Origin of the sequence: Pseudomonas sp. ML2-2023-6 (assembly GCF_037055265.1) — a bacterium.
Lineage (GTDB): Bacteria > Pseudomonadota > Gammaproteobacteria > Pseudomonadales > Pseudomonadaceae > Aquipseudomonas > Aquipseudomonas kulmbachensis.
The window spans coordinates 3,334,765-3,392,077 of sequence record NZ_CP146347.1 but is presented as its reverse complement, the minus strand read 5'-3'; the positions used below and the strand labels follow the sequence as shown (position 1 = coordinate 3,392,077).

The window sequence follows — 57,313 nt, the reverse complement described above, 5'->3', positions numbered from 1 at the left end:
ACCGTGCAGGGGCTGGACATGCTGCTGCGCTTGCGTATCCGGCCCGGCGATACGGTGCTGTTGGATGCGCCCTGCTACTTCAACTTTCACGCAAACCTGAGCCTGCATGGTGCCCGTATCGTCACTGTTGACCGCACCGCACAGGGCCTGGACCTGCAAGCGCTGGAGCAGATCCTGATCGAGCAGCGCCCCAGCCTGTATATAACCACCAGCCTGCTGCACAACCCCACCGGGCACTCCTTTTCGCCGGGGCAGGCCTATGGCTTGCTGGAACTGGCCAAGCGCTATGACTGCCATATCATCGAAGACGATCTCTACGGCGATTTGCACCCCGGCCCGCCGCCGCGACTGGTTGCGTTGGCCGGGGTGCAACACGTGACCTACCTCAGTGGCTTTTCGAAAACCCTCAGCGCAAATCTACGGGTCAGTTTTGTGGTTGCCGCGCCACAAGTAGCCGCCAACCTGACGCAAATGAAGCTGATGTGTGGCGGCATCACCGCGCAAATGCTTGAACAGGTGGTGGCTGCGATGCTCAACGACGGCAGTTATCACAAACACCGTAAGCGCATGGTGCAAGGCCTGCAGACCTGCGGGGCAAAGGTTGCCGGGTGGTTGCAACGGCTCGGTTTTACCCTCGACCACCCCTACGAAGGCGGCTTGTTTATTTGGGCGACCTTGCCACCGGGTTTCGATGCGCAAACCCTGGCCCGGCAGGCATTGGCCCAGGACGTGGTACTGGCTCCGGGCAGTTTGTTCGGCCACGATCTTGCATTGCAACGCTTGCTGCGTTTCAACGTAGCTCATACCGACCAGCCGGGGGTCATGGCCGCCGTTGAGGCCTTGCTCGCTAGCGCAGCTTGAGCGGATCAACCAACCCTGCAGCGATGGCCATGCCTACCAGGTCCGGCAAATGCTGCGCCTGCATGCGCTTCATCACCCTGGAGCGATACAGGTCGATGGTCTTGGGACTTACCGCCAGTTGCTCGGCAATTTCACGGGTGGTATAGCCCTTGACCAGAGGCAGAAATACATCCCGCTCCCTGGGTGTCAGGCTCTGCAGGCGCGCTTCAAGTTCCGTTTGTTCCTGGCCAGCGCTTTGCTGCACATTACCGGTGCTCAATGCCTGCTGGACGCTGTCGAGCAGCAACTGCTGGTTATAGGGTTTTTCGATAAAGTCATGGGCGCCAGCCTTGAAGGCACGGACCACAATGGGTACATCGGCATGCCCGCTGACAAAGATCACCGGCATCTTGATCCCGCGCTCCTGCAGGGCCTGCTGCACATTGAGCCCGCCCATTGCCGGCATTCGAATATCCAGTACTACACAGGCATTGAGCGCGGGATTGCAGGCATCGAGAAAGGCTTGCCCACCGGTAAACGCCTGGGCATTCAGGCCCACGGACTCCAGCAGCCAGACCGTCGAGTCGAGCATGCCCTGATCGTCATCCACCACGTACACCACAGACCGGGTTTGGGTTGTCATGTTTATTCTCTTGTTGGTTTGAGTGAAGCCATCAACGGCAATCTGCAGCACATCAATAAACCTACGGGTTGTGGCCTGGCCTCGAGTTCTCCGCCAAAGCCTTCAATGATGCTGCGACTCATCGACAACCCCAGCCCCAGCCCGTCTACCTTGCTGGTGTAAAACGGGGTAAACAGTTGCTCAAGCTGCTCGGCACTGACTCCGGGGCCTTGATCCTGCACGCTGATCAGCAGTGCCCCGCCTGCAATTGCCTGAGCCTGCAAAGTGATATTTGAAGCCTGCCCAGGATGCTGCTCGTTGTTGGCGTCTATGGCATTGCGCAGCAAGTTGAGCAGTACTTGCTCCAGCAGCACGCGGTCGGCGTAGACCAGCGCCAGGTTGTCCGGCAATTGCTGCTCGATGTTTACGTTACGCTCGCGGGCTTCCCAGGCGCACAGACTTACGGCCTGACGCGCCACCTCACTGACATCCAGCGCTTGCAGGTTACGTCGACCTTTGCGCAAAAAGCCGCGCAGGCGCTTGATCACTTCGCAAGCGTGGTGGGCATGCAGGTTGATCCGCTCCAGCCCCTGTGCCACTCGCTCTACGGCCTGGGGATTAGTGCCCAGGGTTTGCAGATAACGTTGGCTGGCATTGGCGTAATTGACCACGGCCGCCAGTGGCTGATTGATTTCATGGGCTATCCCGGAGGCCAGTTCACCAAGGGTGATGAGTCGCGCCGTGTGGGCCATTTCGTCCTGATGATGACGTTGTTGGGCTTCGCGCAGTTCGCGCTCACGCATATCCCTCGCCACCAGCGAGAAGAACCGCTCACCGGCGGTCGAACGATGGGCCAGCAATAGCAGCGACACCGGCACCGAGGGTTCGCCGTTCAAGGGCAGTACGCGGGCTTCACTGCTCCACAACCCATGTTTTTCGGCGCTGCTCCAACCGCTGGCTTCGAGCGTCTCCAAGGTTTGCGCGGTCAGGAACCCGCTTAGCGAAGGCATTCCCTGTGCAGGCAGCAAGCCGAGGATGCGCCGCGCCGCCGGATTGAGATAGGACACCCCGCCAGCGGGATCAATAAACAACACCGGATCGGGGTTGGCCTCGACCACATCCGCCAGCCGCCGCTTGTTTTCTTCGGCCTGAATGCGCGCGGTGATATCCCGCGACACACTGACCACTTCCACCACGGCCCCGGTATAGGTCTCGCGAATTGCCCGGCTCGCCGTTTCGAACCACAGGTAATGCCCCGCGTGATGGCGAATGCGATAAGTCATGGTGTGATAGCCATCGAGTTGCAGGGCATCACGGGCCTGGCGCAGTGCTTGTTTCAGGTCGTGAGAGTGAAACAGGCGCTGCGCCAGGGTGCCGCGTAGGGCCTCGGGCCAATAACCGAGCAAGGTCCAGGACGCCGGAGACGCATCGAGAAAACGCCCGTCAGGGGTATGACGCGAGATCAGGTCCGTGGTGTTTTCGGTAATCAGCCGATACAGACGCCGGGCCTTGGCCGCTTCACGCCCCTCGCGCAATTCGGCACTCGCCTCACGCCCACGCGCCACCACGTATTGGCTGTCGGGGTCGGGGATCAATGTCCACAGCCAGATCTGTTGGTTGCATTGCGCCTCTACCTGCTCAATGGCTCTGCCCTGTTGCAGGCAGGCACGCACCAGCTCGGGCAGGTTGCCTGGCAACAAGGTGATCGCGTAGCTCAGCGCCTTGCCCGCCAGCAGGTCGATCAACGCCCGGTTTGCTTTTAGCGGCAAGCCGTCTGCGTCGAGGATTACAGTGGGTTGAGGATCGTGGATCAGCAGGGAAAGCGGCATTCGGCATCCTGGCGTCTGGGCGATATTTTTTAATATAGTACAACTACTATAGTGCTTAGGTATTACTTCCATATCAAACGCAGAGTGAGCTATAAGTCAGACCGGACATAAAACTGACCCGCTCGCCACCGGCAGAACGGGCAGCCACAGAGCTAACAATCAGCCACCGGAATGACCCTCATGTCGATTTTTGAGCACGGCCTTGAGCCGACTGCCGTAAACCATATAGCCCTGTCCCCGCTGGGTTTTATCGAACGCACCGCCAGTGTCTACCCCGACTACCCTGCCGTGATTCATGGCTCCATTCGCCGCACTTGGGCGCAGACCTACAGCCGTTGCCGCCGCCTGGCCTGTGCACTGGCCGGGCGCGGAATTGGTCAAGGCGATACCGTGGCGGTGATGTTGCCCAATATTCCGGCGATGCTTGAAGCGCATTTCGCGGTGCCCATGATTGGCGCCGTGCTCAATGCCCTCAACGTGCGCCTCGACGCCGAAGCCATCGCCTTTATGCTGGCTCACGGCGAAGCCAAGGTATTGATTGCCGACCGTGAGTTCCATGACGTGGTCCACGCTGCCGTGGCCATGCTTGACCATCCGCCGCTGATCATTGACGTGGACGACCCCGAGTATGGCGAAGGCCAACCGGTCAGCCTGCTGGATTATGAAGCACTGCTCGCGGAAGGCGACCCCGACTATGACTGGCAGTGGCCCGCGGATGAGTGGCAGGCGATTGCCCTGAACTACACCTCCGGCACCACCGGTAACCCCAAGGGCGTGGTGTATCACCATCGCGGCGCTTACCTCAATTCCCTGGGCAACCAGATGGTCTGGGCCATCGGCAACCATCCGGTGTATCTGTGGACCTTGCCGATGTTCCACTGCAACGGCTGGTGTTACCCATGGATCATCACCGCCCTGGCCGGTGTGCACGTGTTTTTGCGTCGGGTAGACCCGCAAAAAATCCTCAATCTGATTCGTGAACATCAGGTCACGCATTTGTGCGGCGCGCCGATTGTGCTCAATGCGCTGGTCAATATGCCCGAGTCCGCCAAGGCCGCCATCGACCACCCGGTGCATGCGATGGTTGCAGGCGCGGCGCCACCGGCCAAAGTGATTGGTGCCGTGGAAGAAATGGGGATCAAGGTGACCCATGTCTATGGCCTCACCGAGGTCTATGGTCCGGTGACCATCTGTGCCTGGCATGACAAGTGGGATGAACAGCCCCTCGCCGAGCGGGCACAGATCAAATCCCGCCAGGGCGTGCGCTACCCTACGCTGGAAGGGGTGATGGTAGCCGACCCGAAAACCCTGATCCCCACGCCCCGTGACGGCGAGACCATGGGTGAGATTTTCATGCGCGGCAACACGGTGATGAAGGGCTACCTGAAAAACCCCAGCGCCACGGCCGAGGCCTTCGAGGGTGGCTGGTTTCATACCGGTGATTTGGCCGTGTGCCACCCGGATGGCTATGTCGAGATTCGTGACCGTCTCAAGGACATCATCATTTCCGGCGGCGAAAATATTTCCACGATTGAAGTTGAAGGCGTGCTGTATCGCCACCCCGGGGTAATGGAAGCGGCAGTGGTTGCCCGCCCGGACGAAAAATGGGGCGAAACGCCGTGCGCCTTTATCACCCTCAAGGCCGACCACCAGCAGGTGCGCGAGACCGAGATCATCGCTTTTTGTCGCGACCATCTGGCTGGCTTCAAAGTACCGCGTACCGTGGTGTTTACCCTGTTGCCCAAGACTTCAACGGGGAAAATCCAGAAGTACGTGCTGCGCGACATGGCCAAAGCGCTTTAACCATCATGTATAGCCGCTGCGCAGCCCATCGCTGCCTCGTGCCTCGCCAGCGGCTACCCAATACGTAACAACGAGGTTCTTATGCCTGAATTCAATGCCCCGCTTCGCGACATGCGCTTTGTCCTGCACGAAGTATTCGAAGCCCCTGCGCTTTGGGCCCGGCTGCCAGTACTGGCTGACCATGTGGATGCCGACACCGCCGATGCAATTCTCGAAGAAGCAGCCAAAGTCACCGGACAATTGATTGCCCCGCTCAACCGCAGTGGCGACGAGGAAGGCGCACAGTGGCAAGCCGGTCAGGTCAGTACGCCCAAAGGCTTTAAGTCAGCCTATGACACCTATATCGAAGGTGGCTGGGTTGGGTTGTCGGGCAACCCGGAGTTTGGCGGCCTTGGCATGCCGAAAATGCTCTCGGTGCAATTCGAAGAAATGCTCTACGGCGCCAACTCCAGCTTTGCCCTGTACTCGGCACTCACCAGTGGTGCCTGCTTGGCCATCGACGCCCATGCCAGCCATGACCTTAAAAGCACTTACTTGCCACCTCTGTATGAAGGCCGCTGGGCCGGGTCCATGTGCTTGACCGAAGCCCATTCCGGCACGGACCTGGGGATTATCCGCACCCGCGCCGAGCCGCAGGCAGACGGCAGTTTCAATATCAGCGGGAGCAAGATTTTCATCACTGGCGGCGACCAGGACCTGACCGAAAACATCATCCATCTGGTGTTGGCCAAACTGCCGGACGCGCCAGCCGGGCCACGGGGCATTTCCTTGTTTTTAGTGCCCAAGGTGCTGGTCAATGCCGATGGTTCGCTGGGGCACGGCAATGCCGTGAGCTGCGGCTCCATCGAACACAAAATGGGGATCAAGGCTTCTGCCACCTGCGTGATCAATTTTGACGCCGCTCGCGGCTGGCTGATCGGCGAAGCCAACAAGGGCCTGGCAGCCATGTTTACCATGATGAATTACGAGCGTTTGTCGATCGGCATTCAGGGTATCGGTTGCGCTGAAGCTTCCTATCAAAATGCCCGTACCTATGCCCGTGAACGCCTGCAAAGCCGTGCACCTACCGGGGCTGTGGCGCCGGACAAGATGGCTGACCCGATCATCGTTCATCCCGATGTGCGGCGCATGCTGTTGAGCATGAAGGCCATGACCGAGGGCGGTCGGGCATTTGCCAGTTATGTGGGCCAGCAATTGGACCTGGCCAAGTTCTCGACCGAGCCTCAGGAGCAACAGGAAGCCAGTGCGCTGGTAGCCTTGCTGACGCCCGTGGCCAAGGCTTTTTTCACCGACACCGGGTTCGACAGCTGCGTGCTCGGCCAGCAAGTATTCGGCGGGCACGGCTATATTCGTGAGTGGGGCCAGGAGCAACTGGTTCGAGATGTGCGCATTGCGCAGATTTATGAAGGCACCAACGGCATTCAGGCGCTGGACTTGCTGGGCCGTAAAGTGCTGGCCAATGGTGGGGTGACCTTGCGCATGTTTACCGCACAGATCCGCGACTTTGCCACCCAACCCGGCAAGCCTTACGCCAGCGAGCTGCTCGAAGCCGTCCAGAGGCTTGAAGACCTCAGCGACTGGCTGCAAGCACGGGCCAGGGTCAACCCCAACGAAACGGGCGCTGCCTGTGTCGAGTATCTGCATCTGTTCGGCTATGTAGCGTACGCCTGGCTATGGGCGCGCATGGCCGATGTGGCGCAACGCTCGCTGAGCGCCGATCCGGCGTTCTACAGCGCCAAACTGGCAACCGCACGGTTCTATTTCAACCGCCTGCTGCCACGCACCTTGAGTCTTGAACAAGCAATCCGGGCCGGGAGTGATTCGCTGTTCGAACTCGACGCCGCAAACTTTTAGTCCCTTCGATAAAACGGCGGCCTGCTAAGGGCCGCCGCGTAGTGTTGCAGCATGGTCTGGGGAACTAAATGCTCAGCTCATCCAGCAGCAATACTTCACGATGTACCAGCAGCTCACCCACCGCGTGGGCCATCGCCTGATAGTGGGCAGTGGTTTTGTGGTGCTCGAAGGCCTCCATATCTGCCCAGCCTTCAATAAACACAAAGCACTCGGGGTCAGTACGATCCACGTGCAAGTCATAGAAAAGGCAGCCCGGCTCGGCTCGTGAACCTTCGACACAGGCGCGCAATGCCTGTTCGACAGTTTTGCCATGCCCTGATTTGGCACGCAACGTGGCAACAGTCTTGATGATTTGAGACATATCTACTTCCTACAGCTTTCGGTGACTTAAGCGCTCAATAGTTGCGCAATTTTATCCTTGATGAGGAGCCTTTGCTCCTTGAGCTTGCGCAGCACATCATCCGGCACACCGATTGCAGCGTTGGCTTCGGCGTCAACAACTTCGGCATCTTTTTCGCTGTACTGCACAAACAGTTGGTTCAGATGAGCGTTTTCGCTACGAAACTTGCTCACGGCCTCATTAGTAAGCCCCAAGTCCTGTAACAAGTCGTGCTTGACTGGCATATCTACACCTCATGGACGTTTCAGTAACGGGATCAGGCGCTGTGATCGAGCCCGATCAAAAATACGCGGTTCACTGTGAACCCACCTAAGCAATAGCACGCAATAGGTCACTCAGAAAGCCAAACGCTGATTATTAGTCATGCTGCCTGCCCTTTACCCGTAAACACGAGCCCGGACTTCAGAGCGTCTTGAACAGCAGTCTCACTCATCAGGCGCCAATTTAATGGCTAAAAAATATAAAGTGATATTTTTTTGACTTTTATCGCTTCTGAACATGGGTTTGGGTATTTTCAAATGCTAAGATGCTGACTTTCCTACACGAATTAAAGTGAAGTACTACTCTTGTCGACAAAGACTAGGTCGGGCTGAAATAAAATATACGGTCAGGGCTGACTTATAACTATGCCAATCGTCATTCTATTGGCGCCATAACAAAGTTAACCCTCAAGGCGATAGCTGATTGCTCCTCATGGACGACAGTACTAAACGCCTTAAAATATGCTTATCCCTGGGGGGACGTTACGCTTGGTTCATATCAGTTTGGCCATCAGCGGATTGCTCGATCAACAGATCGTATTGCGCGCTGGCGGCTTGTATTGGGTCTCGGTCGATCAGCCGGCGGACGCAAGGTTGCTGGCTCGCCAATTTCTGGAAGCCATCCCCGAGCACGTTCCTGCAACGCTGATTGCTGGTGCCGGTTCGGTGCAGAGCATCATCAGTGAGCTGGCTCCTGATCGCGGCCCGGACAAACTCAAGTTGTTCGAAATCGAGAAGCGGGTTATCGATCGCGGACTGGCGACGTTGACCCGTGATCTTGGCCGTGCGGGCATTGCCCCCTCAAGCCCGATACTGCTGATTTTGCCTTCAAGCAGTTGGCCTGAAACCATCAAGGCCTCACAGTTGAAACGCTGGTGTGAGCGTGTGATTGCCTGGCTGCAAGCGCACGACGCAACGTTATTGCTGATCACCCACGGCGAAGCTGCACTGCTGCACAAACAGTTGCTGCAAATAAATCAGACCCTGTCCGGTTTAAGCCATCTGTATCGCTATAACGGTGATCTGCGCTACCAGTTGAATTTCTGGCACAACGATCTGGGCGTCAGTGCGGGCCAGGAGTTCAAGCTTTCGGTGCAGGACAATGCCCTGAGCGTGATCCCGCAGTCCGAGGTCTATACCCAGCCACGGGTGGCCGACGATCAGCACGTGTACCTCGCCGAGCGCACCGTACTGGAAGGTGCACCGTCGATGTCCAAGCACTGGTATCTGTTCGAGAACCGCGAAGCGTTGCTCGCAGCGGTCCAGACAGCCCGTGCTGCCACGGTCATCGTGGGTATCGACAACAGCTACCAGTTACTGGAATTGGCCCAGCAACTGCACGATATGCGTGAGCAATGCGGCCCTGATCTGAAGATCGTGGTGCGGGAAATGGAACCCTCGGTGCGCTACCGCGATGAACGTTTGTTGCTGGCGTGCGGGGCTAACTTGATTGTGCCTGACGGCACCCTGCTGTCACGGTTCCTGAGCATGCTCGAAAGCGTTCAGGGCCAGCGCTGGCAATACACCCAGAATATCGACTTTGCGACACTGCTTGAACGCCAGCGCCCGCCACAGATTCGCGGCCTGGTGAGCCCTCGCGTGTTCTACGAAACCATCGAGCAGATCTACGAGGATAGCTCGGGTGAGGTGACTCACCAGTTGATGAAGTTCCAACCGGTTCCCGGGCTAAGCGAAGAGCTGTTTCTGAACCAGATGTGCCTGCGCCGTTTCGGCGACATCGCGTGCTTGTTGGGCGATGAGTTGTACCTGTTTCTGTTTGCCTGCCGCGCCGACGGCCTGGACCCGGCACTGGGCAATATCTGCCGCCTGCCCTGGCGTGACATGTTCGTCCAGCGTCGCGTGCTGAGCGGGCTCTCCGATCTGCCTGAAGAGGCCTTTATGCAGGCGGATTCGGTGCCCTCGTATTTACATATCCCGATCGAGAACACGGTCTTGCAGGCAGCACCTGGCGTCAATGAACGAGCGCCACTAACCCCCAAAAGATTAACACTGCCTATCAGTGAGCACCGTCATGACGTTTCTTGAGCTGCTTGATGTCATCGCCCTGACCTGCGTGGTGACCATATTGCTGACGCTGTTTTGGCAGCGCATCCGGATGTACCTGAAAAGTCATTTCGAGCAGTACCTGTCGCCTCGCTACTTGAAATCACGCGGCGTTCGACGTCGCGCACCTGCCAGTCCTGCTCAGAGAACGCCCGATGAGTCTGTATAAATCCGATGCCGCGGCACAAAAAATTGCCGGGGCATGGCGCGGCCTGGGGGCCTGGAACCTGTATTTTCTGGCCAAGTTCCTGCTGGCCTGGACAGGCCATCTTAATTTTCAGGTATTGCCCAACCTGATCTTTGCTGTGGTCCTGCTGATTCCCATTACCCACCCGATACTGCGCCGTGTACGTACGCTGGTTGCCATTCCGGTGGCTGTGGCGCTCTTTTACCAGGACACCTGGTTCCCGCCGTTCAGCCGCCTGCTGGCACAGCCCGGCGTTCTGGACTTTTCTTTCGTCTACATCGTCGAGTTGCTGGGACGCTTTATCGACTGGCAAGTGTGCGCCATGTTGTTGTTGCTGATCGTCGGTTATATCTTCCTCAGCCAGTGGCTACGCCTGACCACCTTCACCCTGCTGGGTTTTGCCTGGTTGGGCATGGGTAACCTGCAATGGCTGCTGCCACCTGCTGCCGCGCCGCAAATGGCAGGCACTCAGGCGCCAACCGGGCAGCAACGCTCAATGGTTATCTGGACAAGTTTTATCTCAGCGAGTCGACGCGCAAGGTCGAATTCAAGGAGCCTACGGTCAAGCCGCAGCCGTTCGACCTGCTGGTAATCAATATTTGCTCCATGGCCTGGGACGACCTGGAGGCTGTGGGGTTGCGTGACAACTCGCTGTTCAGCCAGATGGACGTGATTTTCGACAACTTCAATTCGGCTACCGCCTACAGCGGCCCGGCGGCGATTCGTGTGTTGCGCGCCAGTTGCGGTCAGACCTCCCATGCGCAGCTGTACAAACCACCGGCAGATCAGTGCTTGTTGTTCGATGACTTGCGCAAGCTTGGCTTCTCCAATGAACTGATGCTTAACCACACCGGGGCATTCGACGGCTTCCTCCAGGAAGTTCGCGAACAAGGCCAGCTTCCGCCTGCGGCACTGGGTGTGGTGCCGGCAGGCTTGCCACGGACCTACGTCGGTTTTGATGGCTCGCCGATCTGGCGCGACCGCGATGTGCTGAGCAAGTGGTGGCAACACCGCCTGGCCGAAGACACACCGAGCATGGCGCTGTTCTACAACACCACCAGCCTGCACGACGGCAACCGCCAGGTGCAGTCCGATGGCGGCACCCAACCGGCTGACTACAGCAGTCGTGCACAGATCCTGCTCGATGACCTCAATGCGTTCCTTAAAGAACTGCAAAAAAGCGGGCGCCGCGTCGTGGTAGCCATCGTGCCCGAGCACGGTGCGGCGCTGCATGGTGACCGGATGCAGATTGCCGGCATGCGCGAAATCCCGAGTGACTCCATCACGCATGTACCAGTGGGTATCAAGCTGATCAATATGGGCGACAACGCTCAAACCCAGCCGGTACACATCGGCGAACCAAGCAGCTACCTGGCCGTGGCGGAAATCATTGCGCGCCTGTATGCCGATCCGGCACTGGGTAACGGCCAGACCGTGGACTGGTCGAAACTGCTCACCGACCTGCCGCGAACCCCGAAAGTATCGGAAAACTCAGGGACAGTTGTGCTGGATTACAACGGCAAGCCCTATGTGCGAATCAAGGAGAATGGCGGATGGCTGCCCTACCCACAGCGGTTCAAATAAGCGCCGATATTCTGTCACGCAGACAGCGGGCCGATGACATCGCGCGCCTCAAATCGATGATGGAGTTGCACGCACTGGAATATGTCGACGTGTCGGCCCATATGGAGCTGTTGCAGGCTTTCGAACGGTGGCCGTTGCTGGCCTACCTGGAGGCACAGTACCAACTGCCCGTTGACCTGCAAAAACACAAGGAGCCAAGCTCATGATTGCCATGAGTTTGCGTGGCGTTCGTGGTGGCGTGGGCACCACTTCGACACTGGCGGCTCTGGGTTATGCACTGCATGAACTGGGGCAGAAAGTCCTGTTGGTAGACATGTGCCCGGAGAACTCCCTCGGCCTGCATTTCAACCTCAACCTGGCCCCGCGCGAAGGCTGGGCCAGGGCGACGCTGGATCAACAGCCGTGGCATGAACACGCCTGGAGTGTCGAGCCCGGCCTCTGTGTGCTGCCTTATGGGCAGGTGCAGCCGGCCGAATACACCCGCCTGGATGCCCTGCTGCTTGAGCAGCCGCAACTCTGGAGCCAGCGTCAGGCCGCGCTGGCGGATGCGTTTGACTGGGTACTGTTCGATCTGCCGCAGCGTTTGCCAGGGCACGCGGCCAACCCCCACTGCGATATTGCAGTGATGGTGCTCAATGCCGATGCCGCCTGCCACGTGCTGTTGCAGCCGCTACTGGCGAAAAAGCCGTTGTTTCTGGTTAACCGTTTCGATGCCGCCAGCCAGTTACAGCGCGATCTGGTGCTGATCTGGCAACATCGCTATACCCAATCGCTGGTACCCCTGAGCCTGCATGCGGACGAAGCGATGGGTGAAGCCCTGGCCAGAAGCGAGCCTGCCGGTCGCTATGCACCGGGCAGCCTGATTGCCCACGACATTATCAGCCTGGCCAGTTGGTGCCTGCTGCGTGGCCGGAGGCCTGCATGATATCGCGCTGGTTTCCCTATACACGCTTGCGTCGTGAGCAAAACTGCACCCGCTTTACTGCCTTCACCATGGCGCTGATTCAAGCCCTGGGCTGGGTTTTCCTGCGCCTTGAGTCACCCAACTGGAAAGCCCTGCGTGCACAACAGTGGCGCCTGTACCCGCATCTGGCCAACAAGCGCTCCACCATTGGCGACCCGCTGCGCTACATCGTGCAAACCTTGTGGCTGCTGGTAGTGCGAACCCCCAATCTGGATCAGATCGGGCGCAAGCGTACCCGCCGTCGTGTTGGCGCGTATGTGTCGGCCGTACTCAATATTGTGCAACGGCCATGGAACCTGCTGTCCAACTCCTTTGAGCATTTACCCGCGGCCCTCAGCCCGCAAGTGAGCAAAGGCTCGCACTGGTGGAGCACCATGCGCTGGCCAACGCGCAAGGTGCTTTACATCGCCCTGGGTACACTGGCAGTGGCGTTGATCGTGCTGTGTATCACCGAACCCTTCGGTTACCTGGCGCAACTGGTGTTTGTGATACTGCTGTGGGTACTGGCAATGCTGGTGCGACGCATGCCGGGGCGCTTTCCTACCCTGTTGCTGATCGTGCTGTCGATCATTGTTTCGTGCCGTTATCTGTGGTGGCGCTATACCTCGACCCTGAACTGGAACGACAACCTGGATCTGGTGTGTGGCTTGATCCTGCTGATCGCCGAAACCTACTCCTGGCTGATTTTGCTGCTGGGCTATGTGCAGACCTCCTGGCCACTGAACCGTCAACCGGCGCAACTGCCACCCGATACCGATGAATGGCCGGTGGTGGATCTGTTGATTCCGACCTACAACGAAGAGTTGTCGGTGACCCGGGGCACGGTTTACGCGGCTCTCGGGCTGGACTGGCCGAAAGACAAATTGCGCATCCATTTGCTCGATGACGGCAACCGTCCAAGCTTCAAGACGTTCGCCGAAGAAGTGGGCATCAATTACATTGCCCGTACCGATAACCGCCACGCCAAGGCTGGCAATCTCAACCATGCCCTGACGTTGATCGATGGCGATCTGGTGGCGATTTTCGACTGCGACCACATGCCCGCCCGTTCCTTCCTGCAATTGACCGTGGGCTGGTTTCTGCGTGATCCGAGCCTGGCACTGGTGCAAACCCCGCACCACTTTCTCTCGCCGGATCCGTTCGAGCGCAACCTGGGTACATTCCGCAATCGCCCCAACGAAGGCGAGCTGTTTTACGGCTTGATCCAGGACGGTAACGACATGTGGAACGCCGCGTTCTTTTGCGGCTCTTGCGCCATCGTCCGGCGTACCGCAATCGACTCCATTGGTGGCTTTGCGGTCGAAACCGTGACCGAGGATGCCCACACTGCCCTGCGTCTGCATCGTAATGGCTGGACCTCGGCCTATCTGCGCATCCCCCAGGCTGCCGGCCTGGCGACCGAAAGCCTGTCGGCGCATATCGGTCAGCGTATCCGTTGGGCGCGAGGCATGGTGCAGATTTTCCGTACCGACAACCCGTTGCTGGGTAAGGGCCTGACGATCTTCCAGCGCATCTGCTACACCAACGCCATGATGCACTTTCTGGTGGGCTTGCCGCGGCTAGTGTTCCTTACTGCCCCGCTGGCCTTTTTGTTGCTGCACGCCTACATCATCTATGCCCCGGCCGTGATGATTCTGCTCTACGTGTTGCCGCACATGATCCACGCCAGCCTGACCAACTCGCGAATGCAAGGCGCGTATCGCCAGACATTCTGGGGGGAGGTCTACGAAACGGTACTGGCCTGGTACATCGCTCGGCCCACCACCGTGGCCTTGTTCAGTCCGTCGCGGGGCAAGTTCAACGTCACCGCCAAGGGCGGCATGATGGAAGAAAACCAGTTTGACTGGCAGACCGCCAAGCCATACCTGGTGCTGTCGCTGCTCAATGTGTTGGGTCTGGGGTTTGCCGTCTGGCGCCTGTTTACCGGGCCCAAGGATGAGATTTTCACCGTGCTGGTCAGTGTGCTGTGGGTGGTTTACAACCTGCTGATCATCGGTGCCGCGGTAGCCGTTGCAGCTGAAGTGCGTCAGGTGCGTCACACCCACCGCGTGCTCACACGTTTGCCAGGCGCGATCAGGTTGGCCGACGGCCATAGCTATCCCTGTGAGCTGGTGGACTACTCGGACGGCGGTGTCGGCCTGCAACTCAGCCAGCCGCAACAACTGCCTGTCGGTACACCGGTGTCGCTGATTCTTCAGCGCGGCAACCGCGAGTTTGTGTTCACCGGCATGCTGACTCGCTCCCATGATTTGTTTATGGGCTTGAGCTTTGCCCAGTTGCCGCCCGAACAAAAAATTGCGTTCGTGCAGTGCACCTTTGGCCGCGCCGATGCATGGCTCGATCACAACAGCGGATTTGAAGCCGACAAGCCGATCCAGAGTCTCAAAGAGATTCTCGCCCTTGGTGTTAAGGGCTACTACCGCCTCTACGAATACATGCCAGCCTGGCTACGCCTGATGGCACGACCTTTTTTACGCGTTTTCCAGTGGCTGGGCAGCTTTTTGCCGCGCATGCCAAAAGCGCCCACCCCCTTATCTTCCGGCCAGTGAGCAGATCATGAGTCGCATAACTAAAAAAGTAATCTTCGCCAGCCTCGCGCTGATGACCTTCGCCTCACAGCTGATGTCGGCCCCCTTGCCTTTACCCGGCAATTCATCTGTATCCACTGCACTGCCAAAACCACCGGCCGAGCACACGGACCAGGTGTTGCCAAGTTGGCCGGTGACCTACACCTTTGAGCAACTGGGGCGCGCTTCCGACACCCTATTGCTGGGTATCAACAGCGCCGAGCAAGTAGAGTTCGGCCTGCGTCGCGACCGAATCGCCAGTGATGCCAGCCTGCAACTGGAATACACGCCCTCGCCTGCGCTGATCCCGACGCTGTCGCATATCCGGGTTTACCTCAACGACGTGCTGATGGGCGTGCTGCCGATCGAGAAAGACCAGCTGGGGCGCAAAACCTCGCAGAAAATGGCTCTTGATCCACGACTGATTTCGGACTTTAACCGGGTACGCCTGGAGTTTATCGGTCACTACACCGATATCTGCGAAGATCCGGCCAACAACACCTTGTGGGTCAATATCAGCCGTGGCAGCGGCATCGTTCTGCAAGAACAGGCCTTGAGCCTGCAAAATGACCTGGCGTTCTTCCCGCTGCCGTTCTTCGATCCACGCAACAACGGCCCGCTGGAGCTGCCGTTTGTGTTCGCCGCCAACCCAACGCTTGGCGAGCAAAAAGCGGCAACCATCCTGGCGTCATACTTCGGTAGCCAGTCCAACTGGCGCGGAGCAAATTTCCCTGTGTTGTTCGACACCCTGCCCAAGGTGCCTAACAAGGATGCAATCCAGCCAACAGTCGTGTTCGCCACCAACGATCACCGACCTGCATTCATGAGTGATCTGGAAAAATTCCCGGCCGTGACGGCACCTGTGGTCGAGATGATTGACCACCCGGATGCGCCTTACAGCAAGATTTTGCTGGTCATGGGCCGCAACGAGGAAGACCTGGCAACAGCCGCCAAGGCGCTCGCGCTGGGTGGTAACCTGCTGCGTGGCTCACGCGTGACCATCGATAAGGTCCAGGAGCTGCAACCGCGTAAACCTTATGACGCCCCGGCCTGGATGCGTACCGACCGGCCCGTGCGCTTTGCCGAGCTGATCTCCTATCCGCAGCAGCTGCAAGTCAGCGGGCTGCAACCACGGCCTATCACCCTGGATGTGAACCTGCCGCCCGACCTTTTTGTGTGGCGCAACCAGGGTATTCCGCTGCGCACGCAATACCGCTACACCGCGCCATCGGCCAATGATGATTCGCGCCTTAACATCAGCCTCAACGACCAGTTCATCACCAGCCTGCCGTTGCTGCGCAAAGACACCAGCAACCTTGAAGAGCTGCGCCTGGCAGTGCTGTCCAATGACACGGCCAACGTCAACGACAAGTTGATCGTACCTTCGTTGAAAATTGGCGACCGCAACCGCCTGCGTTTCGACTTCAACTTCGCCAGCACCATGGGCAGCGCCCAGCGTGATCGCTGCCAGACCATCCTCCCGGCCAACACCCAGGCGATCATCGACGAAGACTCGACGATCGACATGTCCGGCTATCACCACTACATCAGCATGCCGGACCTCAAGGCATTCGCACGTAGCGGCTTCCCGTTCAGCCGCATGGCCGATATGTCGGAATCCATCGTGGTGGTGCCGAGCAAAATCACGCCGACCCAAATCAGCACCCTGCTGGAAGCCGTGGCCAGCATCTCCGCCCGCTCCGGCTACCCGGCCTTTGGCGTGCGCTTGAGCAATGACTGGCAAGCCGCATCCAAGGAAGATGCCGACCTGCTGTTGTTGGGCGAAATGGCCCCCGATATGCGCGACAACCCGGACTTGACCCTGTTGTTGCAGCGCCAGCGCGACATGTTGGTACAGCCTTACGGCACTTCCGGCATCGATGCCAGTAATCGCCGCGGCCCCTCAACTGACGGTCGCAACATGCCGGCCAACCGGGTCGAAGTGACAGCACAAGCACCGATTGCGGCAATTCTGGGCATGCAGTCGCCGTCTCATAACCAGCGCAGTATCGTGGCACTGCTGGGCAATGACGATGCCGACTACAGCCTGCTGCGCGAGGCCTTGGGCGACAGCGGCAAGATGGACGCCGTTGCGGGCTCGGTGGCCTTGATCCGCAGCAGTGGGGTTTACAGCCAACTGGTCGGTGACCAGTACTTCGTCGGCAACCTGCCGTGGTATCTGCTGCTGTGGTATCAGCTGTCTGAACACCCGGTGTTGCTGGCAGTACTGGCGGTGATCAGCGTGGTGCTCAGTGCATTCCTGTTGTGGCGTGCCCTCAGCTGGGCGGCCAACCGCCGCCTGCACAAGGATGACTGAAGCCATGCAACGATTGGCGGCACTCGCCCTGACTCTGACCCTAGGCTGCGCTCCTCTGGTGGCGAGTGCAGCATCCTGTAACTGGCCCGCCTGGGACAGTTACAAAAAAGCCATGATGAGCAACGATGGACGCATCATTGATGGCTCCTCGGAGCAGATGATCACCACCTCCGAGGGCCAAAGTTACGGGCTGTTTTTCGCCCTGCTCGGCAACGACAGGAAAAGCTTCGCCAGCATTCTCAACTGGAGCCGTAATAACCTGGCCAGCGGCAGCCTTGAGGACCATTTGCCGGCGTGGCAATGGGGGCGTGCCAAAAACGGCAAGTGGCAAATCCTGGACACTAACAATGCCAGTGATGCCGATCTGTGGATCGCCTATAGCTTGCTTGAAGCAGGACGCCTGTGGCAGTGGCCGCAGTACGTGGCGCTGGGGCAAAACATGCTCTGGCGCACTGCCGCGCAAAGTCTGCGCAAGATGCCCGGCCTGGGCCTGATGCTGTTGCCGGGGGATGTCGGTTTTGACAGCCCCCAAGGCTGGCGCCTGAACCCCAGCTATTTGCCGCCACAACTGCTGGCACGGTTTGCCCGCATCTCTCCGGTCTGGGCGGAATTGGCGCGTAATCAACAGCGCATGCTGATCGAAGGCTCACCCAAGGGTTTTGCGCCTGACTGGCTGTTGTGGAAGGCCGGTGGCGGCTGGGCTCCCGACCCCAAGGACGGCTCGCTCGGGGACTACGATGCAATTCGGGTCTATTTGTGGGTCGGCATGCTGGCTCAGGACGCGGCCAACCGCCAAACCCTGCAGCAGCACTTTGCGCCCATGGCCAGCCTCACCCAGACCCTGGGCTATGTGCCAGAAAGCGTTAATGCCCTGACTGGCAAGTACACCGGCAAGGCCCCGGTGGGGTTTTCTGCTGCAATGCTGCCACTGCTGGCCAGTCTCGATTCCCCTGCGCTGGCAGTACAACAGGCACATGTACAACAGCAACCGCCTGCGGCCGATGCTTATTACAACCAGTCACTGCTGATGTTTGGCCAAGGCTGGGATGAACAACGCTATCGCTTTGACAAGGATGGACAGCTTTTACCAGCGTGGGCCAACACATGCCAAAACTAACAACATGGGCGCTTCTGTTCAGCGGGTTGTCCTCTGCCGCCATTGCCCAACCGAACACCGTGCAGGAACAGCAGCAGTGGCTACTGGAGCAGGTGCGGATCGGCGAAGCGATGTACCGCGAAGACCTGGTGCGTGACTCACTGGCGCGGTTGCAACTGATCGCACCGAACAACCCGCAAGCGCTGATGGCTTCGATTCGCCAGGCCTTGCTGGACAAGAATCCTGAACTGGCCAACCAGCGTCTGGCCAAGTTGCAAAGCATTGCCCCAAACTCTGCGGCGCTACGTCAAGCGCAGAGCCTGATGAAGCTGCAAGACCCGCAAAGCCAGAAGGACTTGCAACAGGCACGACTGTACGCCGCTGCCGGCCGACCGGATGAAGCGGCGGCGATTTTCGAAAAGCTGTTCGGCAATGACCCGCCGGATTTCGCCACGGCCCTGGAATACCTGCGCATCCGCAGCAACATCCCGGGCCAGCACCCCAAGGTCATCGAGCAGTTGCAGGTCCTGGACAAACAGTACCCCGGCAACGTCGGTCTGCGCCAAACCCTGGCCGACCTGCTGTTTCGGGAAAACCGCGCCCCCGAAGCCCTGGCCGTATTGCAACAACTGTCCACCGATCCGCTGGCCAGTAACGCGGCGGCCGAGCGCGAATACATCTACCTCAATACATTGCCCGTCAATGGCTCTACGGCCCGGGCCTGGCAATCGTTTGTCGGCCGTTACCCGTCCTCGCCACTGATCGGCGAAGCCAGTAAAAACCTGCAACAGCAGCAGCATTTGCTCGGCGACCCGGCCTGGATTGCCGGGGCACAAGGCAAGCAGATGATCGATCAGTCGCGCAACCCGGTTGCAGCTGAAGGCCTGTTGCGCCGTGCCCTCAAGCAATACCCCGAAGATCCGACCCTGTATGGCGCGCTGGGCATGGCCCTGTTTCGCCAGGGCCGCTATGCAGAGTCGAGTGCCAACTTCGCCACGGCGCGGACCAAGGATCAGGACACCTCCAATATCAGCAAGTGGCAGGACCTGATGGATGCCAGCCGCTACCGCATGCTGCTCAGCCAGGGCGACAAGGCCCTGGAGCAGAATAACCTTGCAGTGGCGCGCAAAGCCTATACCCAGGCGCGCAAGGCCAAGGCCAGCGATGCCGACCCGGTGATCGGGCTGGCAAACATTGCCCTCGCCGAGCACAACGACATCCAGGCCGAAGCCTTGCTGTTGCAGGCCCGACGCCTGGAGCCCGGCAATGGCGGTGCCGTCCGTGCTCTGGTGCGCTTGTACAGCGCGCAGTCACCACAAAAAGCCAAGGATTTTCTCAATAGCCTGCCGCCTTCCAGTCAAAAGGACTTCGCCGGGCTGCGCCAGAGCATGGCGCTGGACGAACTGAACCAGCAAGCCGACGCGGCGGCGGCACGCAAGGACTGGCCGCAAGTCGTGGCGTTGCTCAGCAAGATTCGTGAGCTGACCCCCGATGAACCTTGGCTGACTTACCGCCTGGCAAACGCCCAGCGTGAAATCAACCAACCGGGTGCGGCAGATGACAGCTTCAAGCAACTGATTCGCCGTCAGGGGCAAAACCCCGAAGCACTGTATGCCTATGCGCTTTACCTGTCGGGTACCGATCGAGATGCCAGTGCCTTGAGCGTGCTGGAGCAACTGCCCAAGACGCAGTGGACCGACTCCATGCGTGAACTGGACACCCGCTTGCAACGCAACGTACTGGTGGCCCGCGCCGATAGCCTGCGGGCTGCCGGACAAGAGCCGCAGGCCATTGCCCTGCTGATGAAGAACCCGGATAACGACGACCTGATGACGGTCGCCGGTTGGGCCCAGGAGCGTGGAGATTTTACCCAGGCGCAAAATCTCTATGCCCAGGTGTTGAGAAAGCAACCTGGCAATACTGATGCACGATTGGGGCAAATCGAAACCCTGATTGCCAGTCAGCAACTGCCCCCTGCCCGCCAGCAGCTGACACAATTCCAGCCCGCACCAGGGACTGTGCTGACTCCTTCGCAACAACGTCGTGTGGCCAATGCCTGGGTCGCCGTGGGCGAGCCCGACAAGGCCCAGGCCATTTATGCCCAGTTGCTCAAGTCACCCCAGGCCGACCCTCTGATGTACCGCGATGCGGCACGGCTGATAGCGGTCAAGCAACCGCAACAGGCGCTGGACTACTACGCCAAAAGCATGGCCGCGGCGGGCTTGCTTGCACCTGAGCAGGCTAACCCACGTGACAATCGCGCCATGACCATGGCCAGTCGCGAAAAGGACGATGACCAATGGCTGGCCAGTAGCCTGCGCAGTGATGTGGATGAACTGTACCAGCGGCAAAACCCTACGGTTCACCTGTACACCGATTACGGCTGGCGTTCGGACAAAGCCTCTGCCGGTACTTCCGATACCGACACGCGCACCACCATCCTGCAGCTGGACCTGCCGATTGCCGATGGCACCGGGTTTGTCCGGGCCGAACAGCTGAGTATGGACGCGGGTCAATTCAAGGCCGATCCGGACGGCCTCGTTCGTGAGAATTACGGCACCTGTGCGGTGGCGGTCAATCGCAAGGGCACCAGTGGCCCGAACTTCTCGGGTTGCGATGACCGTTCTCAATCGGCTAACGGCACCATGATGGCGGCCGGTTGGAAAAACGAGGTCTGGAACGTCGATATCGGCCGCACTCCGGATACCTTCAAAGTACCCAATTGGCTGGGAGGCGTAGCCTACAGCAGCAAGATTGCTTCAGTGGGCTGGACTCTGACCGGTTCGCGTCGCCCATTGAGCAACTCAATCCTGTCTTATGCCGGTGCAACCGATCCCAATACCGGCGTCACCTGGGGCGGCGTGACCTCGAACGGTCTGACCCTGAGCCTGAGCCACGACGAAGGTGGCGTGGACGGTGTCTGGGCCAGCCTGGGGCAGCACTGGTTACGCGGCAAGAATGTCGAAGACAACCACAAGAGCACAGCCATGGCGGGTTATTACTATCGCTTGGTCGAACGCGCCGACGAGCGTATGCGCACCGGCCTGACGCTGATGTACTGGGGTTATGACAAGGACTTGAGCGAGTACACCCTGGGCCAGGGCGGTTATTACAGCCCGCAGAAGTACTACTCGATTGGCGTACCGCTGAACTACGCATTCCGCACCCCGAACTGGTCGGTGTCACTGGAAAGCTCGGTGAGTTGGTCGTATTCCAAAAGCGATGCCAACGACCTGTACCCACTCAGCGGGCTGAATGACAAAATCCTGCAGGTGGTGGATCAGGAAGGCTACAAGCTGGCCGACCCCCTGGGACAAACTTCGGGCGGCAGCAGCACAGGCATTGGCTATCGTTTACAAGGGCTGGTGGAGCGCAGGCTGACGGACAACCTGGTGCTGGGAGGCGGCTTGCTCTATCAACACAGTGAAAGCTACGCCCCAAGCCGGGCGATGCTTTATCTGCGCTATACCTTCGATACTTGGCAAGGCAACTTGCCGATGCCGGTGCAACCGTTGATACCTTATGCCGACTTCAGGTAACGGCGCCTGATTGTAGCCGCTGCCGAAGAACGAAGGCTGCGATAAGGGGCGAAGACCCACCCTTCCCGGCCCATCGCAGCCTTTGTTCCTCGGCAGCGGCTACATTGACGGTTAGCGCTTGACCGGCGTACGCATGGTCACGAACTCTTCGGCAGCCGTCGGGTGAACACCGATGGTTTCGTCGAAATGCTGCTTGGTCGCGCCTGCTTTCAGAGCAATCGCCAACCCCTGCACGATCTCACCGGCTTGCGGGCCAACCATGTGGCAACCCAGCACCTTATCGGTTTGCGCATCGACCACCAGCTTCATCAGCGTACGCTCCTGGCACTCAGTGAGCGTCAGTTTCATCGGCCGAAAGCTGCTCTCGAAAATCTGCACCTTGTGCCCCGCTTCAATTGCCTGTTCTTCGCTCAGGCCCACGGTGCCGATGTTGGGCAGGCTGAACACCGCTGTCGGGATCATCCGGTAATCCACCGCACGGTATTGCTCAGGCTTGAACAGTCGACGTGCAACCGCCATGCCTTCTGCCAGCGCCACCGGTGTCAATTGTACGCGGCCGATAACATCACCAATGGCCAGAATCGACGGTTCGGCACTCTGGTACAGATCGTCCACTTCGACAAAACCGCGCTTGTCGAGTTTGACCTCGGTGTTCTCCAGGCCCAGGTTGTCGAGCATCGGGCGACGGCCAGTGGCGTAAAACACGCAATCGGCAATCAGCTCGCGCCCGTCTTTAAGCGTGGCCTTGAGGCTGCCATCGGCCTGCTTGTCGATACGCTCAATATCGGCATTGAACTGCACGTCCATACCGCGACGGGTCAGTTCTTCATGCAAATGCTTGCGCACTGCGCCATCAAAACCGCGCAGGAACATGTCGCCGCGATACAGCAAGGAGGTTTCGGCCCCCAAGCCGTGGAAAATCCCGGCAAACTCAACCGCGATATAGCCACCGCCCACCACCAGCACACGCTTGGGCAGCTCCTTGAGGAAAAACGCCTCGTTGGAACTGATTGCGTGCTCATGGCCCGGGATTTCAGGGATTTGCGGCCAGCCACCGGTTGCGATCAGGATATGTTTGGCAGTGTGGCGCTGACCGTTGATTTCCACCTCATTAGGCCCGGTCAGTTTCGCGTGGCCTTCGATCAAGGTCACGCCACTGTTGACCAGCAGGTTGCGGTAAATGCCGTTCAGGCGATTGATCTCGCGATCCTTGTTGGCGATCAGGGTTGCCCAGTCAAAGTTGGCTTCGCCAAGCGTCCAGCCAAAGCCTGAGGCCTGCTCGAAGTCATCCGCAAAATGCGCACCGTAGACCAGCAGTTTCTTGGGGACGCAGCCAACGTTGACGCACGTCCCGCCCAAGTAGCGGCTTTCGGCCACAGCAACTTTTGCACCGAAACCTGCAGCAAAACGCGCAGCACGCACGCCACCAGAACCCGCACCAATTACAAACAAATCAAATTCGTAGGCCATTTCTCTCTCCTAGGCAGGCCATCAGCATAATCACTCCAGCGCGATTGACCAGCGCGGGAGGTTGCCGAAGGCAAAAAAACGAAAAAGCCACCCGAGGGTGGCTTTGTCTTGAAGCTCTCTACAACACCGCGCTTTTAGTAAGCCTTGCCGGTTTTGTAGAAGTTTTCGAAGCAGAAGTTGGTTGCTTCGATGTAGCCTTCAGCGCCACCGCAGTCAAAACGTTGGCCTTTGAATTTGTACGCGATCACGCAACCGTTCTGTGCCTGTTTCATCAGGGCGTCGGTAATCTGGATTTCGCCGCCTTTGCCCGGTTCGGTCTGTTTGATCAGGTCGAAGATGTCCGGGGTCAGAATGTAACGGCCAATGATGGCCAGGTTCGACGGTGCGTCTTCCGGTGCCGGTTTTTCAACCATGTTGCGCACGCGGTACAGATCATCGCCGATCATTTCGCCAGCGATCACGCCGTACTTGTTGGTCTCTGCCGGATCAACTTCCTGGATCGCAATGATGGTGCAGCGGTACTGGTTGTACAGCTTAACCATTTGCGTCAGAACGCCGTCGCCTTCCAGGTTGACGCACAAGTCGTCCGCCAGTACTACGGCAAAGGGTTCGTCACCGATCAGTGGGCGGCCGGTCAGAATTGCGTGACCCAGACCTTTCATTTCGGTTTGACGGGTGTAAGAGAACGAACATTCGCTCAGCAGACGACGGATACCGACCAGGTACTTTTCTTTATCAGTACCCTTGATCTGGTTTTCCAGCTCGTAGCTGATGTCGAAGTGGTCTTCCAGTGCGCGTTTGCCACGTCCTGTCACGATGGAAATTTCAGTCAAGCCAGCATCCAGTGCTTCTTCAACCCCGTACTGGATCAGTGGCTTGTTCACCACCGGCAGCATTTCTTTAGGCATGGCCTTGGTCGCTGGCAAAAAGCGAGTGCCGTAGCCGGCTGCTGGGAACAAGCATTTCTTGATCATATGAGTCCTTAAAAGGGCTGTGTGTTCCAAATTTGGCGCAGTCTAATCAGGCGGCATCGACGTTACAATGCCTCTCGATAGCAAACTGATGCCAACGTAGATAAATATTTAGGGCATTAGTTCCATTGCTATTGTTGCGGGTTGTTCCCCAGCGGGTGTTCCAACCAATCAAACCGCACGCCTGCCCGCTTGTAAATACCTGCTCACATACTGGCAACACCCGTAATGCCCTTGCGCTATCATCACGCAATTCATGCAGCTAACAAGGCAGTTCTTAGATGTCCGCACCCATCAGCGTCAACGGTTACGAAATCAAACCCAACGAAACGGGCGAATGGTGCGTGTTTGACGCATCCGGCGAAAACATTGCAGGTCCATTCAACACGCAGGAAGCAGCCATTGAGGTGGCTTCGGTGCTTCAGGACCAGCCTGCGCCACCAGCCCGTCGGCGCAACAAGAAAAACTAACCCTACTTTCGTGATGACAACACTTCGATGAAAAAAATTCTGACCTTGCTCGCTCTGGTTTCACTAGGCGGTTGTGCAACAGCGTCCAATACCTACCTTGCCGACGGCAAACAAGGACTGAGCATAGACTGCTCGGGCGAGGCCATGTCGTGGGCCAAGTGCTACGAAAAGGCGGACGCCTCTTGCGCCGGTACGGGATATAACATCGTCGGCAGAAATGGTTCGCCTGCGATCAGGGAAGACGACAAGACCTTGGGCGTCGATGTGGGTAATTTCAACAGCCGAAATATTGTGGTTACGTGCAAATAGGGTTTGTTAACGGATGCCGCTAAAGCGCAAGGCTTCAGCGGCATTTGCGGTTATTGGACGCCTTGTCCGATCAGCACGCCATTCACGGTCTGGCCGTAGACGTTTACCCCGTCATTGGCGTGGTACTTGAGCCGGGTTTTTTCCACTGATCCATCGACCAAACGTGGGTCCTGTGGCCGTTCATGGGTGTTTACATACGCCGCTACATCCCACGCCTGCTCGTCACTCAAGCTGTTGGGCTTGCCCAGCGGCATGTTGTGTTTGATAAACGAGGCCGCCGTATTGATCCTGTGCATGCCAGCTCCCCAGTTGTAGGACTCCTTGCCCCATAGCGGCGGCATTACGTAATCATCGCCAGCCTTTTGCCCTTGTCCGTTGTCGCCATGACAAATCGCGCACTGATCCTTGTACACAGCCGCACCACGCACCAGGTTGTAGCCACCTTTAGGCTCTGACACATCGGGGTAGCCGCGACCAGGCAGCTCAACACCTACAGGAGCCTTGGTCGACAGCCAGTAGGCATATGTCGAGAGAGCTGTAATTTCCCTGCTATCGGCCGCCGGAGGCTTGCCACCGTTCATGCTGAATTGAAAGCAGCCTTGCAGGCGTTCGGCAAAAGTATTGACCTTGTCGTTCTTCTTTCGATACGCCGGGTACATGGGGTAAGCGCCCCAGAGCGGCGCCGAGTTGGCCAGCCGGCCCTGATCCAGATGGCAGTTGGTGCAGTTAAGCCCGTTGCCAACGAACTGTGGCGCCTGACGCTTGGTATCGACAAACAGGGCATAACCGTCCATGACCATTTTGCCGTAGGCGTTGTCCGGCAGTTCGCTCTGTTGCGGCGGCTGAAAGTAGGTGATGTGTTCGGCAGGCACAGGAACTTTGATCTGCGACTGATCCTCCATCGCAATGGTCGCCGCACCCACTCCCGGGCTCAGGAGAATCGAAAATGCGCAGACGGGCATCAGGATTTTCATGGTGTGACCTCCTTGTGACCCACAGTGGCGAAATAGTCGGCAACCGCCTTGATTTCATCCTCGGTCATGGCCTTGGCGATATGGCCCATCAGGTCATTGGGATCGTTTTTACGCGTGCCATCGCGCCAGGCATTCAACTGCGCGGTCAGGTACAACGCAGGCTGATTGGCCAGTGGCGGGAAAGCGCTCCCCACGCCAACCCCGCCAGGCCCATGACAGCTGACGCACTCGGGGATCTGGCGATCCCAGGCGCCACGCAAGGCCAGTGTCTCACCCAGGCTGGTGGGCATGCGACTGCGGTTGATGGCGGGTACTGCAGGAGCCGGCATAGCGGCGATAGTGCCTGTCACGGAAGTGATTTCCTGGTCCGTCAATGCCTTGGCCAAGGGTTGCATCACGGGGCTGACCCGCTTGCCACTTTGAAAATCATGTAGCTGCTTGCTCAGGTAATCGGCAGAAATACCGGCTAATCGCGGAAAACCGGCTGGCGCCAGTCCCATGCCATCTGCACCGTGGCAAGCCACGCAGGCGGTTGCGCCCGGCTGGGCTCCGCCCTGCAAGTAGATGTTGGGTTGCGCCTGAACGTTGCTGAAAACAAGCAACATTACGCTGCTCAATAGCGTTCGGTTAAGTGGAATCATGACCAGCTCCATTATTGTTATATGCTTAGGCCTATAAAATATAAGCATATGGAGCGTAGGAGAATTCCTACAAGGTCACAACACTGCTTTTAGCCTGTTTACAATGAAGTCGCGAAAAAAAACCTGACGCGGCGCAAGGCAGTCGTCAGGTTCGGGGCAGTTACGGATGAGCTGAAGCGGCGCTTCAATCAACCGGAAATGCAGTGTGTTGCCGCTTTGCGAATGTCTCCCGGACGCACCGGCACATTGGACATGCTTTCGTAGACCTTGATACTGCTGCCGCCGGAGCGCTCTTCAATATCGATGACTGCCGTTGGATTGGAAGTCAGCTTTTGCGGAACAATGATCCGGAACCCTTCTTTATGCGGTTCGATCTGGGGTGCCTTGCGCGTGATGGACAGCTGCTGCACCAGGCATTGTGCGTAGGCGTCCGGCTTCTTGCCCGAAATCACATTCAGCGTGGGCAGCGTCTGTTCTATGTCTGTGACAGATGCACAGCCACCCAAAACCAGCATCGCCGCTAATACGCCCCACTTCATATACATTCTCCGTTAAAGACCCTACGACCGCAGAAACTCAGAATTTCTCCCGGGTCATAGTGAATAAATACTCAATAGTGGCGGATTATCCACGTTTTACGTCAAACTCACCCGCATCACGGCATAATACTCGGCTTTAGCCCCCTGACGGGGCTCGAGCACATGCTATCGTGCTGATTTTTCAGCAGATTCCACCTTTTTGGAGCACCCATGAAATTTATTCACCAGCGCGAGCACCTTAACGAAGACGATATTGTCGTCATCGAGTGCTCCCAACCCTGCAATATTCGCCTGATGAGCGATGCACACTTTCGCAGCTTCAAAAATGGTGGCCGTCACTCCTACCATGGCGGTGCTTTCAAGGATTTCCCGGCTCGCATCACTGCGCCGAGCACCGGTTTCTGGAATATCACCATTGATACCGTCACCACCCGCGCCATCAGCGTAACCCGCAAGCCGAGCTTCCAGCCGACCATTAAAATCGTACGTCGCTCCAGCTCCAAACTCCGCTAAGCCCAAGGCAGGAATTACAGTGCAAACTACCAAGTACGTGATCAAGTACAAGCTCAATGGCGAACGCCGTTTTGAGTTTGCTCAGCTTCAGTCAGGCTCGGAAGAAGAAGCCCGCGCAGCACTTGAGAAGCTCCACAACGATGCAGACGATGTAATCACCGACATCAAGGCGAGCAAGGCGCTCTAAGCCCCATGTCTCTGGATCTGTTTGCCGAGCAGGATTTGCAGCAGCCCGCCCGGGTCGAGCGCATCGGCGATCAGGCGTATGTGCTTCGCGGCTTCGCCTTGCCCGCACTCACCCAACTGCTGGCGGCCCTTGATGGCGTGTTGCGCCAATCGCCCTTGCGGCAGATGCAGACGCCTGGCGGCTTTACCATGTCCGCCCGCTTGAGCAGTTGCGGCGATCTGGGTTGGGCTAGCGACCGCGACGGTTATCGTTACAGCCCTGTCGATCCGTTAAGCGCCCAGCCCTGGCCAGCCCTGCCTGCAGCCTTTCTCACACTGGCGCGAACGGCAGCCGAAGCGGCAGGGTTCAATGGTTTTGTACCTGATGCTTGCCTGATCAATTCCTACGCTCCAGGCGCCAAAATGTCGTTGCACCAAGACAAGAATGAGCGCTCCTTTACGGCGCCCATCGTGTCAATTTCTCTGGGCCTGCCCGCGACCTTTCAGTTTGGCGGGTTCCAACGAAGCGCACCGACACAGCGTATTTCGCTGTTCCACGGTGACATTGTGGTCTGGGGTGGCGTTGACCGCTTGCGCTATCACGGCGTGCTGCCGATCAAGCCAGGGCACCATTCGTTGCTGGGCGAGCAGCGAATCAATATCACCCTGCGCCAGGCAGGGTGAACCGGATTTAACCCTTTACCCCCTCCCCGAGCCTTTGCGGGTTTACAAAGCGCTATAAATATTTATATATAGCGACTATCTTCCCAGCGCCCAACACAACTAAATACAGATGGGCCGCCCTCGCCTCTAAATGGAGTTTTGTCATGACCGCTCGTGCTCGCCCCTTTGTCCCATCCGTGCTCGCCATATTGATCGGGTGCAGTGCTTTCACTTCGGCCCAGGCAGATGAGGTGCAGGTCGCAGTGGCTGCCAACTTCACGGCGCCGATTCAGGCCATCGCCAGCGATTTTGAAAAAGACACCGGGCACAAGCTGATTGCGGCGTATGGCGCCACAGGCCAGTTCTATACCCAGATCAAGAACGGCGCGCCGTTTGAGGTTTTTTTGGCTGCGGATGACAGCACCCCCGAAAAGCTTGAAAAAGAAGGCGATATTGTTCCGGGCTCGCGCTTCACCTACGCCATTGGCACCCTGGCGCTGTGGTCGGCCAAAGACGGCTACATCGATGGTACTGACAAGACGCTGATCGGCAATCAATACAAGCACCTGTCCATTGCCAACCCCAAAGCAGCGCCCTACGGCCTGGCGGCCACCCAAGTGCTGGCAAAGCTGGACCTGATAGACAAGGTCAAAAACAAGATCGTTGAAGGCCAGAACATCACCCAAGCCTATCAATTTGTTTCCACCGGCAACGCTGAACTGGGTTTTGTAGCCTTGTCACAGATCTACAAAGACGGCAAAGTCAGCAGCGGCTCCGCGTGGATTGTCCCGGAGGCGATGCATGACCCGATCCGGCAAGACGCGGTAATCCTTAAAAAAGGCGAGAACAACCCTGCCGCCAAGGCCCTGGCCGAGTACCTGAAAGGTCCAAAGGCCACTGCCATCATCAAATCCTATGGTTATCACCTGTAAATGCCGCTCACGAGTGCTGACTTTGCTGCGATTTGGCTGACCCTGCAACTGGCGTCATTGACTACCGTCATTTTGCTGATTGTCGGCACTCCCATTGCATTGTGGCTGGCGCATACCCGGTCGCGGTTGCGCGGCCCCATCGGCGCAATCGTGGCCCTGCCCCTGGTCTTGCCACCTACGGTTATCGGCTTCTATTTGCTGCTGACAATGGGGCCGCATGGCTATGTTGGCCAGTTCACCCAATTCCTCGGGCTTGGCACGCTGACCTTCAGTTTTGCCGGGCTGGTGATCGGTTCGGTGATCTACTCCATGCCCTTTGTCGTGCAGCCCTTGCAGAACGCATTCACGGCCATTGGCCCCAGACCGCTTGAGGTTGCTGCCACACTGCGGGCAAACCCGTGGGACACCTTTTTTAGCGTGATCCTGCCGCTGGCCCGGCCCGGGTTTATCACGGCCGCGATTTTGGGCTTTGCCCACACAGTCGGTGAGTTTGGGGTGGTGCTGATGATCGGCGGCAATATCCCGGAAAAAACCCGCGTGGTCTCGGTGCAGATTTACGATCACGTCGAGGCACTGGAATATGCTCAAGCGCACTGGCTGGCCGGGGCGATGGTAGTGTTTTCGTTTCTGGTGCTGCTGGCACTGTATTCGAGCCGCAAATCTCAAACCAGCTGGAGCTGAACATGACGTCGCAGATCAACCTTCGACTGCAGCACAGCTATCCAGGTTTTTCCCTGGATCTGGACTTGCAACTGCCCGGCAAGGGGGTGACCGCGCTCTTCGGTGATTCCGGCTCTGGCAAGACCACCTGTCTACGCTGCATTGCCGGTCTTGAACGCGCTACCCAGGCCTATGTGCAGATCAACGATGAAGTCTGGCAAGACAGCCAGCGAGATCACTTTGTCCCGGTGCACAAACGCGCACTGGGCTACATCTTTCAAGAGGCGAGCCTGTTTCCTCACCTCTCGGTACGGGCCAACCTGGAGTTCGGGCTCAAGCGTATTGCGCGCCATGAGCGCCGGGTTGATCTGGCCCACGCTACCGAGCTGCTGGGCATCACCGACCTGCTGGAGCGCGCACCGAATAACTTGTCGGGCGGCGAACGTCAGCGGGTCGGTATCGCCCGTGCATTGCTGACCAGTCCCAAACTGTTGCTGATGGACGAACCCCTGGCCGCGCTGGACAACCAGCGCAAACGCGAAATTCTGCCGTATCTCGAACGTCTGCACGCGGAGCTGGATATTCCGGTGCTCTACGTCAGCCACTCCCAGGATGAAGTTGCGCGCCTCGCCGACCATATTGTGTTGCTCAGGGAAGGCAAGGCACTTGCCAGCGGCCCTATCGGCGAAACCCTGGCCAGGCTCGACCTGCCTTTGGCACGGGGCGATGACGCTGGGGTGGTGATTGGCGGGCAGGTCTGCCATTACAACCTGCACTATCAGCTTCTGACGTTGCAACTGCCTGGTAGCACCCAGCAGTTGCGGGTCGCTCATGCATCGCTGGCTGTTGGCCAGACCCTGCGAGTCAAGGTCCAGGCCCGGGACATCAGCCTGAGCCTGGTGCCTGGCGAACACAGCAGCATTCTTAATTGCCTGCGGGTGACGGTGGTCAGCGAAACTGCCGCCGATAACCGGGCCCATGTGCTGGTGCGCCTGGATGCTGACGGCACCACCCTGTTGGCTCGAATCACCCGCTTCTCACGTGACCAGTTGCATCTATACCCCGGGCAAGCACTTTGGGCCCAGATCAAGGCGGTGGCAGTGCTCGCCTGAAGCATTGGCCGCAAAGAACGACTGCAACACGGCATGCCTGCCTGGTCTGTGTAATTATTGCCGCCACAAGAAAGCACGCTTACGTGTGAGGTAATAATCAGGATGGATATTTTTCAGGCAATGCGGGTGTTTGTCCGCGTGGTCGAGACCGGCAGCTTTACCGCCGCGGCACAGGCGCTGGGTTATTCCACCGCACAGACGTCGCGGTTGTTGTCTGAGCTGGAATCCTCATTGCAAGCCCGCTTGCTGCAACGCAGTACTCGACGTTTGGCGCTGACCGAAGTGGGAGCGCGCTATCTGGAGCGCTGCCGAATGATTCTTGGGGAAATCGAGGACGCTAATGCCGAAGCTGCCGGTGCGCACCTGATCCCGCGTGGTCATTTACGCGTGCAGTCCACCACCGGGCTGGGCATCCAGTTGCTGGCACCACTGGTGGCCCGTTACACGGAGCTTTACCCGCAGGTCAACGTCGACTTGACCCTCTCGCAACGCCAGCCAGACCTGCTTGAAGAAGGCCATGACGTGGTGATTACCCTGTCTGCCAACTTGCCGGACTCGGAATTGGTCGGCCAGCAACTGGGCAGCATCTTCAGCGTCATCAGTGCTGCGCCGTCGTACCTCAAGGGCCAGGGCATCCCGAAAACCCCCAACGAACTGCACGAGCACCGCTGCCTGCATCTTGTGGACCCGTTGTTTACCGACAGCTGGACTTTTCGCGATGATCAGGGCGAGCAAGTGATCCGCCCCGGCAACGTATTTCAGGTCAACGTGGCCGAAGCCATGGCGCAAGCGGCCGAGGCCGGGCTCGGGGTGTGCCTGCTACCCGACTACGTGGCGGTAGGTTCTTATCAGCGTGGTTCTTTGGTGCGCTTGCTGCCGCAGTATCGGCTGCATGAGAAAAGCATCTACGCGCTCTACCCTTCCCGGCGTTTTCTGGATGCCAAGGTCAAAACCTGGGTCGAGTTTTTGAAGCAGGAAATACCCAAAGTACTGGAAGGACACCAGGCCATCGTCGATGACCCGGCACACTGGGCCTAAGTGACTTGGGTGGCCGCGCGCAGTTGCTCGCGCAAGGCAATGGCGGTGCGGTCAAATTGCAGGGGGGTGACCGAGATGCCGCCCTGGGTGACGACTTGGGCTTCGGTGTCGGCCGCTTCCGGGTGCTGGTGCCGAGTAATGCTCAGCCAGTAGTACTTGGCCTCGCGAAAATCGGTGCGTTCGATGGCGTCCACTCCCTCCATGCGCCCGGCGCCCTGACGGGTGATTTGTATTGGCCCGGCCTCTTCTGCCGGTACGTCCGGAAAGTTGATGTTCAGGCAGGCAGATTGCTCCCAGCCTTTACCCAGCAATTGACGAATCACCCCTGGGGCCAATGTGCGGGCAGTGTCCCAACGTTCCGAGCTGCGACGGGTGAAATACTGGCTCAAGGCAATGGACGGAACGCCCATCAACAAGCCGGTCATGGCCGCGCCTACAGTGCCGGAATACAGCGTTTCAACCCCCAGATTGGCGCCTTTGTTGATACCTGAGAGCAACAACTGCGGCGGCTGGTCCATCAACTGCTGCAACGCCATCGCGACACAGTCGGCAGGCGTCCCGGAAACCGAAAACCGCCGTTCACCGCGCTTGGTGACGCGCAACGGGTGGTGAATGCTGATGGCCGTGGAGATGCCGCTTTGGTCATGGTCCGGTGCCACTACCCAGACCTCATCCGCCAGCTCGTGTGCCACTGCCTCTAGCGCTTCAAGGCCGGGGGCATCAATGCCGTCGTCGTTAGTGATCAAAATCCGTTCGAGCCGAGCGCTGTGCATGGATGCATTCCTTGTGTTTGAAGGCAATCGTCAAATGCAGGCGGCCAGTCAGAAGCAAGTGTCTAACTGGCCGTTTTAAGCTAACCGCTTAGATGCCCTGCAATGCCAGGTCCATCGCAAAGTAGGTCAGGATCATGTCCGCACCGGCACGCTTGATCGAGCCCAGGCTCTCACGCACAACCCGTGCTTCGTCAATGGCACCGGCCATGGCGGCGAATTTGATCATCGCGTATTCACCGCTGACCTGATACGCGGCCAGAGGCAGATGCGAGGCCTGACGGATGTCGCGAATGATGTCCAGGTAAGCACCGGCTGGCTTGACCATCAACACGTCGGCGCCTTCCTGTTCGTCAAGCAACGACTCGCGAATGGCTTCACGACGGTTCATCGGGTTCATCTGGTACGACTTGCGATCGCCTGTCAGCGCGCTGCCACCGGCTTCACGGAACGGGCCGTAGAGTGCTGACGCAAACTTGGTCGAGTACGCCATGATCGAGGTGTCGATAAAACCGGCACCGTCCAGTGCGCTGCGGATTGCCTGCACCTGACCGTCCATGGCGGCGGATGGTGAGATAAAGTCTGCACCTGCAGCGGCAGCAGCTACCGCTTGCTTGCCCAGGTTGATCAGGGTCGCGTCGTTGTCGACACCGTGGTCGTGCATCACGCCACAATGACCGTGGGAGGTGTACTCGCAAAAGCAGGTGTCGCTCATCACGACCATGTCCGGTGCGGCATCCTTGCTGATACGTACCATGCGCGAAACCAGGCCGTCTTCACGCATGGCATCGCTGCCGGTGGCATCCAGATGGTGAGAAACACCAAACAGCATCACCGACTTGATACCCGCACGGGCATAACGCTCGATTTCACCGGCCAGCTTCGACTCAGGAATCCGCATCACGCCCGGCATGCTGGTGATCGGCACGAAGTCGTCGATTTCTTCTTCGACGAAAATCGGCAGCACCAGGTCTTTGAGGCTGAATTCGGTTTCCTGGAACATGTCGCGAAGGGTCTGGGAGCGGCGCAAGCGGCGCGGACGAACAGCGGGGAACTGGTTAGGCATCATGGTTCCTGATGGGCAGATTCAAAAAACAAACGAGCCTTGGCCAAGGCTCAATGGCGAAACAAATACAGGATTGAACCTGCAATTGCAAAACATCCGCCCGGTCTGCGGCCGGTTGTCGCGGGGGATTTCTTGTGGGAATGCTGGAGTTGAGTACCGGTTGAACATTTCGTAAAAAAGCGTAGCATGGCCACCCATGATTCTCGAACAGCTTAAAGCCCTGGGCAATGACACTCGCATGCAAATGATGGAGTGGCTCAAAGACCCGCTCAGCAATTTCCCGCCTCAGGATCACGGTGATCCTGCGATTGGCGTATGCGTGACCCATTTGCAGCACAAGGCCGGGCTGTCACCTTCTACCGCTTCGGCGCACCTGGCCATTTTGCAGCGTGCCGGGTTTGTCCTGACCACCCGCATTGGCAAATGGACCTACTACCGACGCAATGAACAGGCGATCGACGACTTTGCGGCTAGGCTGAAAATCGAGTTGTAATTTTTACTTATACATTTCGTTATTTCGCGCAATGTAAAAATATGAGGAAGCCCCATGAGCACTAAAGCAATCTTCGTCCAACCCGGCGGCGGTTATCAGAATGTAGTGGTTGGCAACAGCGAAGCGCGTGCCCCCGGTATCGGTGAAATCACTGTACGTTTACACGCTAACTCTCTGAATTATCATGACTTTGCAGTTGTAAGCGGCATGTGGGGGCCGAGCGAAAAGCGCATCCCCATGGCCGATGGCGCGGGCGAAGTGATTGCCGTTGGCGCTGCGGTGAGCGAGTTCAAGGTCGGCGACTCGGTAGTCAGCACCTTTTTCCCGGACTGGATCGACGGCACACCGCTGGTTGAAGGTTTTGTCACCGTCCCCGGTGACGGCATTGACGGCTACGCCCGTGAGCAAGTGACCGCCCAGGCCACTTCGTTCACCCTCGCTCCCACCGGCTACAGCCATGCCGAAGCATCAACCCTGACCACCGCAGGCCTGACCGCATGGCGCGCGCTGATGGCTGATGACGCCCTCAAGCCTGGCGACACGGTATTGGTACAAGGCACCGGCGGGGTTTCGATTTTCGCCCTGCAATTCGCCAAAATGGCTGGCGCCACGGTGATAGCCACCTCCTCCAGCGACGAGAAACTGGAGCGCCTCAAGGCGTTGGGCGCAGATCACGTGATCAACTACCGCAAGGACGCCCAGTGGGGCGAAACTGCCCTGGCCCTTACTGGTGGTCGCGGTGTTGATCACATCATTGAAGTAGGCGGCCCAGCGACCCTTGAGCAATCGATGATTGCGATTCGGGTGGGCGGCCACATTTCAATCATTGGCATCCTCAGCGGCGTAACCGGCGCAATGAACTTCGTGCCGATGCTGATCAAGCAAGTACGCCTGCAAGGCGTGCTGGTCGGTAGCCGCAGCCAGCAGCAGGCCATGGTTCGTGCGATCAATGCCAACGGCATGCGCCCCGTGATCGATCGTCACTTCCCGCTGAGCGAGATTGTCGAAGCGTTCAAGTACCAGGAAACCAACCAGCATTTCGGCAAGATCATTCTGGACATCTAAGCCCTCACTTAAGCGAGCGGTACTGCTGTGGGAGTGAGTCTGCTCGCGAAGATATTTACTGGATAATCACGACGCTCTTGAGGCCTTCGCGAGCAGGCGCGCTCCCACAAACACCCCATCCCCACAGCGTAAAAACCTCGACAAAGGCTCTAGCACGGGCCTTTTGTCGATATTTATTGTCTGACAATGTAGAAAATACAGTTGCGATCAATTATCATCCGCGGTTCGCGCAGCACCCTGTTACTCCACTTAAAGAAAATCAAAACGTCGCAGGGTGCTGTTTAAAGGGAATGACCTGAGGCGCTCATGCACCGCTTTACTTTCAGCAAATCATTGATTTGCGCAACATTGGGGATTATCAGCCTGCCGTCTTTCGCGGCGTTGCAACCAGAATCAGAGGCTGCCTTGGCGGGCGAAACCCAAAGAGCCTGCCATTTCAACAAAGATACCAGCACCGATTGCACCACGACCTACCGCTACACCATCCTCACCAACAATGGGCGAGAGATGCTGTCACGTATTGACTTCAGTTTTCCCGAGACAGATCAACTGGAGATCATCGACGCCCAATCGACACAACCCGGTGCCAAGCCGGTGGCACTTGCCCAATCGCAAATCGACACGCGCATGGCGCCCAACCCGGATCAGGGCTTTTTACGGGCCAGACAAACCTCGATTGCTTTCCCGAACCTGCGCATTGGCACCCGGATCACTTACACCGTGCGCGAGCATACGGCGGCAAAACCGCTGATGGAGCACTTCCATTACCTGATGATGTTCGGCCCTACCCCTGTGCGCTCCGATGGGTTCAAGAGTACTTTTACCGCCGAGCAGCCGATTGTCTGGCGCAGTGAGCTGATGGAAGACTTCACGTTCACCCCGTCTGCCGACAACAAGACACTGGTGATCGAGCAGAAAAAACCGCGTTTCGTGAATTACATCAATGAAGCCGGGAACGCCTATATCCGTGAGATGCCACGGGTTGAAATCGGCAGCTCAAACCAGGTGCAGGAGTATTTTGGCAACCTGGCCACACGCTACAACGAAATTCTGGCTGCCAAGCTGCCTGCTAACGCCGCCAAAGCCGTGTCTGGCCTCAAGGGTTTGCCGCCCGCGCAACAAGTGTCCGGTCTGATGCAATTTATCCACGATCAGTACCGTTATCTGGGCGACTGGCGCGCCACAGATCGCGGCTATGTGCCATTTACCCTGAGTGAAATCGAAGAGCGTGGTTACGGCGACTGTAAAGACCTTTCGATACTGCTGACTGCCATGTTGAAGGCCAGCGGCATCCAGGCTGAAACCAGCTGGGTCAGCCGCGGCAGCAATCCGTTGGGTCTGCTGCTGCCTGGCACCAGCTCAGCGAATCATGCAATCGTCAGGGCCCAGGTCGACGGCCAGGTCTGGTGGCTTGACCCAACCAACCCGGTGTTCTTGCCGGGTCGCAGCATGCCCGACATCCAGAATCGCTGGGCGTTGGTCGTCGATGCCGAAGGCAAGGTGCGTCAAGATCACATCCCCGAAGCAGCACCGAGCCTGAGCATGGCCGTGAAGAAGTTCGAACACTTCAACCGCGATGGCCAGGCACGCACCACCGCTGAAGTCGAAATGGGCCAGATGACGCTGATGCAGCTCAGCTATGCCGACACCGACTCAGGGGTTTCCGCCACGGATCTGAACTTGTGCAATCACTTTGGCAAGGAAATCAGCGACTGCAAGATCAGCCGCGAGAAAACCGGCTTTGTGGTGCCCGAGCGTTACAAGGTACACGCCACCCTGACTAATTTGCGGGCACTGGAAAACCTGTCCGGGCAGCAAATCTACAAGCCGGCGTTTATGAGCGAGCGCTGGGACAGCCTGATGAACTATCGCCGCACCGGGCAACTGGCTGATTTGTATATGGCGGATCCGGAGAAAGTCACCTACGACATCACGTTGTCAGGTGCCAGGGTTGGCAAACCAATCAACACCTGCTCCGTGAGCTCGCCGTGGTTTGATATGGAACTGAGCAGCAAGCGTAACAAGGATGAGTATCGCTACCTGTACTCCATGACCCAAAAGCACAGTTGGTTAAGTCACGACGAGATCATGAGCGCGCCGTTCGAAGCGATGCTCCAGCAAGCCCGTGCCTGCAACGAAAAGATGCAGCAAGTGGTGCAACTCAACAGCAAGGGCTGATAGCGGCTGGATCACCCACAATCAGCCTGACCCCATTGCGGGGTCAGGCTTTTTTTTGGGTTGTCAGGCGATGGCAGTATCTACCAGCACTTGCGCTTCCTCGACCAGGCGGCTCAGGTGCTCGTCACCGATAAAGCTCTCGGCATAGATTTTGTAGATGTCTTCGGTGCCCGAAGGGCGTGCTGCGAACCAACCGTTTTCGGTCATTACCTTAAGCCCGCCAATCGCTTGGTCGTTGCCTGGGGCATGGCTGAGGATCCGGGTAATGGCTTCACCGGCCAGGCTCGTCGACTTGACTTGCTCGGGTGACAACTTGCCGAGCAGGGCTTTCTGCTGCGGGGTAGCCTTGGCATCGACACGGGTCGAGAACGGCAGGCCCAGCTCTTCAGTCATTTTCTGGTACAGCTGCGAAGGATCACGGCCAGTACGAGCAGTCATTTCTGCGGCCAACAGCGATGGGATCAAGCCATCCTTGTCGGTCGACCAGACGCTGCCGTCCAGACGCAGGAACGAAGCCCCGGCACTTTCTTCTCCGCCAAAACCCAACGAACCTTCGAACAGGCCGTCGGCAAACCACTTGAAGCCTACCGGCACTTCATACAGACGGCGCCCCAGACGCGCAGCAACGCGGTCAATCAAGCCACTGCTGACCACGGTCTTGCCAACCGCAGCATCTGCGCGCCATTGCGGGCGGTTCTGGAACAGGTAGTCGATGGACACAGCCAGATAGTTGTTCGGCGCCAACAAGCCGCCTGATGGCGTAACTATGCCGTGACGATCGTGATCCGGGTCACAGGCGAATGCCACGTCGAAACGCTCTTTAAGCCCGATCAGGCCCTGCATGGCGTAGCTGGAGGACGGGTCCATGCGGATCCGGCCATCCCAGTCCACGCACATGAAGCGGAACGTCGGATCGACCGCGGTGTTCACCACTTCCAGATTGAGACCGTAGTGTTCGCCAATCGCCGACCAGTAGCGCACACCGGCGCCACCCAGAGGGTCGACGCCCAGACGCAAATTGGCACCGCGCAGGGTGTCCATGTCGATCACGTTTTTCAGATCGGCAACATAGGTGTTCAGGTAGTCATGGCGATGCGTGGTGCTGGCCTTGAGTGCCTGCTCATAGCTGATGCGCTTGACCCCGGCCAGTTTGGCCGCCAGCAGTTCATTGGCCTTGGCTTCGATCCATTTGGTGACATCGGTATCGGCCGGGCCACCGTTAGGCGGGTTGTACTTGAAGCCACCGCTTTCAGGCGGGTTGTGCGACGGTGTAATCACCACGCCATCTGCCTGGCCGGTGGAGCGGCCACGGTTGTAGCAGATAATTGCGTGGGAAATGGCTGGCGTCGGGGTGTACTCGTCGCCCGCGGCAATCATGGTTTCGACACCATTGGCGGCAAACACTTCCAGGGCGCTGGCACCGGCCGGGGTCGACAGTGCGTGGGTGTCGATACCGACAAACAGTGGGCCGTTGATACCCTTCATTTGACGGTAGAGGCAAATGGCCTGGCTGATAGCCAACACATGCCACTCATTGAAGCTCAGCTCAAACGAACTGCCACGGTGCCCGGAAGTACCAAAGGCGACCCGTTGCGTGGCGATCGCTGCATCGGGTTGACCGGTATAATAAGCGGTCACCAGTCGCGGTATATCGACCAGCAACTGAACGGGAGCCGGTTTGCCCGCAAGAGGACTGAGTGTCATGCAAAACCTCGGGAAATTAATGATTCGGAGGAAAAAAAACAGTTTACTGGCAGTTCGACATTGGCGAGAAGCAATCTATCCACGCCACGTGCTCTGTTTTGCACTTTAATGCACTATTCGTTGTCTGATATTGATCCAGACACGTTGTTTAATTCACCTGGGTATACATTTTTAGTTCTGAAATAAGGAAGCAGCATGAAACCACTGGTGATCAGTGCAGCCGTATTACTCTCCCTGAGTACGCTGTGCAGCGTGGCCAACGCAGCCAAACTGGAAGACGTCGCCCCCTACCCTAAAGCCGAAGCGGGCTTTAGCCGTCAGGTCATTCAACTGCCAAAACAGAAGAATGAAGACGACTTCAAAGTACAAATCATCGCGGGCAAGACCTTGCAGGTCGACTGCAATCAGCAGCGCCTGGGCGGTAAGCTGGAAGAAAAGACCCTCAAGGGCTGGGGCTACCCGATGTATCGCCTGAGCAAGGTCAGCGGCCCCATGAGCACCATGATGGCCTGCCCTGAAGGCAAGGCGCATCCCGAGTTTGTGCCGGTCGTGGGTGAAGGTTTCATGTTGCGCTACAACAGCAAGCTGCCAATCGTGGTGTACGTGCCCAAGGGTATCGAAGTGCGTTACCGGATCTGGTCGGCCTCCAAGCAGATCAAGCAGGCTGTGAGCGAATAAGCACTGCCTGATTTGTTTCCGTGGGAACGGGCTTGCTCGCGATGAAAGCACCGCGCTATCTCGGATCAACCGCGTTACCGGTGTCGCGAGCAAACCACTCCTACAAGATTACTGGGTGCTACTGCAAACCCACGCGATACAGCACGCCATCGTCCTCGTCGGTCAACACATACAAATAACCATCCGGGCCTTGGCGTACGTCGCGGATACGTGCCTTGAGATCACCCAGCAAGCGCTCCTCATGCACTACCTTGTCGTCGCTCAGTTGTAGCCGGATCAGCTCTTGATCTGCCAAGGCGCCAATAAACAGGCTGTGCTGCCAAGGCTTGAAACGGTCCGAGTCGTAGAAAGCCATGCCACTGATGCCGGGCGACCTCTCCCATACGTGATGCGGGCCAAGTGTGCCTTCGGCGGTTTTGCCCTGAGCTTCGGAGATCGGCAGTGAAGAGTAGTCAGCGCCGTGAGTTGCAAGCGGCCAACCATAGTTTTTGCCGCGCTCGATCAGGTTGATTTCATCTCCCCCCTTGGGACCGTGTTCGTGTGTCCACAAGGTCCCCGTCCATGGGTTCAGCGCAGCGCCCTGTTGATTGCGATGCCCGTATGACCAGATTTCCGGCCTCACGCCTTTCTGGCCGACAAAAGGGTTATCGCTGGGGATACGTCCGTCCGGGTAGATGCGCACAACCTTGCCCTGTAACTTATCGAGGTCCTGCGAGGTCGGGCGCTGGTTGTTTTCGCCCAGGGCAATAAACAGGTAGCCGTCACGGTCGAACACCAGGCGTGAGCCAAAGTGATTGCCGGTAGACAGCTTGGGTTGCTGACGAAAAATCACTTCAAAGTTGCTCAAACGGGTCAAGTCATCCGACAAGCGTCCGCGGCCAACGGCGGTTCCCGCTTTTCCATCTTCCCCTCCTTCGGCGTACGACAAATACACCAGTCGGTCTTCGGCAAAGCTTGGCGACAACACCACATCGAGCAGGCCGCCCTGCCCTTTGGCCCACACCTTTGGCACCCCCGATAGCGGCGCCGATAGTTTGCCCTCAGGGCTTACCACGCGCAGGTTACCTGGGCGTTCGGTCACCAGCATGCCTTGTTTGTCAGGCAGGAAAGCCAGCGCCCACGGATGATCAAGCCCTTCTACGATCGCAGTTGCGGTAACCGTTCCAGCCTCGGAAGCAAACGTCTTCTGCGCATCGGCCTGAACCGAGAACGTAACGTTGAGCAGCGAAGCGGCGCACAACGTGGCCAGCAAGGTTTTTCTCAACATCAGTCATTCCTTGTTCGATTAAGGTTTGTCTCGCGGTTGTAGCGACGGAGCGGTCGGTTTGAGGGTATGAGGGGGCGCTTGGTTTCGCGGGTAACCGTTGCCTATTCTGCCGTTGTCGATGCCCTGGTTTGGCTGCATGGGGGCGGTCGACGGTCCTCTTGGGCCGGGCACTGAAGGTCCCGAGCCCTGACGGCTGTTGGGATTTATGCGTTGGATGACATTATTCGCGGGTGGGGTATTGGTTAACGGGGTGTTTTGCGCCATCAGCGCGCTGCGGTTAGTTGGCGTTGAGCCATCCGTGACATTTGAACCCGCTTGCGCCTGGAAGGTAAGTATCCCCCCCATCAGCAGCAAAAGACTGAATTTAACCGTATGCATCACACCCTCCATTTCTGGTCGACCTTAAACCTTTGATGGCCCTGTGAGTGACAGGTTCGGTTTCACGGTCAAATAAACGTGTCAGGTGTCGATTTCAGGGCCAATCTCGATCACTGTTGACTCTCGCGCTTGCGCCAGAAGCGCCTCGCGGCAAACTTGATAGCAGTCTTCGATATGGCCATTGCCGACCATTTTCATCACCCCGAAGCTGATGGTGGCAGCCACCGCCTGGCCCACAAACGGGACGAAGCGAATCACTGACTTGGTCGCCACTTTGGCGCCCATCTTGCGTACCAGCGACATGACCAGCGTTCGGCTGATGAACTTGCCGATAACTTCACTGCCAATACCGGTGACAGCCACGATAATCAAACGTTTCGAGCGCGAGTCCATTTGCTCGATCTGATGCGGGGTTAACCCGAATTTACCGTTGATCGCGGGCAACATCTCAACCAGTAGCGCCACATCAGTGCCAATATCGAGGCCCGGCAGCGGGATTGCGGCGGCACCTGCCGACACTGCGGAGCGTTTGGTGACCATGGACCTGCACTCGTCACGAATGCGATCAAGTTCGGCTAATGATCTGATTAACATAGAGTTCCCCGACAGTTAGAGATAAAACCAGCGTAGTCTACTACGCCCTTCTGACCAGCAAGGCAGGCCTGTCTTTATATAGAGGGGTAACCGGGCAGGAAATTCACAACAGCTGGGGAGTTTTTAGCCGCAGGTGGGCTCAAGCATAGGGGCAGCCTGTACTCTTGCGAAGTACAGGCCTGGGGCGCGAGGTTATACGTCTTTTTTGACTTTGGCCCATTCAGCCTTGAGCTTGGACACGAAAGATTCTTTTGGGGTTTCCTTGCAGGCAGTCACCACCAGCGGGGTGATTTTAGCGATGCCGTCTACATCCAGTACTGCATCTTCAACTTTGCCTTTTTTGTTAATGGCTTCACCCAAACCCACGGCGGTCGGCTGGAAGCTTTCGTCCACCGCCAGGAAATCAGCGCACGTCCACTGTGCGACGGGTTGTTTGGTTTCAGCCTGAACCAACGAAGACAGTGCAACCAGACCCACAGCGCCCACAAACAGAATGTGCTTCTTCATATATAAATATCCCTATTTTCAAAGATTCAGTAACATGTGTTCTGCCGCAAAGAACATAGTATCGAATGTTGTGTCTGTCAAAAAAACAACCAACTTATCAGCAACTTCATCGCCATGCGCCGACCTGATAATATTTAACACTCAACATCAAGCCACACCAACTCGCGCGCGATAACTTTATAAGCTCGCCCCTGATTCAGCCATCTGCTCACCCAGCCGGCTGGGTGGTAATGCGTTTGCTTTTATTGAGAAAGAATAACTTTCATCGCCTTCTCCTTTGCCGCGTTCCCGAACACCTCATATGCCTGGAGGATGTCAGACAGTGCAAAGCGGTGAGTAATCAACTTGCCTGCATCGATTTTTCCGGATTGCACGGTTTTCATCAGCATGGGCGTTGTATTGGTGTTGACCAGCCCGGTTGAAATAGTGACGTTTTGAATCCACAGTTTTTCCAGATGCAGCTCAACGCTTTTTCCATGAACCCCAACGTTGGCGATACTCCCGCCCGGAGCGATCACCGATTGACAGGTATCGAAGGATGCCGGGATGCCTACCGCTTCAATTGCAACATCTACCCCGACCCCTTGGGTCAGCTCGAAAATACGCTCAACCGCATTTTGCGTATTGATATCGACGACATCTGTAGCTCCAAAGCGCAAGGCGACTTCGAGCCGATTGGTATCGCCATCCACCATGATCAACTGAGCCGGAGAGTAAAACTGTGCAGTCAGCAGCGCAGCCATCCCTACTGGGCCCGCACCAACGATCACAACACTGTCACCCGGCTTGACCTTGCCCGCGAGTACGCCAATTTCAAACCCGGTGGGCAAAATATCGCTCAGCATTACCAGGGCTTCCTCATCCGCGCCTGCCGGCACCGGATACAGGCTGTTATCGGCATGGGGAATACGCACATATTCAGCCTGGGTGCCGTCAATCAGATGCCCCAGGATCCAGCCGCCATCAGCACAATGGGAATACATCTGGCGGCGACAGTTGGCGCAACTGCCACATGAGGTGATGCATGAAATCAGGACATGGTCACCGGGCTTGAAATTGCGTATGGCCGAGCCGACTGCCTCTACCACCCCTACCCCTTCATGACCCAAAACTGTGCCTTGGGTAACTTCTGGCACATCGCCTTTGAGAATGTGCAAATCCGTACCGCAGATGGTGGTGTGGAGGATTCGTACAATGGCGTCAGTCGGTTTATCAATGACCGGCTTTGGGATATCGGCCCAGGCTTTTTCGCCAGGCCCCTGATAGGTGAGCGCTTTCATGATGGCTTTCCTTTACCGGATCAAAAATCATCAACAGCTGCCACTCAGGTGCACCCCTCACGGCAGCCCTCAAAATCATTGATGCAGTTAAGCAGCCTTTTTCAGGCGCGCCCTTGCCGCAGGTCACAAAAAGCGTTTCCTGACTAGCGGTGCGGATGAACCGTGAAAAATACCAGCTTGGTCACAATTGGGCGTACCACCAGAATGCACAGGAACGCGACAGGCATCGCCAACTGATAGGCATGCAGCGCATTGCTTAGGAAATTACCCTCAATCCCGGAGTTTGCTGCAGTGATCACCAGCGACATCAAAAACGCCATGATCGTTGCCATGTAAAAAGCGAACACGTACGGCGTAGCACGTGCTGTGAGCTTGAAACGTGTCGTAGAAGCGGTATCGGAAGATGCTTTTGATGTCATGACAGGCCCTTTTAAGCGTTGAATTTCAGGAGGCATGAACCTTAACAAGATCAAAAACAGGCAACTAGACGCTTACGCATAGTTACTTTATAAAGAAAAACTTACGAATAGCCTTTGGGAGCCAACCAACGTGAACCTGTTAGCGGCGATTGCCTGCTTTATCAAAGTGGTAGAAACAGGCTCCATCGTGGGGGCAGCCAAAAACCTGGGGGTTAGCGCACCAGCTGTGAGCCAGACCATCAACCGCCTGGAAGAGCATCTGGGGGCGCGTCTGCTACAACGCACCACGCGCAGTATGGCGCTGACCGAAAACGGTGCGCTGTACTTCGCGCGGGTGCAGCGCATTGCTTCAGATCTGGATTCGGCACAAATGGCCATTAGCACTGGCGAAACCGAGCTTCAAGGACGGCTGTGTATTGCAGCGTCCTCCGCCTTCGGGCGGCATGTATTGGCGCCATTGATTGCCGGTTTTGCTGAACGCCACCCGCGCCTGGCCCTTGAGCTGCGCACCACCGATGGCAAGATCAATCATATTCAGGATGGAATCGACCTGAGCCTGCGGATCAAACCGCAACTGGAAGAAGGCATCGTAGCGCGCAAAATTGCTTCAATCCCTTTTGTAGTTTGCGCATCCCCAGCCTATCTGGAGCACGCCGGCATCCCGCGGACCCCTGAAGAACTCCAGCAACATGCCTGCCTGGCCTTTCGCTACCCGTTGGACGGACGGCTGTTGCGCTGGGGGTTTATTCGCGAGGGGGAGCACTATTACGCAACGTTGAATTTCACCGCGATCAGTGACGATATCGATGCGCTGGCTCAAATGGCCATCCACGGCGCCGGGATCGCACGTCTGGCCGAGTTCGTAGCTGCATCCTGGATCGAATCAGGCCAACTGGTTGCCCTGCTTGAGCACAGCCATGAATCGAGTGAATCTAGCGCCGAACCGCTGGATATATATGCCTGTGTTCAGGATCGCGCAGCCATAACTGCCAAAGTTAAAGCGTTTATGGATTACTTGACCGAGCATCTGGGCCAGCGCTGGCCAAAGGAAATTACCGTCAGCGCCCAATCGAGTGCATAGCCATGTTTTAGAGCGCACTAAAGTGGTGCGCAACTCATATGGATTACATTCATAATTTAATGCATTCGAAACGCGCTATAAGCCTTTAATTTTTAATATATTTACGTTATTCATCGAAAATAAACCTGCTCAGACACATTTCTTATTTATAACGCGCTGTTACACTCATGTCATAATGCCATTTATGGAAGAGTCATATGAACGTAACAAATAAGCGTGGCTGGAAATGGGCATACCGCAAGTTGCGCGATCTGCACTGCTCGCGCGCTTCTGCGGCCTACAGGGCTGCCCTTTACGTACTCCGCGGCGATACGGGCACCTTTATATGTGAAGTAACGCACAAAAAAATTCGAATAAACCGTTGATCGGCCTACTGTAAAGTTATTGGGCAGCATCTCGTGGGAGGCTTGTTAAAACCAACTCTTACTTGAGGCTGTTGCTTACAAGACAGCAACAAGTCAATTAACTAAAAAGAATATACTTATTCTTTTATTATCAGTCTTGGCCAACACAGCTCTGGCTCACAGGTGCCAACGGCGTACCACAACGACGCTGGCGCCACCCAGCATCAGATGCTCTCCTGCAGAATCCAGCTCGCCCCCGCCTGTCGGCATCGTTCATGGCATAGCTGGATGGGCAGTAGAGAATTACCCTATGGCGTCCTTGCGTCACAAATGAGCCTACCCGGTAAATAAACCCCTGTTTTGCGCCACCAAAGGCATCCTGCCCAAGAAAAGCTGGGGATACGCTACCACCTGCCATATAACTGTCGTCACACCTATGCGACAATATGCTCAATGTCCGGCATGAATCCCGCCTTTATTGCTCAGCAACTTGGCCGTAGCGTCCAAATGTTGCTCTTTACTTATGCGCGCTGGCTTAACCCTAGCGGTGATCGGGATGAGATGGAAAAGCTCTTGAATGGCCCAGGATTGGCCCAAGCGACAAAAGCACACCGCGTAACTCCTTGATAGGTAACCCCTTTGATCTCCACAGCTAACATCACGATGCAGTTCGGCGCAAAGCCGCTTTTCGAGAACGTTTCCGTAAAATTTGGTGCTGGTAACCGTTATGGCCTGATCGGTGCCAACGGTTGCGGCAAGTCCACCTTCATGAAAATCCTCGGCGATGATCTTGAACCGTCTGGCGGCCAGGTCATGCTGGAGCCGAACGTGCGTCTGGGTAAATTGCGCCAGGACCAGTTCGCTTACGAAGAATTCACCGTTCTCGACACCGTGATCATGGGTCACGAGGAGCTGTGGAAGGTCAAGGCCGAGCGCGATCGCATCTATTCGCTGCCGGAAATGACTGAAGCAGACGGCATGGCCGTTGCCGAACTCGAAACCGAGTTTGCAGAAATGGACGGTTATACCGCCGAATCCCGCGCGGGCGAGCTGCTGCTGGGCCTGGGTATTGGTATCGAACAGCACAACGGCCCGATGAGCGAAGTGTCGCCGGGTTGGAAGTTGCGTGTTCTGCTGGCTCAGGCGCTGTTTTCGAACCCTGAAGTACTGCTGCTCGACGAACCAACCAACCACTTGGATATCAACACTATCCGCTGGCTGGAAAACATTCTGACTCAGCGCAACAGCCTGATGATTATCATCTCTCACGATAGGCACTTCCTGAACAGTGTCTGCACCCACATGGCTGACCTGGACTACGGCGAACTGCGTCTGTTCCCGGGCAACTATGACGAGTACATGACTGTCGCCACCCAGTCGCGCGAGCAACTGCTGTCGGAAAACGCCAAGAAAAAGGCTCAGATCAACGAGCTGCAAGCGTTCGTCAGCCGCTTCTCGGCCAACGCCTCGAAATCCAAGCAGGCCAGCTCCCGTGCCAAGGCGATCGACAAGATCACCCTGGCCGAGGTCAAGCCTTCGAGCCGTGTCAGCCCGTTCATCCGCTTTGAACAGAACAAAAAACTGCACCGCCAGGCAGTCATGGTCGAGCACATGGCCAAAGGTTTTGATGGCAAGATTCTGTTCAAGGACTTCAGCTTCACCGTTGAAGCCGGCGAGCGCGTCGCGATCATTGGCCCGAACGGTATCGGTAAAACTACCCTGCTGCGCACTCTGGTCAACGAACTGACCCCGGATGCCGGTACTGTGAAGTGGACTGACGCTGCGGAGCTGGGCTACTACGCCCAGGACCATGCCCACGACTTCGAAGACGACATGACCCTGTTCGACTGGATGGGCCAGTGGACTCAAGGCGAGCAAATGGTACGTGGCACCTTGGGCCGCATGCTGTTCTCCAACGATGACATCCTCAAGTCAGTCAAAGTGATTTCCGGTGGTGAACAAGGTCGCATGCTGTTCGGCAAGCTGATCTTGCAAAAGGCCAACGTGCTGATCATGGACGAACCAACCAACCACTTGGATATGGAATCCATCGAAGCACTGAACCTGGCACTCGAGAACTATCCGGGTACTCTGGTATTCGTCAGCCATGACCGTGAGTTCGTATCCTCGCTGGCCACTCGTATTATCGAGCTGAGCCCAAGCGGCGTGATCGACTTCAGCGGCACCTACGATGACTACCTGCGCAGCCAAGGCGTTGTGTTCTGATTTCAGACACCCCGTATCGCTAAGCAACTAGTCGTAACGAAAACCCCGTCCTGGTGACGGGGTTTTTCGTTTTTAGACGGGTTACCTGACAAACCGCAGCGCCTGCATCGCGAGCAAGCTCGCTCCCGCAGGTTTTGTGGGAGCGTACATAGTTAGCCTGCTTTCATTTATCCCGACGCCGCGCCATCATGCCGATCATCGATCGTCAGCCGGATTATGTGCTTATGCCTGCGCAACACCCCTCCCCCACGAGCTCCCTGTCGGTCACCCTGCAAATTCTGTCGATCGTGTTTTACACCTTCATTGCGTTTATCTGCATTGGCCTGCCGATTGCCGTGCTGCCGGGCTACGTACATGACCAACTGGGCTTCAGCGCCGTGGTCGCGGGGCTGACCATCGCTTCGCAATACCTGGCAACGCTGCTCAGCCGTCCCTCGGCCGGGCGACTGGTAGACAGCCTCGGGACCAAGCCCGCAATCGTCTATGGCCTGATCGGGATCGCCATAAGCGGTGTGCTCACCTCCCTGGCAGTGGCGCTTCAAGGCTGGCCTTTGCTGAGCTTGTGCATTTTGATTGTCGGCCGGGTTTTTCTCGGCATCGCCCAAGGCCTGATCGGTGTCGGCACGATCAGTTGGGGGATCGCCCAGGTCGGCTCTGAACACACCGCCCGGGCAATTGGCTGGAACGGCATCGCCTCCTACGGCGCTATCGCCATTGGGGCACCGCTGGGTGTGGTGATGATCGACCAGTTGGGCTTCGCCAGTCTGGGGGTGACCCTGCTACTGCTGGCTCTACTGGCGTTGCTGCTGATTCGCAAAAAACCATCCATCCCGATAATCAGCGGCGTACGTCTGCCCTTTTGGTCGGTGTTCAGCCTGATTGCCCCGTACGGCATCAGCCTGACCCTGGCCTCCATTGGCTATGGCACGCTGACCACGTTTATTACCTTGTTTTATATCGATCGCGGTTGGACCGGGGCGGCCTATTGCCTGTCGGTTTTCGGCGTGTGTTTTATTCTTGCGCGGCTGATTTTCACCAATAGTATCAATCGTTTTGGCGGCTACAGCGTGGCGATCGGCTGTATGAGCATCGAAGCCGTCGGCCTGATATTGCTGTGGCTGGCACCCTCGACCAGCTATGCCCTGATTGGTGCTGGTCTGACCGGCTTTGGCCTGTCACTGGTGTACCCGGCGCTAGGCGTTGAGGCAGTCAAGCAAGTGCCGGTCTCAAGCAGAGGCGCGGGGCTAAGTGCTTATGCGGTGTTTTTCGATTTGGCGCTGGCCATTGCGGGGCCGATCATGGGGGCCATTGCGCTGAACATGGGTTATCCGTGGATTTTCTTCAGCGCGGCAGTGATGTGTTGCATGGGCTTGCTGTTGAGTCTGGGGTTGGCGCGGCGCGCGGCTGCTTAGATCACTGGTTGGCAGTACGCATTCCGGTGTGCGGGTGGGCCTGCAAAGTCTTGCTGAAAAACCGGCCCGCCTCGTAAATCAGGTCGCGATGGATATCCTCTCGATCAACCCCTTGGGCATCCGTACACAAACCAGGCATTGCGGCCATTTGCTCATCGTTGCACGGCGCCATAAATACAAAATGCCCGGCACCGGGAATCACTTTGAACTCTGGTTCTGTCGGGAGCTTGCGCGCCAGGGCATCGGCGTTTTTATCGGGAAACACCAGTTTGTCGTTTTCGCCGCTGTACAGCAGCACAGGCACATGCACATCTGCCAGTGTTTGCCTGCCGAACATCAAGCTCAGCGGCGCCAGCAGCAACAGTGAATGCACTCGAGAATCAGCCACAGGCACAAGGTCATCGCGGTCAGCAATCAACTCACCCTTTGTCGTGCAGGCATCATGGTCATCCGGGCGCTCCTGGCAGTAGCGCCGCAAACGGTCCAGATCAGGCTGGGCGCCAGACAGGATCAATGCGGTTTCCCCTCCCGCCGAATAGCCGATCACCCCTACCTGGTCGTCGTAGACATAAGGTGACAAGCTGCGGTCAGCCAATGTCGCGCTGATGGCCGCCGATATCTGCATCGGTCGCCCATAAAGGTTGCTCAGAGTGCCCAGGCGACTGTGGTCTTTATAGTTGTCACCAGGATGCAACACCGCCACCACTACAAAGCCCTTGCGCGCCAGTGACGTGGCCAGGTCATGCAATGCCAGAGGCGTGCCGGTGTTGCCGTGAGAGAGCATCAGCAGCGGGTAGCGGCCCATTGCAATCTTGGCGTCTTCAGTGGCCTCGACCTCATAGCCGCCCATTTTCGTCAGCCCTTCGGCTTCCCTGGAAGGATAAAAGGCGATGGCGCGCATGGGCTGCTCATCCAGCGGATCGAGAAAATTCAGGCGATGAAAACCCACGCCCCACTGGACCGCGGGTTCGGCCTGCACCACAAGAGGGCAATATGCCAGCAGTAATCCCAGTACCACACATAAACGCATCATCGATGCTCACCTTGGCTAGCGTGTGACTTGCAACCGGCAATGCCAGAGCGTTGACCCTCAACTCTGCATAACCCAAGCCAAACGCAAAAAACTCCGTACTCTGGTCATTTCTAGACGTCCAGAGTACAGAGTTTAGCTGTTGCCGCGGTTCAGATAACTTACGCTGCGCTGAACAGATCCTGCTTAATGTGCGCATGAGCATCGTTCATCGCTTTGCTACGCACGTCGTCGCCATAGGCCAAGCCGTGAGCGCGCACAAACTCGATGTCAGTGATCCCCATAAAGCCCAGCATCACTTTCAAGTAGTCCTCATGGGCCACACCTGTCGCCTGGCCAGCATGCAGACCGCCAGAGGTCGACACTACGATCACCTTCTTGTTGCCACACAGGCCTTCAGGACCGGCTTCGGTGTAACGGAACGTCTGGCCGGCAACCGCAATACGGTCGATCCAGGCCTTGAGCTGGGTTGGAATGGTGAAGTTGTACATCGGTGCCGCGATCACTACCGCGTCAGCCGCCAGAAATTGCGCCAAGGTGTCAGCACTCAATTGCGCTTCGTGCTTTTGCGCCGCATCCCGCAACTCGGCCGGTGTGCCAGCAGCCACCAGGGTCGCGGCCGAAAAATGCTCAATGGCCTCGCTAGCCAGATCGCGGTAACTGACGACAACTTGCGGGTCGGCAGCCTGCCAGGCCTGGACCACTTCACGGCTCAACTGACGCGAAGCCGAGTTGTCGCCCAGAATGCTCGAATCGATATGCAAAAGTTTCATGGTGATCTCCAGATGAGGACCGCACTGGGCGATCTGATGGAGGTAATGCTACCGATGAAAGCAATCGACGATAAGTCAGCCATCGTGCGATAGTTCGTCCTACCTGTAGGACAGTGAGCACGCCATGCAAGACCTGAATGACCTCTATTACTTCGCCAAGGTTGTCGAAGCCGGTGGCTTTGCCGCGGCTGGGCGCCTGCTGGGCGTTCCCAAATCACGCCTGTCGCGCCGGGTCGCCGAACTGGAAGAACGCCTCGGCGCCCGCCTGCTGCAACGCACCACCCGCCAGCTCAAACTGACTGCGGTGGGTGAACGCTACTTGCGCCATTGCCAGGCCATGCTGCTGGAGGCCGAAATGGCCGACGAGGCTGTTGCCAGCATGTCCAGTGAACCACGGGGGCGCCTGCGTGTTACGTGCCCGGTGGGCCTGGCCCATGAATTTATGCCCGGTGTAATCAGCTCGTTCCTGCTGGCCTACCCCCTGGTACAACTGGAAGTCAGCCTGCTCAACCGGCGCGTTGACCTGGTCACCGAAGGCATCGATGTGGCCTTGCGCGTGCGCGAAGAAGGTGATGAGGACCCGTTGCTGGTGACCCGGCGGCTGCGTCAGGCCCGCACCGTGATGGTGGCTACCCCCGAGTTTGCCGGCAAGTGGCCTGTCAGCAATCCTGACGACCTTAAAAACGTCCCGTTGCTGGGAGCGCTCGAGGCGGATCGTATGGTCCATTTGCGCATGCTCGATGAACACGGCAAGGACTGTAATCTGGTACTTGAAGCGCGGCTGGGGATTGACGACTTTATCGTGCGCAAAGCCTGCACCCTGGACGGTCTGGGGTTCACCGTGCTGCCAATGATGTATTGCGAACAGGAACTACAGAATGGCCAGCTTGTTCAACTATTGCCAAAATGGACCTTGCCCGGTGGCTGGCTGCATGCGGTCTACCCGCATAGACGCGGAGTGATGCCTGCGGTCCGGGCCTGGATCGATCACTTGGTCGAATCATTCGAAAGCTGTGGAGACAAACTGCTATGAGCCGCATGACCAAACAGGATGTAGCCGAATTCTGCCGTAGCCTGCCCGGTGCTCAGGAAGCAGTGAAATGGGGTGGTGTTGAGGTGTTTTTTGTCGATGAGAGCAAAATGTTTGCCCTGTTCAACCTGAATAGCGACGGACTCTCGTTCAAGGTCGAGAAAGAGCTGTTTCTAGGTTATATCGACCGTCCAGGCATACGCCCGTCGCCGTATCTGGCGCGGGCGTACTGGATCAACATGCAAGCGCCCTACCCGATGGGCGCTGCAGAACTGCAGGAGCTGTTGCGCCGCTCCCACCAGTTGGTGGTCAGCAAGCTGGCGAAAAAGCGTCAGATCGGTTTGCTGCTCTGATCGCTATAGATCGAGAAAGGTCAGTTTCAGGAACAAAACATCAATCCATACCACCTGATGCACCGCCACGATCAGCCAGAACCAGACCTGATAGGACAGCTTGCGGGTTTTGTGGCGAAACATCTGTTGCGCCACCAATGCCCCCGGCCAGCCGCCAAGCAGCTCAACCCCGTGCAAGACCTTCTCCGGGGTACGCCACTGCCCTGCTTTGGCCTGTTGCTTGTCGTACCAATACAGGCCAAACGCCAGGGCGCTGGCAACCCCATAGACCAACAGCGGCACCCGGCTAACCCCGTGGAGCAGCAGGCTTACCGAGCCGCCCAGGGGCAACGCACAGAGCAGCGCCAACACCAGCAGCTTGAGCTTCAAACCACGGATCGGCGCACCATGTTGCTCGCGGGCAGCAACCGGCTCGCGCCGTTCTTTAACCTGTTTCTTCACGCCGACGCCGCAGACCAGTCGATCCAGCCGAACTGCCAGGTGGCCAGAATCAGCAGGCCAAACGCAATGCGATACCAGGCGAAGGCCGCATAGCTATGGTTCGAAATAAACTTCAGCAATGCGCGTACCGCGATCATCGCGAAGATAAACGAGGTCACAAAACCGATTGCAAAGACCGGCAAATCGTCAGGCTGGAACAGGTGACGGTACTTGTAACCCGAGTACACCGCCGCACCAACCATGGTTGGCATCGCCAGGAAGAATGAAAACTCGGTGGCCGCCTTGCGCGACAAGCCAAACAGCAGGCCGCCGATAATCGTCGAACCCGAACGCGAAGTGCCTGGAATCATCGCCAGGCATTGCGCGAAGCCGATTTTTACCGCGTCTTTCCAGGTCATGTCGTCCACTGTCTCGGCGCGAATCACATGTTGGCGGCGTTCAGCCCACAACATGATCACACCACCTATCACCAGTGCCGTGGCAACGGTAATCGGGTTGAACAGATACTCGTGGATCACATCGGCGAAAATCACTCCCAATACCACCGCTGGCATTACCGCGATGATCAGGTTGGTGGTAAAGCGCCGTGCTTCAGGTTTGGTGGGCAAACCGACGACAACATCGATGATCTTGCGGCGAAACTCCCAGACCACGGCCAAAATCGCGCCCAGCTGGATGATGATGTTGAACGCCATTGCGCGCTCGCCGCCAAAGTTAAGCAGGTCGGCCACAATAATCTGGTGGCCAGTGCTCGAAATCGGCAAAAACTCCGTCAAGCCTTCAACGACGCCAAGTATCAACGCCTGAGCGGCAGTCCAAAGATCCATTATTCCCCCATAAAGCCCTGCCTCATGCAGAGCTGATTAGTCTTGATTAAGTGTTTGCAACCGCTGCCCTGGAGTGGGTTACAGGTGCGCCATGTTCCCCAGAACGGTGTGAAAAAACTGTCAGAAATCAATAAAGATGCAGCTTTGCCAATTTCGGCCGAGATCCTATCAGACACGTTCCACTTTCGCTGCTAAGACATGCAGGCCAGAAGGCGGTTCAGTGAATCACCACAAGAATAAAAAACCAGGAGTGACCAGTTATGAATACCCTGCGCGGGTTATCCATCAGCCGACGTCTATGGCTGATTTTGATCGTGGCCATCGCCATGCTGCTGGCGTTGGGTTTGCTGATGCTAAAGCAGATACATGACGATTTGTATCAAGGTAAAGCCCAGAAGACGCAGCATGTGGTGCAAGCGGCCAGCGGTGTTCTCAGCTATTACCATGGCCTCGAAACGACAGGCAGTTTAAGCCGTGAAGCCGCGCAACAACAGGCGCTGAGCGTGATCAGCAAACTGCGCTATGACCATGACGACTATTTCTGGATCAATGACCTGCGCCCTTTTATGGTCATGCATCCCACCAACCCCAAGCTCGACGGCAAAGACCTGTCGAGTATCAATGACCCCGACGGGTTCGCGATTTTTAACGAAATGGCCAACCTGGCCAAAACCAGGGGCGCCGGCATGGTGGACTACCGCTGGCCAAAACCGGGTGCCGACGCACCGGTGCAAAAAACCTCCTATGTACAGCTGTTCGAGCCTTGGGGCTGGGTCATTGGCTCTGGTGTGTATATCGATGACATGCAGGCCGAGTTCCAGGCACAAGCCTGGAAGGCCAGTTGGGCAGGCCTTGGCATCGCGCTGATCATGACGCTGCTGGTTACCCTGATTGCCCGCAGCATCGTGCGCCCCCTGCAAGAGGCGGTGCAGGCCATGGCCAATATTGCCAGCGGCGAAAGCGATCTGACCCGTAGCCTGGATACCCACGGCCAGGATGAAGTCACGCTGTTGGCGCAACACTTCAATGCCTTCACCGCCAAACTGCGAAATGTAATCAGCCACTTGCAGTCCACCGCCACAGCCTTGGACCAGTCCTCAGCTGAGCTGGGCAACGACGCGAGCGACGCACAACAGCGCAGCCAGCAGCAAGCGCTGCAAATGGATCAGGTGGCGACGGCGATCAACGAAGTCACCTACGCCGTGCACGAGGTCGCCAAAAACGCCGAGCACGCGGCCAGTGAAATGCGCGGTGCCCAGTCGCAAGCCGAGCTTGGTCAGCAGAACATCGACAGCAGCCTGCAGCAGATCGACCAACTGTCCGGCACCATCAATCAGGCAGTCGAGGTGATCCGCACCCTGGCCACCCAAAGCAGCGAAATCGGCAGCGTGCTGGAAGTGATCCGTTCGATAGCTGATCAAACCAACCTGCTGGCCCTCAACGCGGCGATCGAAGCTGCACGCGCAGGCGAGCAAGGTCGTGGCTTTGCGGTGGTGGCTGACGAGGTTCGACTGCTGGCCCAGCGCACACAGAAATCCACGGCTGAAATCCAGACCATGATCGAGGGCCTGCAAAAACACTCCGAAGCGGCGGTGAATGTGATTGGCAGCAGCAGTCGCGCCTCGCAATTGACCATCGAGCAGGCCACGCAGGCCGGGCAGAGCCTGACCAGCATTGGCCAGGCCCTGAACAACCTCAACGACCTCAACGCCTCGATTGCCAGCGCCACACTGCAACAGGCCCATGTCGTGGAAGACATCAACCAAAATGTAACCCGGGCCGCCGAACTGTCACAGGGCACAGCCCAGGCGGCCGAACAATCGAGCACCGCCAGCGCGCACCTCAAGGAGTTAAGCGTGCAGCTCAATGGGCAACTACGCCAGTTCAAGGTTTAGAAGCAGCTGCAAACGGCAAGTTGCAAGCGTGAAGCTTGCCGTCAGGCAATCACAATATCCGTGCCCGCCAGGGAGGCCAGCCCGACACCGACCAGAGTTACCGAGTCGCTGCCGAAGCTGAGCACCGTGTCATGCCCTGATGCACTGGCATGGGCCCGGTAGTCGGCGACGTGGCCACCCTCAACCCCCAAAAACACCAACGTGTCGGTGGACTTATAGCCCAGCAGCGTGTCGTTGCCAAAGTGCCCGCTGAAAACGAACGTATTGTTGCCGCCAGCGGCCTCCAGCAGGTCATTGCCGGCACCACCAATAAACACATTGTTGCCCTGCAAACCGATCAAATGATCGTTACCGCCCTGCCCCAGCAGCCAATCGCCCTGTTCAACCGCCTTGAGTGTGCTGTCGCCAGGTTCGGCCTTGATCGAGTGGGTGTAGTCAGTGCGGTCTTTGCCGGACCACAAGCCATCATCGGCCACCCGATGGTTAACCTCGTGGTGGCTCAACCCTAGCCAGGCGGGCTCTTCGGTTATTAAAAAGCTGATGTCACGGGCAATACTGATCCCGCCGTGGGCATCGCGAACATACAGGCTGCCCTGCCCATCATTGACCACATCCACACGACTCAACGATTGCTGCAGGTCCAGGGTGTTGACGCCCTTGCCACCCAGAATGATGTTGTAGCCGCCACTGTCGCGGAAGGTGTCATTACCGTCGCGCCCTTCCAGGAAGTCGTTGCCGCGGCCACCCTGAATCAAATCGTTGCCGTCGCTGCCAATGATAAAAGTGCTGCCCTTATGGGGTTCAGCATTGCGATTGAGGTCCTGAACCCAGGTGTTTTCTCGCGTCGGGTTGGACAAATTGGCGACCACAATGGTCGAGTCCTTGTGGGTCAGGTCATAAAACGCCGAGTCGAGAATCCGCGTCATCCCGCTTTCATAGCCACTGGGCAAGTGGGTGATCCAGGTCGAGATATTGGCAATTGAAAAGGGCATCAGGTTCCACGCGGTGGAAGCGTAGTGATCGTTGAAACTGACAATATTGTTGGTGGCGGACGGCTGATACGCATCATGCACACCCAACGACGAAAGATTGAAATCCGAGCCATCCAGGGCGCGGAAC

At 57.4% G+C, this 57,313-nt stretch carries 52 protein-coding genes and 2 pseudogenes (2 of these 54 running past the window's edge); 32 read left to right on the top strand and 22 right to left on the bottom strand.

Translation table 11 applies throughout. The annotated features are described in order from the left end of the window. Positions 1–861, top strand: partial view of a PLP-dependent aminotransferase family protein gene (locus tag V6L79_RS15455; protein WP_338579112.1) — the 3' portion only. 540 nt of this gene lie to the left of the window's left edge; only the last 861 of its 1,401 coding nucleotides appear in the window; its start codon lies beyond the left edge, outside the window; it ends in the stop codon at positions 859–861. On the opposite strand, the gene V6L79_RS15450 is transcribed toward V6L79_RS15455, so the two are convergent. Then, positions 848–1,483: a response regulator transcription factor gene (locus tag V6L79_RS15450; RefSeq protein ID WP_261742348.1), complete on the bottom strand. Its 636-nt coding sequence runs from the start codon at positions 1,481–1,483 to the stop codon at positions 848–850. The genes V6L79_RS15455 and V6L79_RS15450 overlap by 14 nt on opposite strands. Before the next feature lie 2 nt (positions 1,484–1,485). Continuing rightward, positions 1,486–3,291 (bottom strand): PAS domain S-box protein, encoded by a 1,806-nt coding sequence (locus V6L79_RS15445; protein WP_261742347.1) that lies wholly within the window; start codon positions 3,289–3,291, stop codon positions 1,486–1,488. 180 nt (positions 3,292–3,471) lie between these two features. Between V6L79_RS15445 and V6L79_RS15440 the strand changes: the two genes are divergently transcribed. Continuing rightward, positions 3,472–5,094 carry an acyl-CoA synthetase gene (locus tag V6L79_RS15440; protein WP_261742346.1) on the top strand — a complete coding sequence of 541 codons (1,623 nt, stop codon included), beginning with the start codon at positions 3,472–3,474 and terminating at the stop codon, positions 5,092–5,094. A gap of 81 nt (positions 5,095–5,175) precedes the next feature. After that, positions 5,176–6,948 carry an acyl-CoA dehydrogenase C-terminal domain-containing protein gene (locus V6L79_RS15435; protein WP_338579111.1) on the top strand — a complete coding sequence of 591 codons (1,773 nt, stop codon included), beginning with the start codon at positions 5,176–5,178 and terminating at the stop codon, positions 6,946–6,948. A 64-nt stretch (positions 6,949–7,012) separates the two neighbouring features. Here V6L79_RS15435 and V6L79_RS15430 read toward each other — a convergent pair whose 3' ends face one another. Both V6L79_RS15430 and V6L79_RS15425 read right to left on the bottom strand, forming a co-directional pair. After that, a complete protein-coding gene (locus V6L79_RS15430; RefSeq protein WP_261742344.1) occupies positions 7,013–7,309 on the bottom strand; it encodes a putative quinol monooxygenase in 297 nt (98 codons plus the stop codon). 26 nt (positions 7,310–7,335) lie between these two features. Then, entirely contained in the window at positions 7,336–7,572 is a 237-nt protein-coding gene (locus V6L79_RS15425) for a YdcH family protein (protein WP_261742343.1), read from the bottom strand. A 525-nt stretch (positions 7,573–8,097) separates the two neighbouring features. Between V6L79_RS15425 and bcsE the strand changes: the two genes are divergently transcribed. From bcsE to bcsC, 9 genes and pseudogenes are all read left to right on the top strand, one after another. Then, the gene (gene bcsE, locus V6L79_RS15420; RefSeq protein ID WP_261742342.1) at positions 8,098–9,654 is read left to right on the top strand and encodes a cellulose biosynthesis protein BcsE; all 1,557 of its coding nucleotides are present in this window, start codon (positions 8,098–8,100) and stop codon (positions 9,652–9,654) included. Next, positions 9,641–9,841: a cellulose biosynthesis protein BcsF gene (bcsF, locus tag V6L79_RS15415; RefSeq protein ID WP_261742341.1), complete on the top strand. Its 201-nt coding sequence runs from the start codon at positions 9,641–9,643 to the stop codon at positions 9,839–9,841. Before bcsE ends, bcsF begins: the two co-directional genes overlap by 14 nt. Further along, positions 9,828–11,443: pseudogene (gene bcsG / locus V6L79_RS15410) on the top strand (cellulose biosynthesis protein BcsG). The gene bcsF and the pseudogene bcsG overlap by 14 nt, the downstream one beginning before the upstream one ends. After that, the gene (bcsR, locus tag V6L79_RS15405) at positions 11,413–11,649 is read left to right on the top strand and encodes a cellulose biosynthesis protein BcsR (RefSeq protein ID WP_321837062.1); all 237 of its coding nucleotides are present in this window, start codon (positions 11,413–11,415) and stop codon (positions 11,647–11,649) included. Before bcsG ends, bcsR begins: the two are co-directional and overlap by 31 nt. Beyond that, positions 11,646–12,368: a cellulose biosynthesis protein BcsQ gene (bcsQ, locus tag V6L79_RS15400; protein ID WP_338579110.1), complete on the top strand. Its 723-nt coding sequence runs from the start codon at positions 11,646–11,648 to the stop codon at positions 12,366–12,368. The genes bcsR and bcsQ overlap by 4 nt, the downstream gene beginning before the upstream one ends. Next, positions 12,365–14,956: a UDP-forming cellulose synthase catalytic subunit gene (gene bcsA, locus V6L79_RS15395; protein WP_395246399.1), complete on the top strand. Its 2,592-nt coding sequence runs from the start codon at positions 12,365–12,367 to the stop codon at positions 14,954–14,956. Before bcsQ ends, bcsA begins: the two co-directional genes overlap by 4 nt. 7 nt (positions 14,957–14,963) lie before the next feature. Beyond that, positions 14,964–17,291 (top strand): cellulose biosynthesis cyclic di-GMP-binding regulatory protein BcsB, encoded by a 2,328-nt coding sequence (gene bcsB, locus V6L79_RS15390; protein WP_338579109.1) that lies wholly within the window; start codon positions 14,964–14,966, stop codon positions 17,289–17,291. Between the two features lie 4 nt (positions 17,292–17,295). Beyond that, entirely contained in the window at positions 17,296–18,408 is a 1,113-nt protein-coding gene (gene bcsZ / locus V6L79_RS15385) for a cellulose synthase complex periplasmic endoglucanase BcsZ (RefSeq protein ID WP_321837063.1), read from the top strand. Further along, positions 18,396–21,926, top strand: coding sequence for a cellulose synthase complex outer membrane protein BcsC (bcsC, locus tag V6L79_RS15380; RefSeq protein ID WP_338579108.1), 3,531 nt, complete (start codon positions 18,396–18,398; stop codon positions 21,924–21,926). The genes bcsZ and bcsC overlap by 13 nt, the downstream gene beginning before the upstream one ends. 111 nt (positions 21,927–22,037) lie before the next feature. On the opposite strand, the gene gorA is transcribed toward bcsC, so the two are convergent. After that, complete coding sequence (gorA, locus tag V6L79_RS15375; protein WP_261742334.1) at positions 22,038–23,396, bottom strand: glutathione-disulfide reductase; 1,359 nt, start codon at positions 23,394–23,396, stop codon at positions 22,038–22,040. A gap of 134 nt (positions 23,397–23,530) precedes the next feature. Next, positions 23,531–24,370 (bottom strand): UTP--glucose-1-phosphate uridylyltransferase GalU, encoded by an 840-nt coding sequence (galU, locus tag V6L79_RS15370; RefSeq protein WP_095036572.1) that lies wholly within the window; start codon positions 24,368–24,370, stop codon positions 23,531–23,533. Between the two features lie 278 nt (positions 24,371–24,648). Here galU and V6L79_RS15365 point away from each other — a divergent pair, with 278 nt between their 5' ends. Continuing rightward, entirely contained in the window at positions 24,649–24,837 is a 189-nt protein-coding gene (locus V6L79_RS15365) for a DUF2188 domain-containing protein (RefSeq protein WP_261742333.1), read from the top strand. 27 nt (positions 24,838–24,864) lie between these two features. After that, positions 24,865–25,146, top strand: coding sequence for a hypothetical protein (locus tag V6L79_RS15360; RefSeq protein WP_261742332.1), 282 nt, complete (start codon positions 24,865–24,867; stop codon positions 25,144–25,146). Positions 25,147–25,196: 50 nt separating this feature from the next. On the opposite strand, the gene V6L79_RS15355 is transcribed toward V6L79_RS15360, so the two are convergent. From V6L79_RS15355 to V6L79_RS15345, 3 genes are all read right to left on the bottom strand, one after another. After that, a complete protein-coding gene (locus V6L79_RS15355; protein WP_321837065.1) occupies positions 25,197–26,120 on the bottom strand; it encodes a c-type cytochrome in 924 nt (307 codons plus the stop codon). Then, positions 26,117–26,761 (bottom strand): c-type cytochrome, encoded by a 645-nt coding sequence (locus V6L79_RS15350; RefSeq protein WP_338579107.1) that lies wholly within the window; start codon positions 26,759–26,761, stop codon positions 26,117–26,119. Before V6L79_RS15350 ends, V6L79_RS15355 begins: the two co-directional genes overlap by 4 nt. 188 nt (positions 26,762–26,949) lie before the next feature. After that, positions 26,950–27,300, bottom strand: coding sequence for a hypothetical protein (locus V6L79_RS15345; protein WP_261742329.1), 351 nt, complete (start codon positions 27,298–27,300; stop codon positions 26,950–26,952). A 210-nt stretch (positions 27,301–27,510) separates the two neighbouring features. On the opposite strand from V6L79_RS15345, the gene V6L79_RS15340 reads away from it, so the two are divergent. The 7 genes from V6L79_RS15340 to V6L79_RS15310 all read left to right on the top strand — a co-directional run bounded on the left by V6L79_RS15340 (position 27,511) and on the right by V6L79_RS15310 (position 32,383). Beyond that, positions 27,511–27,813, top strand: coding sequence for a DUF1883 domain-containing protein (locus tag V6L79_RS15340; protein ID WP_048361752.1), 303 nt, complete (start codon positions 27,511–27,513; stop codon positions 27,811–27,813). 19 nt (positions 27,814–27,832) lie between these two features. Beyond that, entirely contained in the window at positions 27,833–28,000 is a 168-nt protein-coding gene (locus tag V6L79_RS15335; protein ID WP_321833061.1) for a hypothetical protein, read from the top strand. 5 nt (positions 28,001–28,005) lie between these two features. Next, on the top strand, positions 28,006–28,662 hold the full coding sequence (gene alkB, locus V6L79_RS15330; RefSeq protein WP_338579106.1) for a DNA oxidative demethylase AlkB: 657 nt from the start codon (positions 28,006–28,008) through the stop codon (positions 28,660–28,662). 143 nt (positions 28,663–28,805) lie between these two features. Further along, positions 28,806–29,573 (top strand): molybdate ABC transporter substrate-binding protein, encoded by a 768-nt coding sequence (gene modA / locus V6L79_RS15325; protein ID WP_338579105.1) that lies wholly within the window; start codon positions 28,806–28,808, stop codon positions 29,571–29,573. Continuing rightward, positions 29,574–30,254: a molybdate ABC transporter permease subunit gene (gene modB, locus V6L79_RS15320; RefSeq protein WP_321833057.1), complete on the top strand. Its 681-nt coding sequence runs from the start codon at positions 29,574–29,576 to the stop codon at positions 30,252–30,254. It begins immediately after the preceding gene. 2 nt (positions 30,255–30,256) lie between these two features. After that, positions 30,257–31,345, top strand: coding sequence for a molybdenum ABC transporter ATP-binding protein (gene modC / locus V6L79_RS15315; protein WP_338579104.1), 1,089 nt, complete (start codon positions 30,257–30,259; stop codon positions 31,343–31,345). A gap of 102 nt (positions 31,346–31,447) precedes the next feature. Beyond that, positions 31,448–32,383 carry a LysR family transcriptional regulator gene (locus tag V6L79_RS15310; RefSeq protein ID WP_261742323.1) on the top strand — a complete coding sequence of 312 codons (936 nt, stop codon included), beginning with the start codon at positions 31,448–31,450 and terminating at the stop codon, positions 32,381–32,383. Here V6L79_RS15310 and surE read toward each other — a convergent pair. Together surE and hemB are read right to left on the bottom strand one after the other, a co-directional pair. Next, positions 32,380–33,156: a 5'/3'-nucleotidase SurE gene (gene surE, locus V6L79_RS15305; RefSeq protein ID WP_338579103.1), complete on the bottom strand. Its 777-nt coding sequence runs from the start codon at positions 33,154–33,156 to the stop codon at positions 32,380–32,382. The two genes, V6L79_RS15310 and surE, sit on opposite strands and share 4 nt — an antisense overlap. 88 nt (positions 33,157–33,244) lie before the next feature. Next, positions 33,245–34,219 carry a porphobilinogen synthase gene (gene hemB / locus V6L79_RS15300; protein WP_261742321.1) on the bottom strand — a complete coding sequence of 325 codons (975 nt, stop codon included), beginning with the start codon at positions 34,217–34,219 and terminating at the stop codon, positions 33,245–33,247. A 196-nt stretch (positions 34,220–34,415) separates the two neighbouring features. On the opposite strand from hemB, the gene V6L79_RS15295 reads away from it, so the two are divergent. The 3 genes from V6L79_RS15295 to V6L79_RS15285 all read left to right on the top strand — a co-directional run bounded on the left by V6L79_RS15295 (position 34,416) and on the right by V6L79_RS15285 (position 37,955). Continuing rightward, complete coding sequence (locus tag V6L79_RS15295) at positions 34,416–34,712, top strand: helix-turn-helix transcriptional regulator (protein WP_019822791.1); 297 nt, start codon at positions 34,416–34,418, stop codon at positions 34,710–34,712. 54 nt (positions 34,713–34,766) lie between these two features. Beyond that, a complete protein-coding gene (locus tag V6L79_RS15290) occupies positions 34,767–35,777 on the top strand; it encodes an NAD(P)-dependent alcohol dehydrogenase (RefSeq protein ID WP_338579102.1) in 1,011 nt (336 codons plus the stop codon). A 306-nt stretch (positions 35,778–36,083) separates the two neighbouring features. After that, entirely contained in the window at positions 36,084–37,955 is a 1,872-nt protein-coding gene (locus tag V6L79_RS15285; protein ID WP_261742319.1) for a DUF3857 domain-containing transglutaminase family protein, read from the top strand. A 63-nt stretch (positions 37,956–38,018) separates the two neighbouring features. Here V6L79_RS15285 and pgm read toward each other — a convergent pair whose 3' ends face one another. Next, complete coding sequence (pgm, locus tag V6L79_RS15280; RefSeq protein WP_338579101.1) at positions 38,019–39,659, bottom strand: phosphoglucomutase (alpha-D-glucose-1,6-bisphosphate-dependent); 1,641 nt, start codon at positions 39,657–39,659, stop codon at positions 38,019–38,021. A gap of 195 nt (positions 39,660–39,854) precedes the next feature. Between pgm and eco the strand changes: the two genes are divergently transcribed. Further along, positions 39,855–40,337, top strand: a complete 483-nt coding sequence (eco, locus tag V6L79_RS15275; protein ID WP_261742317.1) for a serine protease inhibitor ecotin — start codon at positions 39,855–39,857, stop codon at positions 40,335–40,337. Positions 40,338–40,455: 118 nt separating this feature from the next. Here eco and V6L79_RS15270 read toward each other — a convergent pair whose 3' ends face one another. From V6L79_RS15270 to V6L79_RS15250, 5 genes are all read right to left on the bottom strand, one after another. Beyond that, positions 40,456–41,604 carry a PQQ-dependent sugar dehydrogenase gene (locus V6L79_RS15270; protein ID WP_338579100.1) on the bottom strand — a complete coding sequence of 383 codons (1,149 nt, stop codon included), beginning with the start codon at positions 41,602–41,604 and terminating at the stop codon, positions 40,456–40,458. Between the two features lie 459 nt (positions 41,605–42,063). Continuing rightward, on the bottom strand, positions 42,064–42,522 hold the full coding sequence (locus V6L79_RS15265) for a hypothetical protein (RefSeq protein WP_261742315.1): 459 nt from the start codon (positions 42,520–42,522) through the stop codon (positions 42,064–42,066). A 246-nt stretch (positions 42,523–42,768) separates the two neighbouring features. Next, entirely contained in the window at positions 42,769–43,083 is a 315-nt protein-coding gene (gene hdeA / locus V6L79_RS15260; protein ID WP_261742314.1) for an acid-activated periplasmic chaperone HdeA, read from the bottom strand. A 242-nt stretch (positions 43,084–43,325) separates the two neighbouring features. Next, entirely contained in the window at positions 43,326–44,363 is a 1,038-nt protein-coding gene (locus tag V6L79_RS15255) for a zinc-dependent alcohol dehydrogenase family protein (RefSeq protein WP_261742313.1), read from the bottom strand. Positions 44,364–44,506: 143 nt separating this feature from the next. Continuing rightward, positions 44,507–44,782 (bottom strand): DUF2798 domain-containing protein, encoded by a 276-nt coding sequence (locus V6L79_RS15250; RefSeq protein WP_261742427.1) that lies wholly within the window; start codon positions 44,780–44,782, stop codon positions 44,507–44,509. Positions 44,783–44,912: 130 nt separating this feature from the next. On the opposite strand from V6L79_RS15250, the gene V6L79_RS15245 reads away from it, so the two are divergent. The 4 genes and pseudogenes from V6L79_RS15245 to V6L79_RS15230 all read left to right on the top strand — a co-directional run bounded on the left by V6L79_RS15245 (position 44,913) and on the right by V6L79_RS15230 (position 49,845). After that, positions 44,913–45,863, top strand: coding sequence for a LysR substrate-binding domain-containing protein (locus V6L79_RS15245; protein WP_321833035.1), 951 nt, complete (start codon positions 44,913–44,915; stop codon positions 45,861–45,863). A 731-nt stretch (positions 45,864–46,594) separates the two neighbouring features. After that, positions 46,595–46,834, top strand: a pseudogene (locus V6L79_RS15240) (site-specific integrase); the annotation flags it as partial. Between the two features lie 12 nt (positions 46,835–46,846). Beyond that, positions 46,847–48,433: an ABC-F family ATPase gene (locus tag V6L79_RS15235; RefSeq protein ID WP_261742311.1), complete on the top strand. Its 1,587-nt coding sequence runs from the start codon at positions 46,847–46,849 to the stop codon at positions 48,431–48,433. A 224-nt stretch (positions 48,434–48,657) separates the two neighbouring features. After that, positions 48,658–49,845 (top strand): MFS transporter, encoded by a 1,188-nt coding sequence (locus V6L79_RS15230; RefSeq protein ID WP_261742426.1) that lies wholly within the window; start codon positions 48,658–48,660, stop codon positions 49,843–49,845. Between the two features lies 1 nt (position 49,846). On the opposite strand, the gene V6L79_RS15225 is transcribed toward V6L79_RS15230, so the two are convergent. After that, entirely contained in the window at positions 49,847–50,878 is a 1,032-nt protein-coding gene (locus V6L79_RS15225) for a dienelactone hydrolase family protein (protein WP_338579099.1), read from the bottom strand. 158 nt (positions 50,879–51,036) lie between these two features. Beyond that, positions 51,037–51,648 (bottom strand): FMN-dependent NADH-azoreductase, encoded by a 612-nt coding sequence (locus V6L79_RS15220; protein ID WP_261742309.1) that lies wholly within the window; start codon positions 51,646–51,648, stop codon positions 51,037–51,039. 124 nt (positions 51,649–51,772) lie between these two features. Between V6L79_RS15220 and V6L79_RS15215 the strand changes: the two genes are divergently transcribed. Both V6L79_RS15215 and V6L79_RS15210 read left to right on the top strand, forming a co-directional pair. Next, a complete protein-coding gene (locus tag V6L79_RS15215) occupies positions 51,773–52,681 on the top strand; it encodes a LysR substrate-binding domain-containing protein (RefSeq protein WP_261742308.1) in 909 nt (302 codons plus the stop codon). Positions 52,682–52,686: 5 nt separating this feature from the next. Further along, positions 52,687–53,031: an MmcQ/YjbR family DNA-binding protein gene (locus V6L79_RS15210; protein WP_338580322.1), complete on the top strand. Its 345-nt coding sequence runs from the start codon at positions 52,687–52,689 to the stop codon at positions 53,029–53,031. Between the two features lie 3 nt (positions 53,032–53,034). Here V6L79_RS15210 and V6L79_RS15205 read toward each other — a convergent pair whose 3' ends face one another. Together V6L79_RS15205 and V6L79_RS15200 are read right to left on the bottom strand one after the other, a co-directional pair. Then, the gene (locus V6L79_RS15205; protein ID WP_405046597.1) at positions 53,035–53,472 is read right to left on the bottom strand and encodes a DUF1294 domain-containing protein; all 438 of its coding nucleotides are present in this window, start codon (positions 53,470–53,472) and stop codon (positions 53,035–53,037) included. Next, entirely contained in the window at positions 53,469–54,299 is an 831-nt protein-coding gene (locus tag V6L79_RS15200; RefSeq protein ID WP_261742306.1) for an undecaprenyl-diphosphate phosphatase, read from the bottom strand. The genes V6L79_RS15205 and V6L79_RS15200 overlap by 4 nt, the downstream gene beginning before the upstream one ends. 260 nt (positions 54,300–54,559) lie before the next feature. Here V6L79_RS15200 and V6L79_RS15195 point away from each other — a divergent pair, with 260 nt between their 5' ends. Further along, the gene (locus V6L79_RS15195; protein ID WP_338579098.1) at positions 54,560–56,194 is read left to right on the top strand and encodes a methyl-accepting chemotaxis protein; all 1,635 of its coding nucleotides are present in this window, start codon (positions 54,560–54,562) and stop codon (positions 56,192–56,194) included. Between the two features lie 41 nt (positions 56,195–56,235). Here the strand turns inward: V6L79_RS15195 and V6L79_RS15190 are convergent, their stop codons facing one another. Next, positions 56,236–57,313: the 3' portion of a polyurethanase gene (locus V6L79_RS15190; RefSeq protein WP_338579097.1), read on the bottom strand. The gene runs 773 nt beyond the window's last position; 1,078 of the gene's 1,851 nt are visible here — the last part of the coding sequence; the start codon falls outside the window, past its right edge; its stop codon occupies positions 56,236–56,238.

Excerpts from the sequence above, each read along its gene's own strand:
- V6L79_RS15450 (WP_261742348.1), bottom strand. The coding sequence starts at position 1,483 with ATGACAACCCAAACCCGGTCTGTGGTGTACGTGGTGGATGACGATCAG.
- V6L79_RS15445 (WP_261742347.1), bottom strand. The coding sequence starts at position 3,291 with ATGCCGCTTTCCCTGCTGATCCACGATCCTCAACCCACTGTAATCCTC.
- V6L79_RS15440 (WP_261742346.1), top strand. The coding sequence starts at position 3,472 with ATGTCGATTTTTGAGCACGGCCTTGAGCCGACTGCCGTAAACCATATA.
- V6L79_RS15435 (WP_338579111.1), top strand. The coding sequence starts at position 5,176 with ATGCCTGAATTCAATGCCCCGCTTCGCGACATGCGCTTTGTCCTGCAC.
- V6L79_RS15430 (WP_261742344.1), bottom strand. The coding sequence starts at position 7,309 with ATGTCTCAAATCATCAAGACTGTTGCCACGTTGCGTGCCAAATCAGGG.
- V6L79_RS15425 (WP_261742343.1), bottom strand. The coding sequence starts at position 7,572 with ATGCCAGTCAAGCACGACTTGTTACAGGACTTGGGGCTTACTAATGAG.
- bcsF (WP_261742341.1), top strand. The coding sequence starts at position 9,641 with ATGACGTTTCTTGAGCTGCTTGATGTCATCGCCCTGACCTGCGTGGTG.
- bcsR (WP_321837062.1), top strand. The coding sequence starts at position 11,413 with ATGGCTGCCCTACCCACAGCGGTTCAAATAAGCGCCGATATTCTGTCA.
- bcsQ (WP_338579110.1), top strand. The coding sequence starts at position 11,646 with ATGATTGCCATGAGTTTGCGTGGCGTTCGTGGTGGCGTGGGCACCACT.
- bcsA (WP_395246399.1), top strand. The coding sequence starts at position 12,365 with ATGATATCGCGCTGGTTTCCCTATACACGCTTGCGTCGTGAGCAAAAC.
- bcsB (WP_338579109.1), top strand. The coding sequence starts at position 14,964 with ATGAGTCGCATAACTAAAAAAGTAATCTTCGCCAGCCTCGCGCTGATG.
- bcsZ (WP_321837063.1), top strand. The coding sequence starts at position 17,296 with ATGCAACGATTGGCGGCACTCGCCCTGACTCTGACCCTAGGCTGCGCT.
- bcsC (WP_338579108.1), top strand. The coding sequence starts at position 18,396 with ATGCCAAAACTAACAACATGGGCGCTTCTGTTCAGCGGGTTGTCCTCT.
- gorA (WP_261742334.1), bottom strand. The coding sequence starts at position 23,396 with ATGGCCTACGAATTTGATTTGTTTGTAATTGGTGCGGGTTCTGGTGGC.
- galU (WP_095036572.1), bottom strand. The coding sequence starts at position 24,370 with ATGATCAAGAAATGCTTGTTCCCAGCAGCCGGCTACGGCACTCGCTTT.
- V6L79_RS15365 (WP_261742333.1), top strand. The coding sequence starts at position 24,649 with ATGTCCGCACCCATCAGCGTCAACGGTTACGAAATCAAACCCAACGAA.
- V6L79_RS15360 (WP_261742332.1), top strand. The coding sequence starts at position 24,865 with ATGAAAAAAATTCTGACCTTGCTCGCTCTGGTTTCACTAGGCGGTTGT.
- V6L79_RS15355 (WP_321837065.1), bottom strand. The coding sequence starts at position 26,120 with ATGAAAATCCTGATGCCCGTCTGCGCATTTTCGATTCTCCTGAGCCCG.
- V6L79_RS15350 (WP_338579107.1), bottom strand. The coding sequence starts at position 26,761 with ATGATTCCACTTAACCGAACGCTATTGAGCAGCGTAATGTTGCTTGTT.
- V6L79_RS15345 (WP_261742329.1), bottom strand. The coding sequence starts at position 27,300 with ATGAAGTGGGGCGTATTAGCGGCGATGCTGGTTTTGGGTGGCTGTGCA.
- V6L79_RS15340 (WP_048361752.1), top strand. The coding sequence starts at position 27,511 with ATGAAATTTATTCACCAGCGCGAGCACCTTAACGAAGACGATATTGTC.
- alkB (WP_338579106.1), top strand. The coding sequence starts at position 28,006 with ATGTCTCTGGATCTGTTTGCCGAGCAGGATTTGCAGCAGCCCGCCCGG.
- modA (WP_338579105.1), top strand. The coding sequence starts at position 28,806 with ATGACCGCTCGTGCTCGCCCCTTTGTCCCATCCGTGCTCGCCATATTG.
- modB (WP_321833057.1), top strand. The coding sequence starts at position 29,574 with ATGCCGCTCACGAGTGCTGACTTTGCTGCGATTTGGCTGACCCTGCAA.
- modC (WP_338579104.1), top strand. The coding sequence starts at position 30,257 with ATGACGTCGCAGATCAACCTTCGACTGCAGCACAGCTATCCAGGTTTT.
- V6L79_RS15310 (WP_261742323.1), top strand. The coding sequence starts at position 31,448 with ATGGATATTTTTCAGGCAATGCGGGTGTTTGTCCGCGTGGTCGAGACC.
- surE (WP_338579103.1), bottom strand. The coding sequence starts at position 33,156 with ATGCACAGCGCTCGGCTCGAACGGATTTTGATCACTAACGACGACGGC.
- hemB (WP_261742321.1), bottom strand. The coding sequence starts at position 34,219 with ATGCCTAACCAGTTCCCCGCTGTTCGTCCGCGCCGCTTGCGCCGCTCC.
- V6L79_RS15295 (WP_019822791.1), top strand. The coding sequence starts at position 34,416 with ATGATTCTCGAACAGCTTAAAGCCCTGGGCAATGACACTCGCATGCAA.
- V6L79_RS15290 (WP_338579102.1), top strand. The coding sequence starts at position 34,767 with ATGAGCACTAAAGCAATCTTCGTCCAACCCGGCGGCGGTTATCAGAAT.
- V6L79_RS15285 (WP_261742319.1), top strand. The coding sequence starts at position 36,084 with ATGCACCGCTTTACTTTCAGCAAATCATTGATTTGCGCAACATTGGGG.
- pgm (WP_338579101.1), bottom strand. The coding sequence starts at position 39,659 with ATGACACTCAGTCCTCTTGCGGGCAAACCGGCTCCCGTTCAGTTGCTG.
- eco (WP_261742317.1), top strand. The coding sequence starts at position 39,855 with ATGAAACCACTGGTGATCAGTGCAGCCGTATTACTCTCCCTGAGTACG.
- V6L79_RS15270 (WP_338579100.1), bottom strand. The coding sequence starts at position 41,604 with ATGTTGAGAAAAACCTTGCTGGCCACGTTGTGCGCCGCTTCGCTGCTC.
- V6L79_RS15265 (WP_261742315.1), bottom strand. The coding sequence starts at position 42,522 with ATGGTCACCAAACGCTCCGCAGTGTCGGCAGGTGCCGCCGCAATCCCG.
- hdeA (WP_261742314.1), bottom strand. The coding sequence starts at position 43,083 with ATGAAGAAGCACATTCTGTTTGTGGGCGCTGTGGGTCTGGTTGCACTG.
- V6L79_RS15255 (WP_261742313.1), bottom strand. The coding sequence starts at position 44,363 with ATGAAAGCGCTCACCTATCAGGGGCCTGGCGAAAAAGCCTGGGCCGAT.
- V6L79_RS15250 (WP_261742427.1), bottom strand. The coding sequence starts at position 44,782 with ATGACATCAAAAGCATCTTCCGATACCGCTTCTACGACACGTTTCAAG.
- V6L79_RS15230 (WP_261742426.1), top strand. The coding sequence starts at position 48,658 with ATGCCTGCGCAACACCCCTCCCCCACGAGCTCCCTGTCGGTCACCCTG.
- V6L79_RS15225 (WP_338579099.1), bottom strand. The coding sequence starts at position 50,878 with ATGATGCGTTTATGTGTGGTACTGGGATTACTGCTGGCATATTGCCCT.
- V6L79_RS15220 (WP_261742309.1), bottom strand. The coding sequence starts at position 51,648 with ATGAAACTTTTGCATATCGATTCGAGCATTCTGGGCGACAACTCGGCT.
- V6L79_RS15215 (WP_261742308.1), top strand. The coding sequence starts at position 51,773 with ATGCAAGACCTGAATGACCTCTATTACTTCGCCAAGGTTGTCGAAGCC.
- V6L79_RS15210 (WP_338580322.1), top strand. The coding sequence starts at position 52,687 with ATGACCAAACAGGATGTAGCCGAATTCTGCCGTAGCCTGCCCGGTGCT.
- V6L79_RS15200 (WP_261742306.1), bottom strand. The coding sequence starts at position 54,299 with ATGGATCTTTGGACTGCCGCTCAGGCGTTGATACTTGGCGTCGTTGAA.
- V6L79_RS15195 (WP_338579098.1), top strand. The coding sequence starts at position 54,560 with ATGAATACCCTGCGCGGGTTATCCATCAGCCGACGTCTATGGCTGATT.